This window comes from Ardenticatenales bacterium (genome assembly GCA_020634515.1).
GTDB lineage: Bacteria > Chloroflexota > Anaerolineae > Promineifilales > Promineifilaceae > JAGVTM01.
Map to the genome: position 1 here is coordinate 1 of JACKBL010000010.1, position 57671 is coordinate 57671.

The window sequence follows — 57671 nt, forward strand, 5'->3', positions numbered from 1 at the left end:
TAAGCAGCTTCGTAGTCTTGTCGTTGATAGGCGACCATTCCCAGACTATAAACGGTTTTGCCGGCAGCATACCACCCAAATAGCGCCCGATTGACATCAGAAGTTGGCGAAATCTCCCGTGGACCACCATCGCCAACCAACTCCTGTACCGCCTCCTTAACCGCTTCGACATCCGGCAGAGGGGTCATTTCTGTTTTTTGCACGGCCAGACTTTGCCGATACCAGTCTTCCGCTATTGCGTATTTGCCGATATTTTGATTGAGCAAGCCCAACTGGTGCATCACGACACCAACAGAATGATCGTCTTTCACCATTTGCCAGTGGTGCAAAAGTTCATGATAAATTGCTTCCGCCGTCTCCCAATCTCCCATATCCAATTTCATATTGGCGTAATGTTGTCGAAACGTTTGGACAGCATCCTCATCTTGCGCATTCTGCGCGGCGACGATCATTTGCGGCAAAAGATCGTTCAAAATTGACCAATATCCTCGGACACGCAAGTAGCCTTTGGTTGGGTCGCAAACGCTCCAACCAAAACGGACAACGTGTTGCCAAAGGGAACAAGATACAGCATTGTCGATAGCGGATAGGATATTATGATGTTCTTCTTCCAGGATACTGTAGTCTTCATCGATTGCTCGCGGATACGTCTCCGCATACGCCAAGTAGTAGGTAAAGTGGTCGGGAATCTTATCTGCGTAATAAGCCGGCCAAGATTCATCTTCTATTTCAGGCATCGTTATCCCCATTTTTTAACAATGTCAGAAAGAACGAAGTAGTGGGTGAGTTGATGAATCGTGTACCGTTTTTCCCGTAGTCCCTGGGAAGGGTCGACGAGAGACATGAAGATGAGGTTTTTAAGTGCCGGCATAAACTGCCCCTCATCCACCTTGCTCACTATTTGAATCGCCGTGCGCGTTCCCCCGATTTTTACAGAGAAGACGGACATAGTGACAAGGACTTTTCGCGCCGCCAGAGAGAGCAAATCCCAGGAATGCTTGAAAACAAACCGGTAAAATTCCCGATCTGGTTCTTCAAATCTCGCGTCGACCAAGATCTGCAAGACGTCATCCATTGACGTATAAAAAATCTGCCCGACCACCAGTTTCATTGCCAGTGGCGCTCCCCCGGTAACGTTATGAATTTGCTCTAACGTCCTTTCGCCAGCGTGAAAAACGGCATCGATTCCTTTTAGTTTGCTTTCCGCGCGTAAAAAAAGAAGGCCTTCATCCAGAGGGAAACCGCCCAGGCGGACGGGAGTGACAAGTGGATGTGGAATAAAGTGGCGACTGGTAATCAGCAGTTGGCTTTGCCCCCTGATCTCCAGCACGTCGTCAAGGAGTTGAGCGGCGTTTTCAACCGTCTCCAGGTTATCCAATACGATAAGTACGGGCGTCTGTGAAAGCAGATATTTGACGGCGCTCAGCTTTTGCGTAAAGGGCATCTGCGGGATGTCGAGTTGACCACATTGTCGGCCAATATCGCTGAGAAGCTGGTCAAAACTGTAATCAGATACTTCGATTTTCTCGATACCTGTATCTACGAATCTTTCGGTCTTGGCGCTTGTCCAAACCACAAACTCGAATAAACCTTTTTTCAGAGCCTGTTCCACTGCTTCCCGCGCCAGGGCCGTTTTGCCAATACCGCCTAAGCCGACGATGTATAATGCCGGCATCTTCTGCCTCGCTTCAAATCCCGTAAACAACCGCGCCAGTTCTCTTTCGCGCCCAATGAGTTGCGGGTAGATTTTTGCCGGCAATTGCAGCAACGGCTCGTGAGGAGTTACCTTTTCGTCAATTAACCGGTCTATTCCCCTGTCAGCAACTGTAACGTCGTTTCGCCAGAAGGCTGAAGTTTTCGTTGGTTCTAAAGGATTACCAGGCTTCTCAAATGCCGGCACGTCTACCCCAACCCAAGACTCACTTATCCGTCCGATTTCCTCGTCATTCAGTCGCCGATAGCCGCCGGTAGCCAGCAGGCGATTGGCTTCTAATAAGGTGGCAATACCACCGCATTTGACAAGTACCTGGACCAAACCCACCAGCACGTCACGCTTATCGTGCCGTATCGTCTCCTCCCCCCGCTCCCAATTGCTAATACGCACATCTGAATAGCCAGGAACCCCGGCCACGACGTCCAGCAATTCCGCCAGCCGCTCCTGAGTAAGATGCCCTCCCCTATCAGGATCCGTGCAATTGCGCCGACATCGCCACAATAACTGTCCAAAAGGAGGGCGTTTTATTTCCTCCACCATCTTTATCCCTCAAATTAAAAGATTTCTTAAATCTACTTCTTGATTTTCTAAAGCGAATTTTCAATTTCCCGCATTCATTGCGCTCTGCTCCTGCTCTATATTGAGAAGCGTAACGCGCAACGGGAATGGCCATTCCTCCGCGCACTTTATCAACCACAAAGTGCAAACGAGGAAAAAATGAAAACCCTTGACCAACTCATCACGTTCCTGCGGAACCACGTTCACCAGCTTCAGTACGCATGGTTGCTGTTCAGTCTGCTGCTCAGTTACCATAGCGATCCCACCATATTTATAATGACGCTGGTCGGCAAATTGCTGCTGCATCTGCCTCTTAGCCCACGACAGCGCAAGATCGCCATGGCCCTGTTATTCGTCACCGTCCTCCTGGTGCTGCTGGTAAGAATCGCGTTTGCCGATTGCGTACCGGCTGATGGGCACACCTGCACTCTATCTATTGTCGGGTAAACCAGGTTAATCGCCCGTTCTAAAGAAGAGGCTGGTTCGCCAGCCTCTTTTTCTTTTAACCATGCGATAGTTGACTTCTCGCGTCTTCTACTCTTTGCATTAACTTTCTGGCCCACAAATCGTTCGGATACTGCTGTAACAACACGGCGGCCTTGTCATAGACTTCTCTGGCATCCGCCGACCGCTGCCGCGCGCGAAAAACATCTCCCAATGTTTTCAAGCTGTTAGCCAATTGCAGCATTTCTCCAGATGCCTGCCAGACTTCCGTCGCCTGACGGAGAAAAGCGGTGGCGTTTTCATAATCCTTCTCCATCAGGCAAACATTACCCAGATTGTTCAATGATATGCCAAGATAAAGGACATGCCCAATCCGACGTAAAAAGGCCAGGTCAATGGTTCGAAAAGCAGTTCCTGCCTGGGCGACATTCCCCATTTCAAAATGAATGGTCCCTTCGGACAAAGCGATCATGACCCTATCCAATTCGCTATCTGTTCCTGTCAGGGCAGTCTTTGCCTCCGCAAAATAGCGTAGCGCCACCTCGGGGTCCCCGCGAGCTTGCCACGTATTGCCTAAATTGTTGAGCGTGCGGGCCAGTTCAACCGGCCGATTCAGTTTTCGCCAACGTTGGGCGGAGTCGCCGAGATATTTAACGGCCGCTTCATAATCCCCTTGCGCCCGCACCGCCAGACCCAGGAGTTCCAGGCTGGAGGCTACTTCTTTTCCATGTGGTTCTTGTTGGGTAAAAATCGCCAACGCCTGCCCGGCCTGTTCCGCGGCAACGGCGAAATTTCGCTGCCGATAGTAGACACGGCCTAGATTAGCAACCGTGTGACCTATGCCCGGTTCATCCTCCAGATGCATCGTTAACGACAACGCCTCCTGGTGGGCGACCATGGCATCTGGTAGTTGGTGCGCCAACTGGTACAACACGCCCAGCTGATTCAGCAACGCCGCCCGGACCACTCCCTCATTGGCGGAAACAAGTTGCTTGAGCAAAGGTAGCCACTCGTGCCAATAGCCGCGCTGTTGACAAAAAGTAAGCAAACATCGCGCCAGGGCATGCCAGGAAGGTTTCACGGTTGTCCCGTGCGTCTCTGGCGGCAAACTCAAACTAGCCATGATTGCCTGATAGATATTGTATCGTTCTTCTGCCGGGAAATGCCATTCCGTCGCTGTAAATTCGACCGTCAAGGTATGCCAATAGTGGAGGTTAGCGAGAATGTGTTTTGTATGCCACGCTTTATTTGCATCAGAATGGTACAACCGATTCCGCAAAAATTGGTATGTCAACTGATGAATGCCATAACGCCGTTCCTGAGTTGTACCGCGTGGTTCCAGTAATGATTTTTCAATCAATGTTGTAATGGTCGGCCAAAAATCCGTTTCCGCTAAGCCACTCACAGATTGTAACTGTTCTGGTTGGGCGCCAATCTGTGCCACGAGCAACATCGTCATCAGCAATTGCTGCTCATTTTCCGTCAGCGACTGCCAGAGACGCAGGTAGATATTCTCATAAAGATGCGTTATTTGTCCTTGCTGATCGCGTTGCCAACCATCTAGTAGCCAGGCCCATGAGTAATTCAAGGCAAGTCTGGTCGCCAATCGCAACGCGAGCGGATGTCCACCTATCACCTGGTAAATGCCTACCAATACATTCTCTGTTTCTGGGGTCAGCACATTTGCGCCACTCATGCCGGCATAATAACGCAGCAACTCCAATGCATCTTTCTGTGTCAAAGCCCTCATTGCATGGAGATAGGCATTAGCCTCTGGCGGCGGCTGCGTACGCGCAGTTACCAGGAACCTTGAAGTCCCACTCAGAAATTGCAACCGATCGTAGAAGCCAGCGCTACTCGTGACTGAAGGCAAGTCGTCTAATACCAGCAAATGCGGTTGCGAGTTAAGGATATAACGAACTTGTGCAAGATATCGCCGGGGATCACCTGGGGTAGGCGATTCAGGGATTAGGGCATTAAGCAGCAATGCCGGCAGCAACGAAACAGCCTCATCTGGTTCCATGTGGGCAGGAAATACCCCGGATGCCAACCAGATAACCTGCGTAAACCTATCTCCTGCTGTTAATCGGCGGGCCACGGTATCCGCCAAAGCCGTTTTCCCCATTCCCCCTAATCCATAAATACACACAACCCCTGGCCCCTGTGCCGAAATCAGTTGCTCCTGGAGCGCCTGAACAATGACCTCCTGTCCCACAAACCGCGTATATGTCGGAGGTGGCAGAGCGTTCTCAACGGAAACGAAATTCGACGTTACCCAACTCTCCTCCCCCCATCGCGCGTCGATATCCTTCCGTTCCGCCGCATCCAATGGGCGGTAATTACCAACTCCCAGCCATTGGGAGGTCTCATTAACTGACAGGACACCTCCATATTCATACAACACTTTGATCAAAGCAATTAACGTTGCTCGATCATCCTTGTGGATCTGATACCGACCTCGCTCCCAATTACTAATAGTCGCTCCCGACAAACTATCCATCCCTAAACGCTCCGCCAAAAGATGCGCCAGTCGTTCCTGACTCAGCGGGCGACCTGTTCCGATCTCTCGCGCACGTTGGCGAAAGTAACGAAGCGTTGACCCGAATTTACTCATAAAGATTCTATCCCACTATGCGAGAGCATCTTAAGCATACCTCAAGATTTCTTAAGCGCTTGTCTCTTCTTTGATCACTCCCTCTACCCTAACATGAAGACAGTCATGACTAATTGTCTAAGTTAACCACATTTGTTGATCAGCAGAATCCCACACCGCCAGGTCAGCAATGGGAATTAGCTTAGACCACAACAATAAATCGCTCACTTGAGTGCCTTGCAAGGGAATCACCCCGGTGATTCTGACCGGTCACATTCGATGAGCCTTCACCCTGATGGAGGTCATCAATGGTACTCAAGCAAGTTCGCAACGTTCGTCGCAATCTGGTTCTGGCCGCCGTGGCCCTCGCGCTCTCCTTAGGTCTGGCCTTCGGCCCCGTCACCGGACACGCCAGCGCCGAATGCATCCCGGCAAACCCTGCCACATGCCCCGGCTAATAATACAATGACCCGACCTGCTCCGGCAGTCAGGTCCACATCGGCTCGATGATAAAAAGCCTGGCGGCGGTGTCCACCAGGCTTTTAATCTATTGACTATTCGTCCAGCAGCCGCCGTCGCCGATCCCGGAAACGAGGGAGTATATATTGTCCGATTGCCGTTTCCGCCACCTGTTCCAGGTTCTCAATGGCCTGATTGTACAGGTTAACCGCGGCCACCCTGTCCCCTCTCGCCACCAGTACGCCCGCCAATGTACCCTGCGCATTTCCCAACTGCCCCGGATCGTCCATCCGCTCGTACAGGGCTATGGCGTCGCGCAGCGCCGCTTCCGCCTCGTCCAACTGCTCCAGTTTCAGCAGCACCGTGCCCATATTGACCAGCCAATTGCCCTGCAGCGACCAATTCTCTGTTTGTTGCAAGTAAAGCGTGTTCACGCGGCGGAACACCTGCTCCGCTTCATTCGGTCGCTCCAGCGAATCATACAACGTACCGAGAGCCAGATACAGATTCGTCTTGTCCATCTCGCTATTGGTATTGGACAACCGCTCGTCCGCCTCCTGCATACAGGCCAGCGCCTTCTCCAGTTCCCCTTGGTACCAATACGTGTTCCCCAACACAACCAGAATCCGGGTTGCATCCAACGGTCTCCGCGCGCGCCGCCACATGGCTACAGCCAGGGTCAGCCGTTCTTGAGCCACGGCAAAATCCGCGCGCGCCTGCGCCACCGTGCCCAGTATATCATAGGCTCCGGCCACCCACTTTGGAGCCGCCTCAAGTTGTTGGAAAATACGTAGGGCCTCAAGGCCATGTTCCTCGGCGGCGGCGTAGTTGCGCTGTTCATAATCCACGTGGGCCAATTCCAAGAGAGCTTCCGCCCTGGCCTGTTCATCTCGCGCCGATGTCGCTATCGTCAACGCGCGCCGGTGCTCCGCCCGCGCCGCCGCAAAATCATGGCTGCGGCGATAAAGCTGACCCAGGCGGTTGCGTAGTTTCGCCTCCATCCACGGGTGTGGTTTCCGCTCCTGGCGCAGCGCCAGGTTCATGACGGGAATCCAGTCTTGCCAGTAGCTGCCGTTGTCCACCAGGTCAAAAAGCTGCAATGCCAGTTCCGTCGCCTGCTCGCTTGTCTGCAACACGCCCAGCCCATAGCGTACCGCCTGGTACAGGTTCTCGCGTTCCTGTTCCAGTTCATCCATGCGGTTCTCCGCAGCGTCGCTTACTCGTCTCCCCCAATAGAGCAAATTGGCTTGAATGCCGCGCACAAAATGGGGATTGGGATTCATATCGCCTCCATTTCCCACTGATTGACAATGTCATTCAAGAATGTCTCCGTGAGCCGATGAATGCCATAACGCTGCTGCTTGAACGTGCCCCGCGCTTCCAGGAGATTGCGTTTTGTCAGCTCGTCAACGGCCCGGCGCAGGCGTTCCGGCGACAGCTTACTTACCTCCTGCAATTGGGTCAGTGCGCCGCCGGTGGCGCGAGACACCAGGGGCATGATTTGTAGCAATGTCTGAGCGTCCTCGGACAAGGCGTTCCAGGCGCTCTGGTAGATGCGGCGATACATTTGGTCTGTCTGGTCTATATGCCCGTGGGCGAGATCGTCAAGTATGATGGCGAGGGAGAAACGATCCGCCAGGCCTACAACCAGCTTCAGCGCCAGAGGGTTGCCACCGGTCACTCCATAAATGAGATCCATGTCTGCCCGCGTCACCGCGCGCAATTGCTCCAACCCACTGCACTCTGCGTGAAAACGCAGCAGGGCCGCCGCATCCGTCAGACTCAACTCGGTCAGGGGTTGGCAGAATATGGTCTGCTCACCCTGGGGACGACTACGGGTGGTGAGTAGGAATTTCGACGGTTCGGCAAGCTGCCGCAACCGGGGTAGCAAGTAGCTTACGTCGGCTTCTTCCTCCAGGTTGTCGATGATAACGAGGGATGGCTCTTCTTTGAGGCGGGCGCGGACGAGAGACTCTCGTTCGGCGGGCATCGTCTTATTCGAGTCGTTGAGTTGCATCTGACGCACAAGCTCGTGGAGCGCCTGGTCATACGCCAGCTTAGGCATGGCCCTGGCTCCACTCATGCTGTGAACTTCGTGCCGCACCCAGTAGACGCGCTGAAAACGCAGCGCGCGCAGCGCCCGCCGCGTGACACTGTCGGCAAGGGCTGTTTTGCCAATGCCGCCGATCCCGGATGCGGCCAGGAGCCAGGCTCCATCGGTACGCAGCAATTGCTGCAACAATCGCTCCTGGGCATCGTCGAAGCCAAAGAGCTGTTCGTAGCTGGCTGGCGGCAGGTTGGCTTCCAGTGAGCGGGAGAGCAGGTAGCGCATCGCGGCCTCCCTCTCGCAAAGAATGGCCGTTAGCTGCTTGATGCCGGCAGATTGCACCCGACTGACCGCAAATTCCCCTATTTCCGTCTCATGGCCCACGGCCACCAGCGTTTTCCCCTGTACAAAACGGCTGAAAAGCACTTTGGCGGCCAGTTCGTCCTGTGCCTCCAGCGCCTCCAGGCAATCCAGCAAAAGTTGTTTTATCGCTTCATGTGGGGATAACGTGGATTCCGCGAGCATGTCTTGCATCAAATAGAGGGATAATAGCTGCCGCTCCACCTCCGGCTTGTTCCAATGACGAAGCGCCTGGTGAACGGCTGTTTTCAACTCTTCTTCCTGCAATTTCGTGAATGGTCTCATAGCATTCCTCCTCATATCCATCCTAATCTATATCATCCCTTACCCAATTATAGCAACGACAAAATAACGTGTAGCGTGCCGTTTATCAACAGGAGTGATAAATAACGCACGAAATAACCGCTAACAAGAGAAAGGGGTTGTTTTGAGCTTATTTCACGAACTATTCCGCAGCAAAGTTGCGATGTTTCTGCAATGGGGGCGATGATATTGCACAGTTTAAGTCAATTTAGGTCAAAACACAAACAGTTTCATCGCCAACCCTAAATGACTCGCTTAACAAGATACTTCGGGTGTGAAATTGAGCTTCCGGGAAGGTTTGTGGGACCTTGTACACCAGAGGCTGAATAGTTACGCCCACATTTCCTACGGCAATGGCCGAAGACGTCTCGGGCAGGCACGCGATGCGGTCGTCATTTGGGGGTGCCGTGGTGAGGGATGAGAGAGGAACAGGCGAATAGACAAGCAAAGGGCCGAGGGAAATCCCTCGGCCTTTTGGTTATGGGGTAGACGGTTGCCGGCAGGGGTGATTCAGGTGCGCCGCGCTCGCCACCAACATGCCAGAAAGAGAATGCCGGCAACCATAAAGGGCGAGCCATAAAACACGGCCATCATCAAGCGATTGTGGTCGGCCAGGACATATACGAGACCACCCAATAACACGGCGCTGAGGACGGAAACAAATCCGCCCAGGCCTTCCCAGCGCCAGGCGGCCAGTAGGGACAGCGTGGCCAGGCCAAGAAATACAAGCAACAGCAAGTCTTGTCCCTGGCCGGGTGTCGATTCGATTGCGTACAGGCTACCCCCAAGAATGGCGCGTCCGTAAAGGACGGCGGTGAGAATTGCCAACAGCGCCACAGCTTTGGTCACCAACCGCAGCTCATTCACGCTGTTGGCGGCGGGATCACGTTGCATTGTCATGTTCAGACTCCTCCAGCGGGGTTGCTGGCGTGACGCGATTGTGTCATTTGTTAGTGGGCCGCCCGGACATAGCGGAACCGACGCTCACGATAGGCGTCGACCAGCATAAAGATGCCGGTGATCAAGAAGGGAGAGGCATAGACGAAAACGGCGATGAAGCGGGAAACACCAGGAGAGGTGAAGACGATGATGGACACAAATAGGCCTACAAGGATGACGAGTATGCCGGCAATTTTCTGCCGGAACCAACTCGCCAGCAAAGACACCAGGCCAACGGCGAAACCGATCAGCAGGTAAATCTCCGTCATGTTCGCCGCCAGACTGGCCTGAGAGGCAGCCCGCAGTTCACCGATTTCAAATGCGATATAGAACAACGATGTCAGGCCGGCGAGCACCGTAAAGACACGTGTCGCCAGATGGAAATTGCTGCCATAGACATTGTGAGACGGGACATGGGGTTGAATCATTTCGGACATGTGTGGGACTCCTTCGGAAACAGCTTCTAATAGCTTGCATTTGCCGGTGAGCGGGTCACTGTACGGCATCCAACGATTCCGCTATTTATTGGACGGTAACGGCAAACCCTCTTGCGGGCTGAGCTTTCGAAGCCCCTATTGCCTTCGGCAAGCTCAAGCAATGGACTAAATAGCTACCTTGGATGTGCCTATAAATAGGGTAATGCACGCGGACGCGCGACAACAGTGACAGTTGTCACAATTGTGAGGTGATACAAGTTGAGGATGGAGACGATTGGCGCCGGGGCGTTCAGCGAAGGCGGCCGGCGGAGCGGCTTCTGCCCACGCGCCGCATCCCGTAGGCAAAGGCGAACAGCCACCAGAAGGCCATCCAGGCAGGATGATAAAAGGTTAATCCGGTGTCCAGCAGATCAACAAAGAAGGCCAAAATGGCCGGCAAAACGACGCGATTGGCGGCATAAAACGTAAATGAGGGCACCAGGTAAGTGGCAATCAGACCGGCGCGCACGAACACGCGCGCGGTGCGGCTGGGTGCGTCACGGGTGATGTACCAGCCAATGCAGAACAACACAAGTGATACGAAATAAGCATATAGGGTAATAGCGAGCATTCTTCACCCCCGTTGGGCGGCAGCGCCGCATCACTGGGCGCGGACCAGAAGGAGAGGACGGTCAATGTGATGTAAAATGCCGGCAGTCACACTCCCATAAAACACACGCACCAGACCTGTATGACCGTGGCTGGCCATGGCAACCAAATCCACCTCCAGCTCTCGCGCCACCTCCAAAATGCCGCGCACCACGGGACCAGGCTTGATATAGATTTCTCCCTCAATCCCCTGTACCTGAAACTGTCGTAAGACCGCGGACAAATAGATGTCCGCCTGCTCCACCTGCCGTTTCAGCGCATCGACATTCACACCCGGCAGAAAATCGAACGCACTCAAGTTGGCGATCTCCGCCTCCACCACCTGCACCAATACCACGCGCGCCCGACAGTGGCGAGCAACGTCCAGGGCGTGAGGAAGAATGGCTTCGGCGCGGGGCGAACCGTCCAGGGGAATCAGGATTTTGCTGTACATAGTGGCTGTCCGCAACAAAGTTAGCGGCATGGTGCGGACAGCGGCTATCATGGATAGCTTGTTCGTAACCGTCCGCGAAAAATGTGAAGCAGTTCTCGGAAGGTAACTGCTAAGGACTGACGATGAAATAAAGTACAGAATTGCCTCGTCAGTTTGCAGGAACGGCAAGGAAACAACTTCGTTGTCTTATTGAATCTCCGTTCCCAAGCTAGTTTGCACCAATACTCTCTGGTAAAATGGGGCCAATCTCCAGAGAGCGTTAGAAGTCACTTCGGACGGTTACTGCCGCCTGGGTTCCAAATAGTGGGTTTGCTGCTTGCCTCGGACCAATGATACGGATAGAACGACAAACCAGCAACGGTTACGTTCGCCCACAAATACACCCGCCAATTTGCCCAGGCGATCACACAATAAGCCCACAGGCAACCTGGATGCAGTGACGGAAAGCACGAATTCGGGCGACAAACGTCACGAATTTGGCCAGGACCACGGTTGCTGCCGGCATTTCCGGACACGCACCGGCGAAAAAACCGCGACAACCGGAGAAAACATACGAAAATGAAAACATGCCGGCATATTCCCAACCACAAGTGCCATTTTGACCTGATTCGTCCCCCCTGCCCATGACCGCCTGCGCCGACCATCCTGCCGCCAGTCTCAGCAACACCGCCGTTGCCCATTCCTGCCATCGCCACACCGAACTATTCTGGCAAGGGCAGCCATTCGACCCCTGTTTTTGCCTCGCGCTATGGCAGCGGGCGCTGGCGCAGCCACTGCAAGAGGAAAGCAAACAGGCATGGGCTTTTGTGCATCACCAGTATCTACGCCAGGTGACAATCTGGGTGAAGCGGCATCCCCATTTCCCGCATACGGGGCAGGAACCGGAGCCGTTGGCGGCGCTGGCGTTGGAGAAAATGTGGCTATCTTTCCGCCGCGCCCCGGACAAATTCAGCCAGTTTGCCAGAGAAGATGCCGGCATTTCCCTCAAATCCCTTCTCCAATTCCTCAAAATGTGCGTCCACGGCATCGTCATGGACGCCCTCACCTACGACCCGCGCACCCGCCCCCTCGCCGACACCGACACGGCCTTCCTCGCCGCCCCCACCGCCGAAACCACCGACCTGGCCGCCTTCTGGCGCTGCATATACGAAAGACTCCAGGACGACGACGAACGGCTGATATTGGACGCCATGTTCGTTTACGGCCTCAAACCACGCCAGATTCAAGACCATTATGACAACCGGTTCACCGACGTCAAACGCATCTATCGCATCAAAGAAAACGTCCTCGCCCGCTTCCGCCGCGACCACACACTACGGGACTGCCTGGAAGCAGCCTGAAACCCATTAGCCCGTATATCCGCGCCGGAAAATCCGCCATCGCCCCGTTTACTTGAATGAGGTAACGCATGAGCAACCCTGAAACCACATCCCCCGAACCGTGGGACAACCTCGCCCGCCTACCCCGCCCCTCCTCATTCACCCTCGGCGAGTACGCGCTGGGGATGCTGCCACCCGCCGCCGCCGCGCAGGTGGAAGCCTACCTGGCGCTGCACCCACACGCCGCCGCCGAGGTGGCCCTGCTGCGCGACTATCTGGCACAAGGGGAGCCAATTCCCGCCGCCCCGCCCGAACCGCCCCGCCGTCTCCAGGCCGTCATCATGCGCCTGCTAGACGCCGCCACACCGCAAGGCGCGTGGGCGGGCGCGCGCGGCAGTGGCGCAGCCGCGATCTACCAGGCAGGCGACTGGCAAATCATCCTGGACAGCGACGATGATTGGCAGCAACCGGGCCGCTTCGTCCTCACCGGGCTGCTGCTGGGGTCGGACACACCGGCGCAGGCCACGGCCACGCTGCTGGCGGCGGACACACCCGCCTTCAGTGCCGTCGCCACTCTGGATGAATTTGGCAACTTCGTCATACCCGCGCTGCCCCCCGGCCGCTACGACCTGGCGCTACTCGTCCTGGAGCAAGATGTGGAACTGCACGTTGCCGGCATCTTCCTGGGCACACCCCCCACGCCATAAACGCCCCCGCGCCTGCGCCAAGCCATGTTCCCCCCTCCTCAAACCGTGGCCACGGACCTGTTGCAGCTACCCGACGCGGCAGCCCGGCAAACCTATCTGCAAGATCGGCTGACATGGCCGGCGGATGCCGCCTGGACGGACGCCCTGGCACAAGCCCTGAAACAGCGCGCCGACCATCTTCTGCGCGCCAACGTGGCGCGGGCGCGTGAGGCGGCGCAAACGCTCAGCCTGCTGGCGCAATGGTACGACAACCCCGCCTACGAGGCGCTCAGCCTGCGCGTGCGCGGAAACATCCTCGGCGTGGGCATGGGGCAATGGGCGACGTCGCTGGCCTGCTACGACGAAGCCGCCGCCATCTACCGCACGCTCAACCAACCGGCGGCGGCGGCGGGCAGCCTCGTGGGCAAAATCGGCAGCCTGGCGAACCTGAGCCGCTACGATGAGGCAGTCGCGTTAGGGCGGGAAATCCAGCCGGTGCTGGCGGCGCATGAGGAGTGGGCGCTGCTTTCCGGCGTGGTGCTCAATCTGGTGCTGATCCACAAGCGATTGGGGCAGGCGCGGCAGGCGCTGACGCTGCTAGAAGAGGCGGAGGCTATCTGTCATCAGGCGGGGGTGGACCAGCATCTTGCCGGCATTCTCCACAACCGCGCCCTCGTCCTCCTCGCCCTGGGCAACCTGCCCGCCGCCATCACCGCCAGCCAACAGGCACATGATCTGTTTCTCGCCCGCGGCCATCACGTCGAAGCCGCGCGCGCGCAACAATGCCAGGCTATCATCCTCCTCACGTTGGGGCGCTTCAACGAAGCCTTGACACGACTCGACCAGGCGCAACGCACATTTATCGCCGATGGCCGCCACAATGACGCCCAACTCGTGGACCTGTTCGCCGGCGACTGCTTGCTGCAACTGGGGCGCTATCAGGAGGTGCTGCAAAAGGCGGGGCAGATTCGGGCGTTGTTCGCGGAGCAGGGCGCGCCGTATAAAATGACCCAGGCGATGTTGTCGGAGGCGGTCGCTTATGCCGGCATCAACCAGTTCCCCCGCGCCCTCGCCACCCTCGATGATGCCGCGGCCCGCTTCGCCGCCGAAGGCAACACCCTCTGGGCGGCCATCAGCCACCTGGAAAAAGCCGCCCTGCTGGCCCGCCAGGGTGAATGGACCGCCTGCGCCCAAACCGCCGCCGCCTGCCAGGCCACCTTTCACGAACACCACGCCCCCCTGGAAGCGGCCAAAGCCAGCCTCCTGCTCGGCCAGGCGGCGCTGGCCCAAGAAAACGGGGCGGAAGCAAAGACCCATCTGCAAATAGCATTGGATGCCGGCAGAACGGCGAACCTCCCCTGGCTACAGCACCGCGCCCACCACGTCCTCGGCGCGTTGGCCCACGCAAGCGGCAGCACCCATGCCGCCCGTACCCATTTTCACGAGGCCATCACCCAGTTAGAGCGGCTAAGTGGCCGATTGATGCTCGAATTTCGCGCCGACTTCCTGGCCGACAAGCAGCAAGTCTACGCCGACGCCATCACCCTCGCTCTGGCGGAGAACGACGTGGAAGCAGCATTCCATTACGCCGAACGCGCCCGCTCGCGCGCGCTGCTGGAACTGCTGGCCTACCAGTTGGAGGTGCGCGTGGAGGCGCGCGCCGCCGCGGACGAACCCCTGGTGGCCGAATTGACGCATCTGCGCGACCGGCGCAACCAGCTATATCGCCGCTGGCGCACCAACCAGGAGCGCCGTTCGCTGACGGAGATGCAGCAAGAGATGTTGACGCTAGAAGAGGCCATCACGGCCCGCTGGCGGCAGTTGCTCGTACGCAACGCGGATTATGCGCAGGATGCGGCGCAGTCCGCGGCGGGGGAAGCTGTCGCGCCGCCTGCCGGCATCGCAGCCTTGCAACCGCATCTCCCCGCCGACACGGCCGTGCTGGAATACCACATCCTCCACGACGAAGGCCAGCGTGGCAAGACGATCATTGCCTTCCTGCTCACGCGCCACGGCGTAACCGCGCGTCGCCTGGCGGCCACGCCCGCGCAGCTAGCCACGCCCGCGCGCCTGTTGCACCTCAACCTGCAAGCGGCGGCCCTGACCCCGCTCCGCCAGCACCCCGCCCTCATCGCCAATGCGCAGGCGCGGTTGCGGCAGTTGCACCGCCTGCTGCTGGCGCCCCTGGTGGCGGACCTGGCCCCCTATCGCCGCCTGATCATTGTGCCGCATGGACCGCTGCTGCATTATCTGCCCTTTGCCGCCTTGCACGATGGAGCGGGCTATCTGGTGGAGCAAATGGACCTGAGTATTTTGCCCAGCGCCAGCCTGCTGCCCCACCTGCCAGCCCCGCCGCCGCCATTATCTGGACACGCGGCGGCATTCGGCCATTCCCATGGCGGGGAGCTGCCGCACGCGCCCGCCGAGGCCGCCGCCGTGGCCGAACTGCTACGCGGGCGCGCTTATCTGGAAGCGGAGGCCACGCGCACCGCCGTGGCGCAGGCAGCGGCGCGGGCGTCCGTACTGCACCTGGCGACGCATGGCGATTTCCGCCCGGAGAACCCGCTGTTTTCGGGGTTGGCGCTGGCGGATGGGCAGATTGCGACGCTGGATGTGTTTCACTGGCGAATGCCGGCATCGCTGGTGGTCCTCAGTGCCTGCCAGACGGGGCGCAGCGTGGTCAGCGGCGGGGACGAGCTGCTGGGGCTGATGCGCGCCTTTCTCTCGGCGGGCGCGTCGGCGCTCGTTCTTAGCCTGTGGCAGGTAGCCGATGCCGCCACTCGTGAACTGATGACCCACTTCTATCGCCGTTTGATCGCGGGGGAAGCGGCGGCGACGGCTCTGCGCCAGGCGCAATGCCACCTGCTCCAAAATTCTCACGCCCACCCCTACTTCTGGGCTTCTTTCTTCGTTGTAGGGCAGACCTGGCAAGATTGACAAACCGGCTACGACGCCAATCATCGCCCACGCCAGGTGAAGACCCGGTGAAAATGATTGCGTTCACCGCGGGGACCACGTAAAATAAAAGGGACTGTGACCTTCCGAGATACATCCACTGAAAACGGCTTTCTTGCATCCCCATAGGCGAGAATGTGTATCGCGGCAGCACAGCCAGCAGGGGTTCATTCAAGATTCACTTCGGACATTCTAATGTATCGCCCAAACCCTTGCGGCGCATCCGTCAACGCCACACCCGCCAGCGGATGCGCCCTAATCAGGTTGCCTTTGTGTTTTCATTAGCCAATCAAGGCTATTGTCCCCGCACGAACTCAAGGAGAATCCCATGTCAGAACCATTCATCGGCCAGATTATTCTATTTGGCGGCAATTTTGCCATTCGCAACTTTGCCCAATGTGATGGGCAGTTGCTGCCTATTAGTCAAAACACAGCCCTTTTCTCTATACTGGGCACCATGTACGGGGGTGATGGGCGCACCACCTTTGCGCTACCAGACCTGCGCGGGCGCTCCCCGCTCCATTATGGCACAGGACCTGGGTTGCCCAACTACGCCTTGGGACAAAGGGGAGGTGGTGGGGCGGTGGCCGCGGCCACGGAACCTGATGCCCCTCGTCTTCCCAACTACCTGGCGCTCAATTACCAGATCGCGCTAATGGGGATTTTCCCATCACGCAATTAGGCGCTCTTTTTCGATGAATCGGGGTAACTTCTCGATAGTTTGGAGAAACCGCAGCCTGAGCTTGTCGAAGGCGGTTGGCTTCAACAGGCTCAACCAACTTTGCCTCACTTTGTGGCGAAGATACGAATAAGGGTAACTGCCAGGCCAGATTGGACCCATTTTCTCCGGTGAAAATGGTCATTGGGCGCGTGAAATTGGTCCAATATCCAGAGAGCGCTAGTAGTTACGAATAAGGTGATGAATGGCAGTCTCGCTACGACCGGCCCGGCCGGCTGACGACGCCTTTTTGCTGGCCCTGTTTGAAGCGGCCCGCCCGGAGTTGGTCCAGATTGATTTGCCGCCGGCGGAGAAGAAAGCGCTTGTCGTCTGGCAGTTTGAGGCGCAGCGCCAGGATTACGAGCGTCGCTTTCCGGATGCGACCAAACAGATCATCCTGCGCCAGGGCAATCCGGTAGGGTTGCTCTGGCGTCACGACTCCGACGCGGAGATTCGGTTGCTTGATATTGCCCTGATGCCGGCAAACCGGAATGCCGGCATCGGAACCACGCTTCTAAACAGGCTTAAGCAGCAGGCGGAAAATGCCGGCAAACCCCTACGCTACACCGTACAACAATCCAACCAGGCAGCTTTACGGCTCTACCTGCGCCGCGGCTTTACGCCCGTCCTGGAAATGGCCGGCCACATCTTGATGGAATGGCAGCCGGCATCAGTAACGCCCAATGACACGCCCGTCGCCAGGACAAACACCTGACACCTCCGGTTATCCCCCTCAATTAAACAAAGCTTCATAATAGCGGCTCCGTTCGTCGGCGCCGGTCACGGTCAGAAAGACAGCCGCCAGTTCGCCCATTACCGGATGCACCAGGCGATACATCCCCTGCCGCAAGGGCGGCTCCGCATCGCCCCGCAAAACGATAAAAAAGCCTTCCGGGCGCTCCGTAGGCCGCGGCGCCTCCCCAAAACGAGGGGGCGCACCACGCGGGCGTCCGATACCCGTTACCTCCAGCAAGACAGCCGATACAAAGGCCGTGGGCGCATAATATATTTCAAATACCTCGCCCACATGGGGTAAAAACGTCTCTTTGGTTAACCTGTCTAGCATCCTGTCCCTCTCACCTGAAACCGAGCCGCGCAATACTGGTCCCCGGCCACAACAACGTAACTGCTGAGGAACGGACATTAAAGAAGACAACGAAGTCGTTTCTTTACCGTTCCTTCAAACTGACGATGCCATTCCGTACTTTATTTCATCGTCAGTCTTAAGCCAGATTGGACCAATTTTAGAGAGCGCTAGTAGTTACACAACAACAATGATAGCAGAAATGGTACACGTGAATAGCAACGTGTATTTGTCTTTTGCGCGCCCCATACCGGAAAAGCATCTCCTACCTCGTTTATATAGATGAAACTACCCGAACCGGGCCAGCGTGAGGCAATGTTTTAGGACCAACCCTCAACTGTCCCCTTGATCATAAAGGAGAATTGCAATGTCCACCAACCGTTTTTCGCGTGTTCTGACTCTCGTCATCTTTGTTTTTTTACTGGGTATCGGCGCGAGACTGGCGTACGCCGACGAACACATCGAAGCTGTCTGCACACATAATCTGCTAGGAGTGCCCTTCACACTCCTCCCCTACGTTTGCGTTGACCATCCGAACCAGCTCATGGGTATTGGAACCAGCACCCCCGAGGCCCGCCTCCACGTTGACCGCCCCATTAGCGTCTCCTATGACGCGGCGCAGCGAATCACGTTCAGCAATGCCGTCAACTCCATTGCCGCCTATGGCCTACGCGCCACCTCCGCCACGCTCAACAGCAAAGGAACCCAGATCGGCATCCGCGGCGAAACCTCGGTGCAGCCCGTCGGACATCCGCAAGAGGGCAGCGCCCTGGGCGACCTGGGTTATGTCAATGGCTGGGTGAACAACGGGAACATGATGGGCGTGCAAGGCGTGGGACGGCCACGGAATCTGTCAAACTTCGAGGCCGCCTCCATCTCCCGCGGCCTCGGTGGGCAGTTCATCGGCGGTCCCGATCCGAACTTTGTCCTCTCGTTGAACAACGTCGGCACATACTGGGTTGGCGGCGTCTATGGCCGGGTTGAAGGGCGCATTGACAACACGCCCGCGCGCGGGGCTGTAGCCGGCGTCACGGGCATTGACGAAAACGTAGGCACGGCGCAAAGCTACGCAGGGTATTTCGAGGGTGACGTGCGCGTCAACCGAGGCTATCTGCAACTGGATGTCGCCACCGGCGCGCCACCGGCCAGTGCGTGCGCGTCGCAGTATGTGGGCCGCATGGTTTTTGAGCCAGGCCCAGACCTGCTCTGGATTTGCAACGGCGCATCCTGGATTTCCAAATAGCTTCTACCATCCAATACGCCATAGGTCCGCAAGGCTTAAACGCTGGTACAATGATAGGGTTGTAGCCATAAGCCTTGCGGCCCTTTTGGCATCCGTTGCCCCCATTTGAGGAAGTGCCATGCGCAAAGGAACAATCATTCTCCTCGCTATGTTCATCGCCATGCTGTTGTTGGCAAGTTGGACACGGGCGCTGACGCCCATGCCCGGCGCGGCGGCAGCGCCCCTGGCGGGCACGGGACGGCACATCGCCCTGATCGGCGCGCCGCCGGCCATTGTCAGCGTGACGCAGCCGTTTGTGGCGGCAGAGGCCTTAAAACCGCTGCGCACCTATAGCGATGCGTTGCCGTATCTCCGTGAAGCGCCGCCGCCGATTCACAACCAATTCTTCCCTCCGGACACGATTGTACGCCTTTACGAAGTAACAACGGACACGCTGCACGCCGGCCAGGTGCTGGCCCAGGTAGCCGCCGCCGCCCCGCCGCTTAGCGTCACAACCACGACGGAAAATCTGGCGTGGTTGTCGTATTTGCCCGGTCGTGTCGTCTTGAGCGGGCCTTGTTCAGAGATTGACGTGGCGGCTGCCAGCTTGCCGGGACTGGCAGAACTGGCGCGATTGCCGTTGCGCGCGGCAACGTTGCCACCCGGCTGCAACGAAATCCGCCTCTATGTGTCCAGTTTCGTTCCGGTGCGCGACGTTGTGGCCACGATTAACGGCATGGGGGGTATGGTCAGCGCGGGTCCCGATTACCTGATTGTGGGCGCGGATGAGGAGTACGTGGCGGGCAGTCCGGCGGGACCACAAGAACCGGACGCGCCGCCGCTCTACGCCACGCCCGCTGATTGCGTGGGGAATGGGGTGCGGGTCGCTTTGTTTGATACGCTGCCCTATGCTATTGGCCCGGCGGATGGGGATGTTGCCGTGTCGATTGCCGGCATCACCGTCACGACTTCTGCTCCTTACACACTGCCGGCATCTCTGCCCGAAGGGGCGTACGACGTACCCGCCCATGGCTCCTTCGCCGCCAGCACCGCTCTGGCAGTCGTGCCCGGCGCGGACGTGCATCTGGTGCGGGTGCTGAACGATACGGGGATTGGGGATTTGTTCACGCTGTTTCAGGCAATGGACGACATGATCACGCAAACGCTGGCGGTGAGTGAGACGCTGGCGGGGGCGGTGTTTAACTACAGCCTGGTGATTGAGGCCAGTATGAATGGGGTGACGACGACGGTGGGGATTGGGCAGATGTTGGCGGGGGTGGAGAATGCCGGCATTCTCCAAATAGCCGCCGCCGGTAACGACTCCGCCTACACCACCGGCCCCCAACCCATGCCCTACCCCGCCGCACACGCACAAGTGCTAGGCGTCACCGCCACCACCTGGCAAGGCGAACTGGCCTGTTACGCCAACCAGGGAGACGTGGCCCTGCTGGGCGGCGGCATAGCGCGCGACGCGGACGACTGCCACATTGCGACCATGATCGCCGCCTGCCGCCAGGGTACACACCCGGAGTATTGCGTCACGGGTTGGGACCCGGACGCGGCCTTCACGACAACGCGCTACGATTGGGGACTGGGCACGTCGTTTGCCGCGCCAGGGGCGGCAGCGCTGGCGGCTCAGTTGATGGCCTGTACGGAAGCGCCATGGACAATGCCGGCATCTGTCCGGGCAGATCTGTTGGCGATGGCTGTAGCGGGCGATGACGGGGCGTTGGGGGCGGGGATATTGACGAGTGCGTATAAAATGCCGGCAGGCCTCATCTACATCCCCATCCTCCCTAAAAGCGAGGCTTCCCTTGCAGCGGGCGCGACAAGGGAAGCCTCTAGGGAGCCATAAGCAGGGTAGACCACTAACAGGCGCTAGTGGGATTTCTACCCTTAGGGGGGAGCCATTGGCATTGTATCTTTTTGCCTTATTTTGTCAAATTTTACTTTCTTTTGCCAATTGACTGACAAATTTAACAAAAAGGCTCTTGAGGAACTCAGGGAGTACACCCATACGTGGGGGTGAGGTAGATTGGAGGTCATTCCCCAAAACGGAGTAAAAACGATGCCCGTGTCTACCCCAGCCCAAATCAATTTTACCCTGGATATTCCTCAGGTTGATGTTGTTGCCTCCAAACACACCGGGATGGCAAATTCATCATTACGATTGCAGGTCGCCGCGAAACAACGACGGGAACGTGGTTTGCAACTTCAGTGTCGCCAACCGGCCAAGACAACAGGCAGTTTGTTGGAACGAAAACTACCGAAATCTATTCGTGCGACCAATGCCGCGGGCTTTGAGTTATTGGTCACGGCATTAACCCGATATTCAAGTAACAACTCAGGTTTGAATTTACTGTTTTCTCACCGCCGACAACCACTTTCAGGCTCATACGCCCGTTGTCCCTCCTCCATCAAGTATAATTGCCAGGCAGCAGCGTTTGCAGGCTTCAGAATGCGCACATATGCCTGTTCGCGGCGACCAGACCCTGCCTTTTGGGTGAAATTTGTGGATCTTGCCCGGCTCAGGCCGCATATTAGGAAATTCCTCCTATTGAAAACACCTACCAACAATTGATATTGTAAGAGTGTTGTTATTTTTAGTCTGCCTTCAAAGGCATAATGGGCGGGAAACGCTTTTTTTCGGATTTCAGGGGTTTGTGCCAACGGTAAGCCAGGAGATCGCAGCTTTTAGGTGCGTCTCAACCAAGCCTGGGTGTGGATAAGAGTCAAGTCGACGGGTCGTGATATCGAGCGACATTTCCACTGCCAAATTTCCAAACGACAACTGAATACATGCAGCACCGCGCTAAGGCCATGGCGTTTTGCCTGGGTTGCCACTGTGCCACAGCCTACTCATAAGGGGGAAGAGCTTGTGGTATGTGTCTGTACGCCGCCAGTTCCTCTTGGAAACTGATGTTCGCGTCGCTGCACGCAGTTTTCACCCGCTTCGTAACCATCCATAAATAAGTTTCCGGATGGGAAGTGCGTATTAGATGATTACTTTGATAATGTCACATTCGCATATGCAGAGAAGTTTTCTTCTAAACCCCCAGATATGCCGGTTTCACGAAATTGATCTATCTGAGTTACGGGATTGAATTTCTGGATCAGTCACCGCATATGCCATTCTCAAACTCGCTGACGCACTTCGTATTGCAGAACATTTATTAAATGTGACTATACAGGTCATCTGCCCAGATTGGACCAATTTGCTCTGGTTGAATCTTATTGATGTCTACAAAATTGGTCCAATCTCTCGGAGACGTGAATAGTTACTATTAAATTACTTAAAATTCGATAGTCATACAAAGGATAAATATGGTCAAGGAGAATTCGGAAAGCCAGACCAGCCCCGCGTCGCTGGAGCCGATTGCCATCATCGGCATGTCTTGCCGGTATCCTGGAGGCGTCAACAGCCCAGAGGCGTTCTGGCATTTACTTCGGGACGAAGTTGATGCGATTGGTGAAGTACCGGCAGATCGTTATGACATCGAGCAATATTACGCGCCCGACCGCCAGCCCGGCAAAATCGTCACCCGTGAGGCCGGGTTCCTGTCAGAAGACATCCGCCTGTTTGATCCCCTGTTTTTCGGCATTGCCCCCCGTGAAGCTATTTACATCGACCCCCAACAGAGATTGTTGCTGGAAGTCGCCTGGGAAGCCCTGGAAAGTGGCGGCCAGGTGACCCGAAAACTGGCCGGCAGCAAGACCGGTGTCTTTCTTGGCATGTGGGCAACCGAATACAAGGAAAGAATGTATGCGGCCATCGAAGACCTGACCCTGCACGTCTTGACCGGTAGTTCGCTCTACCCGGCCTCTGGACGCCTTTCCTTTCTCTTTGACTTTCAGGGACCCAGCATGGTGGTCGATACGGCCTGCTCATCATCGCTGGTCGCCATTCACCTGGCCTGCCAGAGTCTGTGGCAGGGCGAATCAACGATGGCCCTGGCCGGCGGCGTCAACATCATGCTCAATCCAGAGCTTTCCATCGCCGAATCCCGTTCTGGCATGTTGTCCCCAGACGCCCGCTGCAAATTTGGGGATGCCGGCGCCAATGGGTATGTGCGCAGCGAGGGCGCCGGCATTGTCGTCCTGAAACCACTCTCGCAGGCGCAGGCTGACGCTGACCCGATTTTCGCCCTCATCCGCAGCAGCGCCACAAACAACGACGGTCGCTCTGGAGGCGTTTTGTCAGCGCCAGGTTACGAAGCCCAGGTCACTCTGCTGCGCGAAGCGTACCAGCGTGCCGGCATCTCGCCCGGCGCGGTCGGGTACATGGAGGCCCATGGCACCGGCACCCCTACAGGGGACCCCATTGAAGTTCGGGCGCTAGGCACGGTCCTGGGTGAAAACCGGGCTGCGGACGATCCATGCCTGATTGGTTCGCTAAAAACAAATATCGGTCACAGTGAACCGGCGTCTGGCGTCGCAAGCGTCATCAAGACCGCCTTGTGCCTGCAGCATCAGGCCATTCCCGCCAGCCTCCATTTTACGAACCCCAATCCCAACATTCCCTGGTCGGAACTGCCGCTCAAAATGCAGACGGCCTTCAGCCAATGGCCCCAAAATGGACAGCCTCTTTACGCCGGCGTGAACTCATTCGGTGTCACCGGCACAAATGCGCATGTGGTGATGCAGAGCGCGCCGCCAGATCTGGCAGCAACCGACGCCATTGACCCGGCAAACGTCCGCCCGGAACTGATCGTGTTGACAGGGCACACGCCCCAGGCTCTGCACGCCGTCGTGGCGGCGTATCAGGCGTTTTTGCAGCCACAAGACCGACGCACCCCTCTTCCGGATTTAGCCTACACAACCACTGTCCGCCGCGCGCATCACAACTATCGCGCCGCCTTTGTGGCCCAGACGCCGGCAGAGCTGAAGCAGCAACTTGCCGCTTTCCTCAGCGACGGAAGACAGCCGTCCTCCGCCGACGAAAGGGACCGCCCGCTGGCGTTCGTCTTTACCGGCATGGGACCACAGTGGTGGGGGATGGGGCGCGAACTGCTGCAGACTGAGCCTGTATTTCGGCAGGCGATTATTGAATGTGACGCCCATTTTCAACCGATAGCCGGCTGGTCGCTCATGAACGCCCTGTTGGACTCAGAGGAAAATTCCCGGATGGCGCGCACCGATGTGGCACAGCCGACGAATTTTGCCCTACAACTTGGCCTGGCGGCGCTGTGGCAATCGTGGGGTATTAAGCCGGACGCCATCATCGGCCATAGCACAGGGGAAATCGCCGCCGCCGCCGTCTCTGGCATGCTTTCTCTGCCAGATGCGCTGCGGGTCGCTTACCATCGCAGTCGGCTGCAACAACTGACGACAGGGGAGGGGAAAATGCTCGCCGTAGGATTGCCGGAAGCGGCGATCCAACCTTACCTGCAAGGCCACGAAAACCTGGTATCCATCGCCGCCATCAACAGCTTCCAATCAGTTACCCTGGCAGGGGACGCCACGGTGCTGGCAGCGCTGGAGACAAAACTGAAGGCGGCAGGGATCTTCGCGCGGTTTCTTTACACGGACGTACCGTATCATAGCCCAAAGATGGACCGCTTGCGGGCGCAATTGCTGGCGGAACTGCAGGGCATAGAATGCCATCCCGCAACCGTACCCGTTTATACCACTGTGGACGGGAAACGGGCAGAGACGTCCGCCTTTGGGGCCGCCTATTGGTGGCGGAACGTGCGGCAGCCGGTCCTATTCGCGCAGGCGATCACACAGATGATTGGCGACGGATACCACCATTTCCTGGAAGTCGGCCCACACCCGGTGCTGGCCATGTCGATCCAGGAATGCCTGCAGGAGGCGCGACAAGCAGGCAGCGTCATACCCTCCCTGCGTCGTCAATATCCAGAACGTCAGTTGATGCTGCAATCGTTGGGCGCATTGTTCACGCTCGGCAAAGATGTGGCCTGGGAACGTGTGTGTCCGCGGGGACGTTGCCTGGGCCATCTCCCGCTTTACCCCTGGCAGCGCTCCTACGTCTGGTATGACCAGGATAGTTCGGGGAAGAACGGCAGCGTCCGCCGGCGCAAGGGGCAGACCCGTTCCCCGGACGCATCTCACCCCCTGCTGGGTCAGCACATCGCCTCCGCCAGCTTCCCCGGAACACATTTGTGGGAAACGATGCTGCCGGCTGAACCGGTAGCCTATCTCACGGACCATCGCGTCCGCGGCCTGCCCGTGTTTCCCGCTGCCGCTTACATTGAGATGATGCTGGCGGGCAGCGGCGCGGTTTCCGCTGTCCGCCAGCATACGCTGACGGATATCGTTTTTCATGAAGCGTTTTTATTGCCGGCACACAATCAAAACGCGCTCCAACTGACGCTGTCGCCGGGAACGGGCGACCGGCAGCAGTTGCAGATTCATTCGCGCCCGATCAGCGACGGTCATCAACAATCGGATTGGACGCTGCACGCCTCCGGCCAGATCTCCGCGGGCAAAGAAACGATGCTGCCGAAAAGGGATCTCCCACATCAGACCCCCGCGGCCAATCAGGAAACGATTTCCACGGCAACGCACTACAACTACATGCGGCAACGGTCGCTAGAGTACGGCCCGGCTTTCCAACGCGTGGCGGGAATCTGGCCGCTTTCGGCGACCGATGCAATCGCAAAAATCCAGTTGACGGCTCATGGCGGCGCTGACGGCGCCGGATATTGTCTGCACCCAACCCTGCTGGACGCCGGTTTTCAGGTTTTGCTTACTCTGGCCATCAGCCGTCTGAATCTCCCTGATACCGCCATGTATTTGCCTGTGGGCGTGGAGCGGTTGGATTTCTACCATTCCTGCACCGATGAAACAGCCTGGTGCCAGGTTACGATGACGCCGCGGGTGGAAGATGCCGGCATCGTCGGCGATATTCGCTACTTCGATACGGCAGGGCAGGTGCTGGCCGAAGTGCACGGGTTGCGCTGCCAGAAAATAGAGCGCAGCACCCGCGACTTATTGGCAGACTGGCTATACGAAGTAAGCTGGCGGCCTCTGCCGTTTGACCACGACGCGGACGGGATGCCGGCGACGCCGGGCACCTGGATTATCCTGGCGGACACAGGCGAGATCGGGCGGGATGTAGCCCGACAATTAACGGCTAAGGGAGACCATTGCGTGCTCGTAGAACCGGGCGCGACGTATGAACGCGTCGCCGAAGCGCAGTACCGGATCGACCCGGCAGATCCACAAACGTACCAAAGATTGCTGCAAGATTGCCTGAGCCACGACCGCCCCGCCTGTCGCGGCATCGTCAATCTTTGGGGCTTGAACCGGCAAACCGCGCACCCGGAGATGATGCTAGAAGAGATATGGGCCGCGCTCTCCCTGGCGGGCCAGAGCGTGCTGGGATTAGTTCAGGCGATCAGCGTATATCCGTGGACGGAAATGCCGCGATTGTGGCTGGCAGCCAGCGGCGCACAGAGGGTGACAGAGGATGACGCGCCGCCGCGCGTCGATCAGGCCGCTTGGTGGGGGTTAAGTCAGGTGATCGCGCTGGAGCATCCGGAACTCAAAACGGTCTACCTGGACCTGGACGCCGGACAGCCAGACCAGGCCGCATCTGCCTTGTTCGCGGAATTATGGCGGCAGGATAGAGAGACCGCGGTTGCCTGGCGAGGAGAGACGCGCTTCGGGGCCAGGCTGGGTCGCTGCCCGGTGCCCCCCGAGGCAGAAACAGTAACGGTACATGCCCACGGCAGCTACCTGATTACGGGCGGTTTGGGCGGTTTAGGTCTACAGGTTGCCCGCTGGTTATCTGAAAAAGGCGCCAGACATGTGATACTGACCAGTCGCCGGGGCGTGCTGGATCAGGCGCAACAGGCCATTGTGACCCAACTACAACAGAACGGGACCAATGTGGTCATCGCCAGGGCCGACGTGGCAGCAGCGGCGGACGTGGCGCAGCTACTGGCTGAAATCAAGCAGAATCAGCCGCCTTTACGCGGTATCGTGCATGCGGCTGGCGTGATCGAGGACGGCATTCTCCGCCAACAGCGTTGGGATCAATTCGAGCGTGTGCTGCTGCCGAAGGTAGCCGGAGCGTGGTATTTACACAACCATCTGCGAGATGAGGCGCTGGATTTTGTCGTTTATTTCTCGTCGATTGCCTCGTCATTGGGGTCGGCAGGACAGGGGAATTACGCGGCAGCCAACGCCTTTATGGACGCTCTGGCCGGCTATCGACGCGCCAAAGGATTGCCGGCATTAAGCCTGAACTGGGGTCCGTGGGCTGAAGTTGGCATGGCGGCGCGGGGCAGCGAGCGGGACCAGGCGCGCTGGCGGGACGTTGGCGTGCAAGCCATTATGCCGGCAATGGGCGTTGCCGCGCTGGAAGCACTGCTGCAACAGCCAACCGCACCGCCATCTGTGACGATTGTGAACGTCAACTGGGGCCAATATCTACAGCAGTTCTCGCAGCATGAACCACGGCCCTTCTTCGATGCCTTCCGCGCCGCCGTCTCCGAACAGACGGCGGCGGCGCGTGGGAAATATCGGCAGCAACTGGAAGCGTCGCCCATTCACAAACGTCGCGGGATGTTGATCGAACATGTGCGCCGGCAGATCCAGGAAGTCCTACGCCTGAGCGCGGCGCAGAAGATCGGCCCGCGGCAACGGATATTCGACTTGGGCATGGACTCCTTGATGGCCCTGGAGTTACGAAACCGGTTTGAGTTCAACTTCGACCGCCCTATCCGGCGAGCCACTCTGCTTTTTGATTACCCGACACTCGAAGCGTTGACGGATTACCTGATCGCCGAGGTGCTGGACCTCCCGTTTTCCGCCGAACCCTCCCCTCGCCCGGAAGAAAGCGCGGGAACAACAACAGAGACTGATTGGGATTCCCTTTCACAAGATGCCATCGCCAGTTTGCTGGCAGAAAAACTGTCCGCCATCCAGCAACATAATGGACGAAAGTAGTCGCGCTGCCTGGATTGGTTCATTCTCTATGAACCAATCTGAACCCTGAATTATGCCGGCATACAACCCACCACAAGATCATAATTATCGCGCACTGATGCAAAACGCCCTGCGGGAACTGGATCGGTTACAGACCAGGCTGCAGGCCGTGGAACAGGCCCGGACAGAACCGATTGCCATCACAGGCATAGGCTGCCGGTTTCCCGGCGGCGGGCACGACCCTGAGCAGTTCTGGCAACTGCTACAGACAGGGAAAGACGCTATTCGTGAAATTCCGCCGCGGCGGTGGGAGCAGGACGCATTTTTCGATCCTGATCCAGAAGCGCCGGGCAAGATGTACACGCGGCACGGGGGATTCCTCGAGCAAGTAGACACGTTTAGCCCCCAGTTTTTTGGCATCTCACCGCGAGAGGCGCTGAGCATGGATCCACAGCAGCGCCTGTTGTTAGAAGTGTGCTGGGAGGCGCTTGAGGGAGCGTGTGTGCCGGCAGATCGCCTCCTGAAGACGCGAACAGGCGTTTACATGGGCCTGATGTCCAATGATTACCTGCAGCGGCGGATTGATTACGATGATCCCGCCAATTTTGACGCTTACATGAGCACAGGCAATGAGTCCAGCTTCCTGGCCGGGCGCATCTCCTACCTGCTGGGCATCCAGGGACCGAGCATGGCCGTGGCCACCGCCTGTTCCTCCTCCCTGGTGGCCATTCACCTGGCGTGCCAGGCGCTCCGTTCCGGCGAATGCGACATGGCGTTAGCCGGCGGCGTCAACCTGATTCTACATCCATGCACAAGTATCGTCCTATCCAAGATGCAGGCGGTCGCGCCCGATGGACGCTGTAAAACGTTCGACGCCACAGCCGACGGGTACGCGCGTGGCGAAGGGTGCGGCGTCGTCGTCCTGAAGCGGTTGTCACAGGCGCAACGAGATGGCGATCTGGTGCTGGCGTTGATCCGGGGCACAGCCATCAACCACAATGGCCCCAGCGGCGGCGTCACTGTGCCCAACGGACCGGCGCAAGAAGCGTTGCTACGCCAGGCGCTGGCGAACGCCAGCGTGGATCCCGCATCTGTGGGCTACGTCGAGGCGCACGGAACCGGCACCTCGCTGGGCGACCCGATTGAAATACAGTCGCTATGGAACGTACTGGGCGAAATGCGCCAGCCGCGGCATCCCCTGATCGTCGGCTCCGTGAAAACGAATATCGGCCACCTGGAAGCGGCAGCCGGCATCGCCGGCGTGATCAAAACGGTATTAAGTTTGCGGCATCAGACAATCCCCCCGCACCTGCATTTCCACAATCCCAACCCGCACATTCCCTGGCAGTCGATGAACTTGCAGGTTCCGGCAGCGTCGATCCCCTGGCCCCTGATCGATGGGCGACGCATTGGCAATGTCAGCTCGTTTGGTCTCAGCGGCATCAATGCCCATATCGTACTCGAAGAAGCGCCGCCGGCGTCTCCTGCCCCCACTGGTGAGCAAAGACCCCTGCACATCCTCACCTTATCAGCCCGATCATGGCCTGCCCTGTCTGATCTGGTCGATCGCTACAAAAACCACCTGGCGGCGCATCCTGATCAGCCATTCGGCGACGTCTGTTTCTCCGCAAACACCGGGCGAGCGCACCACACCCACCGGCTGAGCATCGTCGCCGCCACCGCCGCCGCCGCCCGTGAACAGCTGGCCACATTCCGCCCTCATCAGCCGCAGCCGGTCGCGGGCGCGGCAGTCGGCGTCCGCTATGATGAGGATGCACCGCCCATTGCCTTCCTGTTTACGGGCCAGGGAGCGCAATATGTGGGCATGGGAAAGGCGTTGTACGATACGCAGCCCGTATTTCGTCAGGCGCTGGCGCAATGTGACGCCATCCTGCGCCCTCACCTGGACGCGCCCCTCCTGTCCATCCTGTTCAGCGCCGAAAGCGACACGTCCCCCTTGCTTCACCAGACCGCCTATACGCAACCAGCCCTCTTCGCGCTGGCGTATGCGCTGGCGCAAATGTGGATCGACTGGGGAATCCGACCTGCTGTTCTGCTCGGCCACAGCGTCGGCGAATATGTGGCGGCCTGCCTGGCGGGCGTCTTCAGTCTGGAGGATGGTCTGCGGCTGATCGCCACCCGCGCGCGCCTGATGCAGTCGCTGCCACAAGAGGGGGGCATGATCGCCGTTATGGCGGCGGAAGAGCGCGTTCTGACGCATTTGCAGCCTTATCGGCAAGACGTTTCTATCGCTGCCATCAACGGCCCGGAAAGCGTCGTCCTATCGGGAACAAATGCCGGCATCCAGGCCATGACCGCCATTCTGCGAGACGAAGGTATACGCGTGACCCCTCTCTCCGTCTCCCACGCCTTTCACTCCCGTTTGATGGAGCCGATACTGGCTGATTTTGAACTGGCGGCGCGGGCGGTTGATTTTTCCGCGCCCCAAATAGACCTGATATCCAACGTAAGCGGCGCCTGGGCAGGCGAGGAAGTGGCCCGGCCCGATTACTGGACCAGGCACATTCGCCAACCGGTGCGGTTTGCCGCCGGCGTCCAGAGGATCCAGGAACGGCATGTCCATCTGTTCCTGGAAATGGGTCCAAAACCAACCCTGTTGGGGATGGCGCGGCAATGCCTGCCGGCGGCGGAGAACCATTGGCTGCCCAGTTTGCGACAGGATCGTTCGGACTGGCAACAGATACTGGAAAGCCTGGGCGCATTATACGTTCAAGGGGCGCCGGTGGATTGGTCCCGTTTCGACCGCGATTATGGGCGACAGAAGGTGTTGCTGCCAACCTATCCATTCCAGCGGCAACGGTACTGGTTGCCGGACAGGAGGCGGCAACCGCAAAAGATCGGACAGCCTGGGCGGAACACGGGTCACCCGGTCTTGGGACAGCGATCGTTCTCCGCTGCCCTGCGGCCCAAAGAGTACCTGTTTGAGTCGGAAATTGATGCCGGCATACTTTCCATTCACGACCATCGCCTGTTTGACACGCCGGTCGTGCCAGCTTCCATATTCATGGAAATGGCCCTGGCGGCCGGCAGGGCCATATTTCCCACCGGCCAACTGGCATTGCAAGAGTTAGCCATTCACCAGCCGCTGTCGCTACCGGAAACGGAGACAAAACGGTTGTCCCTGTTACTGCAACCGGCGACAGCCTCCGCATACGCTTTTGAACTGCTCAGTCTGGCAGCGGATGGAGAAGAACCAGCCTGGGTCCGCCACGCCAGCGGCAACATCCGCATCGACGAAGATACCGCCGCGCCCGATCCCGATATTTTCAACGGCCCGATCGCCGAAAAGAACTGGCTGGACGTAGACGTGCAGCAGCTTTATCAGCAGTGCGAAAGCCGGGGTATGCAGTATGGTCCGGCGTTCCGCGCCGTCAGCAGATTACGCCGCGATGGGCAGGAAATCCTGAGCCAGGTTAATCTGCCGCAAAACAGGACCACGGAAGATGCCGACTTTCTGCTGCACCCCATTCTGTTGGATGCCTGCCTGCACGCATTGTGGGCGGCCATGCCGGAATCAACGGCGATTTATGTGCCCGTTTCGATTGCCGAAGTAAGGTGCTTTCGACCTGCCGGCATTTCTCTCTGGTGTCGGGCGCGGATTGAGGCCGACCAGCCCGCCGACCCCGCGGCGCTAACAGCCACCCTGCACCTGTTTGACGACGACGGCGCACCGGTAGCGGCCCTCACCGGCGTGCAGCTACAGCGGGTCGAGGGGAAGATGCGCCGCCACTCCCCTGCCACCGATTGGCTATACGAAGTTTCGTGGAACCCGTCGCCGCTGGCTGGCCAGACGCCCACCCTGGCAAGAGAGGAATCCGGCGACTGGCTGCTGTTCTGTGATCGACAGGGGGTGGGCCGGCAACTGGCCCAGGAAATGAAGACGCGCGGACTGCGCCCGATCCTGGTATTCAGCGGAAAAGCGTTTGCCGCCCAGGCAAACGGCACGTATATCGTCAATCCCGCCAGTCCGACCGATTTCCAGCAGTTGTTGCGCCGGGAAAACGGTTGTCGCCGGATCGTGCACTGCTGGAGCCTTGATGAAGCCGCCTGGGACGACGCGGTTCCCGCCACGGCGCAACTGGCGGGTTGCGGCAGCGTGCTGCACACTATCCAGGCCATCCCGCAACAGCCGGGGGCAGACCGACCGCGGGTCTACCTGGTGACGCGCGGGGCGCAGTTTGTCGCCGCGGCGCCGGCGGCTGTGAACGCCTGTCAGGCCCCGGTGATCGGCCTGGCGCGGACCATCGCCCTGGAACACCCGGAACTGGCTTGCACCCTGATCGACCTGGATGCCACAACCGACGCCGCGGCTGCGCCGCGGCTCTTGATGCCAGAGCTGCTGGCCGCGGACGTGGAGACGCAGATCGCCTACCGGGGAGAGATGCGGTACGTGGCCCGGCTGCAGCGGTTTGTCGCGCCCGATGAAACGGCGCAGCCGCTACCCATCCCGGCCAACCAGCCCATCCGCCTGCAACTGTCGCCCACCGGTATCCTGGAGAATATGCGGTTTGTGCCCCTGAAACGACGCGCGCCAGGTGCGGGAGAGGTGGAAATCGCCGTGCGGACGACTGGGTTGAACTTCCGAGACGTGCTGTACGCATTGGGTATGCTGGCGGATCATGGGGAGACGTTCAGCGGCGGAATGGGAGACGCATTGCCTGCCGGCCGCGAATGTGCCGGCACAATCACGGCCATTGGCGCCGGCGTGACCCAGTTTCGCGTGGGCCAGGACGTCATCGCCGCCATGACCGTGCACGGCCTCAGCAGTTACGTGATCGCGGACGCGCATCTCGTCATCCCCAAACCGGCGCACCTCTCGTTTGCCGCGGCAGCAACGATCTCCATCGCCTTCCTGACGGCCACTTACGGACTGTGCCGCCTGGCGCGGATGCAGGCCGGCGACCGGGTACTCATTCACGCCGCCGCCGGCGGCGTGGGCCAGGCGGCCGTCCAGTTAGCGCAACGGGCCGGGGCAGAGGTGTTTGCCACCGCCAGCCCCGGCAAATGGGCGTTCCTTAAATCGCAAGGAATCCAACACGTCATGAATTCACGCACGCCTGATTTTGCCGCGGAAGTGCAGCGACTGACGGATGGGCACGGCGTAGACATCGTGTTGAACAGCCTGAATGGTCCGTTTATTCCGCAGAGTCTGGCGGCGCTGGGGAAAAATGGACGCTTCATTGAAATCGGCAAGATCGGCGTCTGGGACGCCGACCAGATGGCCGCCGTCAGGCCAGACGTGCGCTATTTCCTTTTCGATTTGAGCGAGATTGTGCAGCAGACGCCGGCGCACATCACGTCCACTCTGGCAGAACTGCGCCAGCTATTGCAAGCGGCGGAGATCCGACCGCTGCCGCACAAAATCTTCGCTTTGCAGGACACGGCGGCGGCCTTCGCGTTCATGGCCCAGACGAACCACATTGGCAAGGTCGTCATTTCGCGGCAGGAAGATGCCGGCAAAGCCCTTCCACCCATCGTCCGACCTGACGCCAGCTACCTGATCACCGGCGGGTTGGGCGCGCTAGGTTTGCAGACAGCCGCCTGGTTGGCGGCGCAGGGAGCGCGTTATCTGGTGCTCACGGGCCGGCGCGGCGTCACGACTAAAAGCCAGGCAGAAGCCGTGCAGCTACTGGAGGCCGCCGGAGTGCAGGTGCGGGTGGCGCAGGCGGATGTCTCCCGGTATGCAGAAGTGGCGCGCCTGGTGCAGGAAATCGAGCCAGATTTTCCTCCTTTGCGGGGCATTGTCCACGCCGCTGGCGCGCTTGACGACGGTGTTCTGACACAGCAAACGTGGGAACGATTCCAACGTGTGCTGGCGCCAAAGGTTCGCGGGGCGTGGCATTTGCATCGAGCGACGCGATCCTTGCCCCTGGACTTTTTTGTTTGTTACTCCTCGGTAGCATCCTTGTTGGGGACATCCGGGCAGGGGAGTTACGCTGCCGGCAACAGCTTCATGGACGCCCTCATGGTGCAGCGCCGTCTTGATCATCAGCCAGGGTTGAGCATCAACTGGGGGCCGTGGGAAGATGCCGGCATGTGGGCCGACGCATCCAACCACCATCGGTCCGTCTCCCGCGTCGTGCAAACAATCGATCCGCCGCGTGGATTCCAAGTTATGGAAACCTTGCTGCGTGCCGACGTGGCTCAGGTCGGGGTATTGCCCATTGATTGGCGCGCCTTCAGGCAACATTTCCCGTACAACGCGCACCTTCCGTTTTACCAGGCACTCCAGGCGACCCCGTCCGCCGCTGAGTCAAGCGATGCGCGCCGCTTTATCGAAACACTCAAAGAAGCGCCAGCCTACCGGCGACCGGAACTGCTAGCAGAATACGTCCAGGGCCAGATTGCCAGAGTCCTCGGCTGGACGGCGGCGAATCAGATTGAACCCCGGCAGCGAATCATCAGCCTGGGCGTAGATTCGCTCATGGCGGTTGAATTGCGCAACCGGTTGGAATACGACCTGGCTTGCTCCTTGCGCTCAACGCTCTTGTTTGATTACCCCACCGTGGAAGCGCTCGCCGCCTACCTGGGAGAAACCCATCTACACCTGGCGGCAGCGGAGGAAAAGGAAAGCCAACAACCAGAAACGACGCCCATGCCGGACACCCTGGCGCAATTACACGAACTGTCGGAAATGGAAGCAGAGGCGTTGCTGCTGGAACAACTAGAAAGGATGCAGTTGTAAACATATGGAACCAGGCGCAGCACAGCAGGCAACACAGCAGGCAGCACGGCAGATAGAAACCCTGTCCCCGACAAAGCGCGCCCTGTTGGCCCTCAAAGAAGCGCAAAACCGCCTGGACGCGGCGGAATATGCGCGGATTGAGCCGGTGGCTATTGTGGGCATGGGGTGTCGATTCCCTGGAGGTGCGCGTGATCCCCAATCCTACTGGCAACTATTGATCAATGGCGTTGACGCGATCACGGAGATCCCCGCTGACCGCTGGCCGATCGCGGCGTTCTACGATCCTGACCCCAACGCGCCGGGCAAGATGACGACACGTTATGGGGGTTTTCTGGAAGACGTTTATGATTTTGACCCGCAGTTCTTCCAGATCACGCCACGCGAAGCATTCAACATGGATCCACAACAACGTTTGTTGTTGGAAGTCAGTTGGGAAGCGTTGGAGAACGCTCACCAGCCGCCGGACACGCTATTTGGCAGCGCCACCGGCGTTTTCATGGGCATCAGCAGCGTCGATCACGCCTTGATCACGGCGCGAAAAATCGAGGCGATAGACGGCCATTTTGGCACCGGCAACGCGATCAGCATCGCCGCCGGGCGGCTGTCTTACGCGCTGGGAGTGACCGGGCCGAGCATGGCCGTGGACACTGCCTGCTCCTCGTCCCTGGTAGCCATTCATCTCGCCTGCCAGAGTCTGCGTCAGCGGGAGTGCGATATGGCCCTGGCCGGCGGCGTCAACGTGTTGCTCGCGCCAGAATTTACCATCAATTTTTCTAAGGCGCGGATGCTGTCGCCCGACGGGCGCTGCAAAACGTTCGCGGCGGCGGCCAACGGTTATGTCAGGAGCGAGGGGTGTGGTGTCGTTGTCCTGAAACGGCTGTCGGACGCCGTTGCTGCCGGGGATGCGATCGTGGCCGTTATTCGCGGATCAGCCGTCAATCAGGATGGGGCCAGCGGCGGATTGACCGTGCCCAGCGGACCCTCGCAGGAACAGGTCATCCGGCAGGCGCTGGCAAACGCCAGGGTCGATCCGGCGCAGGTGAGTTATATTGAGGCGCACGGAACAGGCACTTCTCTGGGCGACCCCATCGAAACAGGTGCGTTGGCTGCCGTGTTCGGGCAGTCCCATTCAACGGCGACGGCGGCGGGGCTGTTACTGGGTTCTGTGAAAACGAATATCGGTCACCTGGAGGCGGCTGCCGGCATTGCCGGCATCATCAAAGTCGCCCTGGCGCTACAACATCAACGCATCCCCCCCCATTTACACTTCGATACGCCCAATCCCCATATTCCCTGGGATGCCCTGCCGATGACGATTCCTACCGAACAACACCCCTGGGAACCACGCGGCGAGCGGCGAATCGCCGGCGTCAGCTCATTTGGATTCAGCGGCACGAACGCGCACGTTGTTTTAGAGGAGGCGCCGCCACGCCCACCGCAGGACCGCGGCGCCTGGGAGCGACCGGCCCACTTGCTGCCGCTGTCGGCCAAGACAGACGAGGCGTTACGGCGGTTGGCTCAAAAATATGCGGAGCAAATAGCCACCAACAGGAGCGTTGACGTCGGGGACCTCTGTTTTTCGGCAGCCACGGGCCGCTCCCACTTCCGCCACCGGCTGGGTCTGGTAGCTGATTCGGCGGCCCAACTCCAAGCGGGATTAGACGCCTTTCTGGCGGGTGCGGACTTGAGCGGCATGGTTGCCGGGGTCGGGGCGGAGACACACCCGACGCCAAAAGTCGCCTTTCTCTTTACCGGCCAGGGGGCGCAATATGCCGGCATGGGGGCCACGCTGTACCGGACGCACCCCCTGTTCCACGAACTACTCGATCAATGCGATCAGATTCTACGCCCTTATCTGCCCCAATCACTGCTATCCGTCCTCTACGCCACCGCAGATGAACCGGGAACGCTGACCCAAACTGCGTACACGCAGCCGGCGCTGTTCGCGCTCGAATATGCACTGGCCCAGGTATGGCAATCGTGGGGGGTGAAGCCGGCCATGTTGCTGGGGCACAGCGTCGGCGAGTACGTGGCGGCCTGCCTTGCCGGCGCGTTTTCGCTGCCGGATGGTTTGCGCCTGGTAGCGGAACGGGCGCGGCTGATGCAGGCTTTGGCGGCAGATGCCGGCAAAATGGCCGCCGTTTTCGCCGATGTAGCGCTGCTTGAACCGTTCATTCAGCCCTACCGGCGGCAGGTAGCAATTGCCGGCAACAACGGCCCGGCAAACGTCGTGATCTCTGGACAGCGCCAGGCGATAGACGCCATTCTGGCCGCGTTGTCGCAGCAGCAAATTGAGACGCGCACGTTAGCCGTCTCCCACGCGTTTCATTCTCCGCTGATAGAACCGATGCTGGACGCATTTACACAAGTCGCCAGCCAGATCGAGATGCGACCTTTGCGCCTGCCGGTGGTATCCAACGTGACCGGCGAGGTGATGCCGCCAGGTCATCAATTGACGCCCGCCTATTGGCGGCGGCACACGCGAGAAGCCGTTCAATTTCGCAGCGGAATGCAGACGCTTCTGGCCCACGGAAGCGGAATCTTTCTGGAAATGGGGCCGAAACCCGTTTTGCTGGGGCTGGGGAAACAATGTTTGCCCGATCCATCGCTGCTGTGGCTGCCCTCTTTGAGGAGCGGGGTCGATGATTGGCGCGTGCTGTTGTCCAGCCTGGCAGATTTGTACACCAGCGGCGTGACAATTGATTGGCGCGCCTTCGACGATGGGTATCAGCGACGCCCGCTAACTTTGCCGACCTACCCATTCCAGCGCAAGAAGTATATGTCCCCAACTATTGAAGGTGATTTATCGATGACGTCTGCAGAAAAACAGCCCATGAATCAGCCGGAACAGAAGCCACGGCAGGAGATCGTCCTGGCCCGATTGCAGTCCGTAGTGGCCCGCCTGATGCGGCTTTCGCCCCAAGACATTCACACCACGACCACTTTTCTCGAATTGGGCGCCGATTCAATCATTTTTATCGACGCCATTCGCGTGATTGAGAAGGTATTCGGAATCAAGATCGGTGTACGACAGCTCTTTGAGGAGTTGACAACGCTGGAACTGCTGGCCGGCTACATTGACGCCAATCTGCCTGGCGATTGGACACCGGAAGACGAACCAAAGGAAAAGGCCGCGGGGCGGGCCACGCCGGATATTGGGGTGGCGGCGATCACGCCTGCGCCCGTTATGCCGGCATCCTCCCCCACCCCGGCGACAATCCCGGTGCGCCAGCCGGCGCCGGTTGAGCCGCCGCGACCGGCAACAACAATTGCCGCCGCGCCGCCGCCGCGCGTGAATGCCGGCAATCCCCCTGTTGGCGGCAACCTTGAACAACTCATGATGCGCCAGTTGCAGGTGATGTCCGAGCAGTTGCATCTGCTGCGCGGCGGCGTGGCGGCGGACCTGCCGCAACCGGTGCAGACGCCAACGATGCCGGCAGAGGAGCCGCCTGGCGCAACGTCGGCGAGCCTGATCAACCCGGTACAGATGTCGCCCGAAAACGATCCGGCGACAGTGCGGCAACAGGCGACGTCCCCATTTGTGCAGGCGGGAAGCGCCGCGGTCAACCTGACGCCGGAGCAGACGGAATACGTGCAAGCATTTATCCGGCAGTACACGCAACGCACCGCCGGGTCGAAAGAACTGGCGCAAACGTATCGCCCCGTCCTGGCCGACATTCGTTCTATCATGGGTTTTCGCCAGGAGTTAAAGGAGTTGTGTTACCCAATCGCCGCTGATCGTGGTCAGGGGACGAACATCTGGGACGTAGACGGCAACCGGTACCTGGACATTGCGATGGGGTTTGGGGTTCATTACTTCGGACATGGGGCGTCGTTTATCGAACAGGCGGTACAGAGGTATTTGCAGCAGGGAATCCAGGTGGGTCCGCAATCCGACATTGCCGGCGAAGTTGCAGCCCTGATCTGCGAATTGACGGGGGTCGAACGGGTCACCTTCTGCAACACGGGAACCGAATCCGTGATGACGGCGATTCGACTGGCGCGCGCCGTCACGGGACGTGCGCAGGTCGTCCTCTTCAAAGGGTCTTATCACGGTCATACCGATACGACGCTGACCGTTTCCCGCAAAACAAATGGGGCCATCAAAACGGATCCCATGGTGCCGGGCATTCCGCAGGGCGTCGCCGACGACGTGCTGGTGCTCGAATACGGCGACGCGGACGCATTGGCGATCATTCGCGCGCGGGCATCACAACTGGCAGCTGTGCTCGTGGAACCGGTACAAAGCCGCAAGCCCGACCTGCAACCGGGCGCGTTTTTGCGCCAGTTGCGGGCGCTGACACGGGAGGTGGATGTGCCCCTCATTTTTGACGAAGTGCTGCTCGGTTTCCGCATTCATCAGGGAGGGGCGCAGGCATGGTTTGACGTTGAAGCCGACATCGTCACCTATGGCAAGGTGATCGGAGGCGGATTGCCCATTGGCGTTGTCGCCGGCAAGGCGAAGTATATCGACGCCGTTGATGGCGGCATGTGGGGGTATGGGGATGATTCCTACCCGCAGGTGGCGACTTCGTTTGTTGCCGGCACTTTCTGCAAACACCCCCTCTCGATGGCCGCCGCGAAAGCGGTGCTCAATCGCCTCAAAGCCGCCGGACCGGCCCTGCAAGAGCAGCTCAATCAGAAAACAACCCGACTGGCGGAAACGTTGAATCGATATTTTCGGGAACAAAACGTCCCGATGCAGATTTCCCACTTTGGATCCCTGTTTCGCTTCACGCCGTTGACGAATTTCAGCATATTTTATCAGCCGCTGGAGTTTGACCTGCTTTATCACCATTTGATTCATAAGGGCGTCTACCTGTGGGAAGGGCGGACCTGCTTCTTGTCCACGCCGTTTTCTGAAGATGATTTCAATCACCTCGTCAGCGCCTTCAAAGAAAGCATCGCCGAAATGAAGGCGGGCGGATTCTTTCTCTCGTCCGCCGCAGGGGCAAAGAGTGCCGTATCGCCGCAAGCTGTGGTGGAAAATGCCGGCATTCAGACAGCCACAAGCCCATCGCCGCCGCGCGCGCCGGAAGACACCCCACCCCGCTCTCCCAAGCCTGTTCCCGCAACCCGCGAATCAGCCAGCAGCGGATTCTGGGACCGTCACCAGGCGAAACCCACGTTGGGCCGGGCAACTCCCCAGCAGACGCGCGCCAGCGGTAGCGGGTCGCCCACCGGGGAGATGCAATTCAGTCTGTTCTATTTTGGCAGATATGACTCATCCTACGAAGAAAGCAAATACGCGCTTCTATTTGACGGCGCAAAATTCGCCGATGATCACGGGTTTGCGGCTATCTGGCTGCCAGAACGTCACTTCCACGCCTTTGGCGGCCTGTCGCCAAACCCCTCCGTATTAGGCGCGGCGCTGGCCAGGGAGACCCGCCACATCCAATTGCGCGCCGGCAGCGTCGTCTTGCCCTTGCATCACCCGGTTCGCGTCGTGGAGGAGTGGTCTGTTGTCGATAACGTCTCCAACGGACGTGTTGGGCTGGCATTCGCCTCCGGCTGGCATCCGGACGACTTCGTATTCGCGCCGGAATCATTCGGCAATCATCGGGACATCATGTTCCACAGGATAGCGGAAGTCCAGCAGTTGTGGCGTGGAGAACCGATCACCTATCGCGGGGGGGCCGGCAACGACGTTCCAATCCGCCTATTCCCCATGCCGATGCAGCGCCAACTGCCGATCTGGCTGACCATCGTCAACAACCCGGACACGTACGTGGAGGCCGGTAAAATGGGGGCAGGCGTATTGACCAATCTCATGGGGCAGACGGTTGATGACCTGGCGCAAAACATCGCTCTGTACCGGAATGCTCTTGCCGCAAGCGGGCACGACCCGGCGTCCGGTCAGGTCACCGTCTTGTTGCACACCTTCGTCGGGGGAGACCTGGAAGAAACACGAGAGGCAGCCCGCCAACCTTTCTACAGTTACCTGCAATCGGCAATTGGGTTGTTCCAGAACCTGGTAAGAAGCCAGGGATTGGACATCGACTTTGAAAACGTGTCCGAGGAGGACCTGGCGTACATTCTTTCGCTCGCCTATGACCGGTACGTACAGACCAGCGCCCTCATAGGCACGCCAGATAGCTGCCTGTCGGTCATCGAATCGTTGCAGGCGATCGGCGTCGATGAGATCGCCTGCCTGGTCGATTTTGGCCCTGCGCCGGAGTTGGTGCTGGCAAACCTGCCCCACTTAAACACCTTGAAGGAGCGCTGCCGGGCAAATGATCGTTCGGCGACCAGTTCTGCCAATACAGCCGTCAGGGCTAACGGAGATTACGCCCACCCCCCACCCTCCCCTGGGGTGACAATTGCGCGGGCGACTGATTCGCAAAAGCTTCTCTGGGTATTGGCGCAAATCCAGGAGGAAGGCTCCCTGGCGTACAACGTCTCCATCAGTTTACGGTTGCAGGGCAACCTGGACGTTGCCCGATTGAAACGGGCGATACAGACCGTGATACAGCGGCACGAATCATTGCGCACGGGGTTCAGCGCCGATGGCAACTTGCAACAGATCCGCAGCCATGCCGAGCCTGACCTATCGTATGCAGATTTCGCCCACCTGGAGGACCAGGAACAACAGCGGGAAATCGCCGCTTTTTACGCCCAGGAAAGCAGGACGCCGTTTGATCTCCGCGATGGCCCGGTGTTGCGGGCGCGCGTGATCCGACTGGCAGAGACGGCGCACCTGTTTGTGCTCACCTCCCACCACAGTCTGATTGATGGCTGGTCGCTGGGTAACGTGCTCAAGGAAATCGATAACCTTTACCGTCAGGGTGCGCGTGATGGGGATGATGGGTTAATGCCGGCACGCCAGTTTCGCGACTACGTGCAGTGGCAAACAGAAAACGAAGCCAGACCTGAATTCGCCGCCCACGAGGCCTACTGGTTGACACAGTTTTCCGGCCCCGTGCCCACGCTCAACCTGCCCACGGATCGCCCACACCCCCCTATCGTCTCCTTCCGCGCGCAAAGGCAGACGGTTTTTCTCGACGCGGCGCTATCACGCGCCCTGATCCAGGTCAGTCGCAATCACGGGTGTACGCTGTTCATGACCCTGCTCTCCGCCTACGGCGTGCTACTGCACAGGTTGACCGGCCAGGACGACCTGGTGATAGGTTCGCCAGCCGGAGGCCGCGATCTGGATGGCGGCGCGGACATCGTCGGTTATTGCGCCCGTTTGCTACCCTTGAGGAGCCGGCTCACCGCCGATCCCCTTTTCACACATTACCTGAAGATGATGCGCAGCACTTTGCTGGATGCGCATGAGCACCAGGATTACCCGCTGCCGCGACTGCTGGACAGGCTGCAAATCTCGCGCGATTTAAGCCAATCCCCCCTGGTTACGGTCACCTTTAACATGGAACGCCCCATTGACATTGCCACGATTGGTGATCTGCCGGCATCCCTGACGCCCCAATCCATCGGGTTCGCCCCCTTCGACCTGATGCTCAACGCCACCATCGTCAATGAGGAGATCGTGCTGGATTGTGACTACCACACCGATCTGTTTGAATCCGAAACGATAACGCGCTGGCTAAACCACCTGCAAACCTTGTTGGCCGCGATTGTTGCCAATCCCGAACAGCGCGTCAGCGAGCTGGCGCTGTTACCTGAAGCTGAACGAGAGCAGATTCTGTCTTCGTGGAACGAGACAGACACCCCATACCCGGATGACGTATGTATTCATGAACTCTTCGCGGCGCGCGCCGCGCAGACGCCAGACAGCGTGGCCGCCGTATTCAACGGCGGGGAAATCAGTTATCGGGAGTTGAACGAACGGGCCAATCAACTGGCCCATTACCTGCAAGCGGCGGGGGTGGGTCCAGAAGTGCTGGTCGGTATCTGCCTGGCGCGCTCTTTCGACATGCTCGTGGGCCTGTTGGGAATTCTGAAAGCGGGTGGCGCATATATTCCCCTGGATCCGGTCTACCCACCGGAGCGGCTGGCCATCATGTTGCAGGATGCGCAGATCGTCGTCACACAGCAATCGCTGGCGGGTCGGCTGCCCCAGGAGCATAAACGCCTCATCTGTCTGGATACAGAGCAGGAGAAAATCGGGCAGCAGGCAAAAGAAAATCCTACCAGCCACGTCAATCCAGAACACCTGGCCTATATCATTTTCACTTCCGGTTCCACCGGTATCCCCAAGGGCGTGGTTGTACGCCATAAACCCGTCATCAACATTATTGATTGGGTGAACAAAACGTTCCAGATTAATCAACAGGACAGGTTACTGTTTATCACATCGCTCTGCTTCGACCTCTCCGTGTATGATATTTTCGGCATTCTGGCTGCCGGGGGTTCCATCCATATCGCTTCCGAAGCCGACATCCGAGAACCGGAAAGATTGCAGACCCTCTTGTACACGGAGCCGATCACCTTCTGGGATTCAGCGCCGGCGGCTTTGCAGCAACTCGTTCCTTTCTTTGACGCCTCGCCGCCGCAAAAAACCCCGTCCTTGAGAATCGTCTTTCTCAGCGGGGATTGGATACCCGTAACCTTGCCGGATGTCGTGAGAAGGGTATTCCCTCTGGCGCGTGTGGTCGGCCTGGGAGGGGCAACGGAAGCCACCATCTGGTCGAACTACTTCTTGATCGACAGGGTCAATCCAGAGTGGACGAGCATTCCTTATGGGCGACCGATCCAGAATGCCCGCTACTACGTCCTGGACCCTTATTTGAACCCGTGTCCGATAGGCATTCCTGGCGATCTGTATATTGGCGGTCAATGCCTGGCCGCCGGCTATAACGACCTGACCATCACGGCGCAGAAGTTCATTCCCGATCCTTTTGCGGACACGCCAGGCGCGCGGCTTTACAGGACCGGGGATTTGGCCCGTTTCTGGCCGGATGGCCATATCGAATTCCTGGGCCGGGTCGACAGCCAGGTAAAAATCCGCGGTTTCCGCATTGAACTGGGAGAAATAAACGCGGCGCTGCTGCAACATGATCGGGTACGGGAAGCGCTCGTCGTCCCCTTTGGGGATCGTCACCATAAATACCTGACAGCTTATGTGGCCGCCGAGGCCCCGCATCCTCCCGTTGAGGAATTGCGCCGTTTTCTACAGCAGAGCCTGCCGGAATACATGATCCCGGCGCGTTTCATCATGCTCGAATCGCTGCCGGTGACGGTTAATGGCAAAGTGGATCGAAAAGCGTTGCCGTCGCCGGAAGACATGGCGACGGGGAAAGAATCACCCGCGGCGGCGCTGCCGCATACCTCCACGGAAGACGTTCTCTGTACCATCTGGGCAGAGCTTTTTGACAGCGGGATCACCACCGGCGGCAACTTCTTTGAGTCTGGCGCCAGTTCGATCACGATTACGCAACTGGTCGCCCACATCAGGGAGATATTCGGTATCGATCTACCTTTGCGATCGGCGTTTGAGTTTCCCACCGTTGCCGCGTTGGCCGGGGAAATTGATGCGATCAAACAACATGCGTTGGGGTTGGAACTGCCGGCAATTGCCCCTATCCCGCGAACGGAAAGCCTGCCCCTGTCGTTTGCCCAACGCCGTCTCTGGTTCCTGGATCAGCTGGAGGAGCAACAGGGCGCCACCTACAACGAAATCATCGTCGTGCGCCTCAACGGCGCATTACGAATCGACGCTCTGGAAGCCGCTGTGCGGGCAATCATTCAACGCCACGAGGTGCTGCGTACCACATTTAACGTCGCGGACCATGAGCCGGTGCAGACCGTTCACGCCAACTGTCCCTGGGCGCTGCAAACTGTCTCCATGCAGGAGATACCCGCGGCAGAGCAGGAAGAAGCTATCGAACGCCTGGTGATCGCCGAAACCAGGCATGTTTTTGACCTGCGTCACCTCCCGTTGCTGCGCGCGGTACTCGTGTCACTCGCTCCTGACAGCTACGTTCTGTTGTTGATCATGCACCACATTATCTGTGATGATTGGTCGATGGGCGTATTCGTCAATGAAATCGCCACGTTTTACCGGGCCTTCGTTGCAGACAAACCGGCGCCGCTGCCATCGCTAGAGATACAGTACGGGGATTTTGCCCATTGGCAGCAACAATGGCTGCGCGGTGATCTCCTCACGAGGCAGTTGAACTACTGGCGACAGCAACTGGCCGGGGCGCCACCACTGCTGACATTGCCCACCGATTATGCCCGCCCGCGCGTACAACGATTCCAGGGCAGCAGCGAATATTTCCAGATCGACAAGGCGCTAAGCGAGAAGATCAAGGCTTTGAGCATCGCCGCCGGGACGACCACGTTCATGACGCTTTTGGCCGCGTTTTCTGTGCTGCTGGCCCGGTACAGTGGCCTCGAAGACATTGTCATTGGCACGCCGATCGCCAACCGGCGTCACCGGGAAATCGAGCCTCTGATCGGCTTCTTTGTCAATTTGCTCACATTACGCCTCGATCTTCGCGGCAATCCAGGCTTCAAGGCGTTGCTCAGCCAGGCGCGGCAGACGACGCTGGATGCGTACGCCCACCAGGATATACCGTTTGAGAAGCTGGTTGAAGTAATGCAACCAGAACGCAACCTCAGTTATTCCCCCATCGTGCAGGTTGTGTTTACGGTGCAAAATGCACCCATGAACCGGTTGGCGCTGCCTGACCTAACGTTTGCGCCGCTGAAAACAAAACGGATCGTCTCCAAATTTGATTTGACGTTGACGGTTGAAGAAAACGATGCCGGCATGATCGGCGAATTCGAATACAACACCGATCTGTTCCGCAGCACCACCATCAGCCACATGGTCAGCAGTTTCAGCCGGCTGCTGGCGGAGGTTGTGCGCGATCCAACTCAACCTTTATTTGACATCCCTCTGGGGACGGGAGCAACCGACGCCGGACCGCCGACAGAAGCGGACGAGCATATCGAAGAAGCGTTTAATTTTTAGGGCATGTGCCGCATCAAAAGCACTTTTCAATAGGCTGGAAACCGGTTTCTTGGATCGCTTGCGACGAGCGGCATAACAGAAGATGGGCCGATTCAAGAGGCTCAAGAACCGGGTTTTTCTATAGTAAAAGAAGGGACACGACTATGATAGATTGCTTGATCATCGGTTTTAATGACGCTAACTTCGGGGAATATGAGCAGATGATTCGCTCTATGGGGCCAGATTCAGGTCCCTATAGAGACCTGAATCTGGCATTTGTAAAATTGGACGGGCAGCCATACCGGGCGTTGGACATCTACAGCCGGTTGCGGAATGACGGACATTATTATCACAATGCTGATTTCTTGTGGCCCACTATTTTGTACCTGGGCAGCTATCTGCACCAGCGCGGTTTTTCCTTTGATTATGTCAATCTTTTTCAGTTGGAAAAGGAAAAACTGAAACAGAAATTGCTCCAGGAGGATATCCTCACCATCGCGATCACCACGACGTTGTATGTTTCGCCACACCCTATTGTCGAAATCGTCTCTTTCATCAGGCAGTACAACCAAAAAGCCAGGATTATCGTCGGCGGACCCTACGTATCCAACAAAGCGCAGTCTGTAACCAGCAGTGCTGGACTGATTGACGTGTTTAACTACATCGGCGCGGATATTTACGTTATCAACCAGGAAGGGGAGTTCGCGCTCATCAATATTCTGCACGCGCTTAAGAACCAGCGCGACCTGGCGCAGATAGACAATATCGCCTTCAGGCAAAACGGGTCCTACTGCATCACGCGCACGGCCATCGAATCCAACCCGCTGGAGGAGAACATGGTCGATTACGGCCTGTTCCCGGCGCGCGACCTGGGACCGTTCCTATCTTTACGCACGGCAAAATCCTGCCCATTTTCCTGCTCTTTCTGCGCTTTTCCCACCCGGGCGGGCAAGTACACCTACATGAGTGTGGCATGTGTCGAGCGCGAACTGGATGCGATCAAGGCTGCCGGCACGGCAACCCATCTCTATTTCATGGATGACACGTTTAATGTGCCGAAGAAACGGTTCCAGGAAATCCTGCGCATGATGATCAGGAATCAATACAACTTCAAATGGAAATCCTTCTACCGGTCTGATCATGGCGACGAAGAGACGATTGCCTTGATGCAGGAATCCGGTTGCCAGGCTGTCTTTCTAGGCGTGGAGTCAGGAAGCAACACAATCCTGGAAAGAATGAGAAAGACGGCCCGCCGGGAACATTATTTCAAAGCGATCCCGTTGCTGAAAAAAGCGGGCATCATGACCCACGCCAATCTGATTATTGGTTTTCCCGGCGAAACTTATGAGACTGTGCAGGAGACGGTTGCCTTCCTGGAGGAAGCGCAGCCAGACTTTTATCGGGCGCAGTTATGGTACGCCGATCCGGTAACGCCGGTGTGGAAAAAGAAGGATGAGTACGGCATTCAAGGGTCTGCTTTTAACTGGTCGCATCATACGATGGATTCGGCAACGGCCATTGAACTCGTCGATAAACTGTTCTTGTGCGTGCGCAACTCAACGTGGATGCCGCAATGGGGGTTTGAACAGTGGAGCGTCCTCTATTTGCAGGAGAAGGGCATGCCGTATGCGCGTGTCCAGGATTTTATCGACTGTTTCAACGTAATCATCAAAGACAAGTTGCTTCATGCCGGCAAAGAGGAAATCCCTGCCCCGCTGCTGGAGAATCTCCGCCGCAGTTGCCTGTATGATGATCCCGCGGGTCAGAAACCAGACATGGCCCTGAACGAACCATACTCCAGCGCTCGTTATGTCGCCGCGGAAGCGTATTGGCAAAAGGAGTTCCAACACCCATCCCTCTCCAATATCGCCGAGATATGCCGCCAGGCCCCCGACGCTGGCGACAAACAGCTCCTGTCGCTGCCCTGTCCAGTGGATGCCGGCATCTGGCAACAGATTCGCGCCGCCTACCAGGAGCCACTGGCAGACGTCATCCTGGCCGGCTACAGCCTGCTCCTCTCACGGCTCAACGGTCGCGCGGACGCCACCATTGTCATCGCCGGCAATACCACAAGCACCACACACCCATTCCCGGTCCGGTTGCGCCCGGCTCAGGATTTGAGCCGGGCCGCGCTGGCGCGCCAGGCGCAGCAGAAAGTGCGCCAATCGCTCGAACACGCTCTTTTTGCGCTATACATCATCACAAACCCGTATCGACGCCAGGAATTGGGGAGCACGCTGCCGCCTCTGGACGCCGGCTACATCTACACGAAGCGCAACGCCAGACGGCAACCGGTTGACATCGAGACCACCTGGCGACAGTACCGCGACGTCTTCGACGGGATGAAGTTGTGCCTGAGTGTGGTCGCGGATGACGACGGAGCGGATATCGAATTCTTATTTGATCCGAGATGGTTGGGCCTGGAAACAGTGACGCGGTTGTCAATGCTGCTGCAAAACATCCTCACTGCTTTCCATGATAATGCGCACGGGCTGCTCGAAGAAATCGCCAGCGCCACGGCGGAGCAAAATAGGGTCGTGGCGCTGGATGCCACAGAAGAATTCAGCTTTGGGTAAGGGATGATGTGCAATGACAACAGTTGAGCCTGATTTGATCGTATTTGACCGCAAAATGATTGCCAGCAGAGATTTCTGGCTGGAAAAACTGTCTTCTGGATGGAACAATGCCGGCATTCGACCCGACTTCCCGCGACCGGGCAACTTCCTATACGTTGAGAGCGCCGTTCCCCTGGATATCGAGGGAGAAGCGTACCAACGGCTGATCGCTCTCACGAATGGCGGCCCCTTCCTGATCTATACCACGCTCATGGCCGTACTGAGCATCTATCTTTACAAATATACGGGTCAGGAAGCCATTATTATTGGCAGCCCCAACCGACAACAAAATAGCCATTCTGCCGGCAAGAGCAACGTCGTGCCCATTATCAGCCCGGTCAACCCGGCCCACTCATTCAAGGAATTCTTGTTAGCCGTCCGCCACAATCTGCTGGAAGCGTATCAAAGACAATCCTATCCTTACGCCCATCTGGTGCGGGCGCTTGGCGTTGCCTCCATTGAAAACAAGAACCCACTATTCGACACCGCCTTGCTCCTGCGGGAAATCCACGACGAAATGCCGGCGGTAAGGCAGGATTTGACCATTGTCTTCTCCCTGGCGCAAGATGCGCTACGCGGTCAGATTCTGTTCAATCAAAATCTATTCCGCAACGAGACGATCACCGCTTTCGCCGACCAGTTTACCGCCTTGCTCCAAAACTGTCTCACCAACACCGACAGCCCCATCGCCAGTTTGCAGATGATGCCGGCAGCCGCCGCAGCAGCCTTCCTGGCAAAATGGAATCGTCCTGCCATCACCGCCCCGTCTCCACAATGTATCCACCACCTGTTTGAGCACCAGGCGACCCGGAGACCCAATCACCCCGCCGTTATCGACGGCAAAGAGAAACTGACTTACCAGGATGTGAACAGGCGTGCCAACCAGTTGGCGCACACCTTGCGGACACATGGGGTAGGCCCTGACAAGATCGTGGGACTGTACGTCGAACGCTCGCCAGAGATGATCATCGGTATGCTGGGCATTCTCAAAGCCGGCGGCGCTTACTTGCCGCTTAGCCCGACAGCGCCCCCGAACCGGCTGACCTTCATGCTCCAGGATACGCAGGCAGTCGTCTTGCTGACGCAAGAATCGTTGTTGGCGACTGCGCCCGATTACGCCGGCGCAATTATCTGCCTGGATCGGGATTGGGATGAAATTGCCGGCAGCAGCGACACGAACCCCACCAGCGACGTCCACCCGCACAACCTCGTCTACGTCATCTACACTTCCGGCTCCACCGGCAGGCCCAAAGGCGTCATGATTGAGCATGATGCTCTGGTCAACTTCACGCAGGCGGCCACGGCTGCCTATGGTATCAACGAACAAGATCGCGTACTGCAGTTCGCCTCGTTAAGCTTCGACGCGGCTGCGGAAGAAATTTACCCCTGCTTCTCCGCCGGAGCTACGCTTGTTCTCCGCACCCGCGAGATGCTGGATTCAGCCACAGACTTCATTCAACGCAGCCGCGATTGGGGCCTCACCGTCTGGGATTTGCCCACCGCCTACTGGCACCAGTTGGCCGACGAATTGGCAGCCGGAAACCTCACCTTACCCGACACCCTGCGCCTGGTGATCATCGGCGGCGAAGCCGCCCTGGCAGACCGGCTGCGCACCTGGCGCGCCGACATCGGCCCATACCCCGTTCTGCTAAACAGCTACGGCACGACGGAAGCGACCATCGTCTCAACCGTGTGCAATCTTTCCGAATACACCCCGGCGACGCATACGACCACCGCGCCCCCCATTGGTCGCCCACTGGACAACGCGCAGATATTCGTGCTGAACGTGGATAGACAGGTAGTTCCCGTCGGTGTTCCCGGCGAACTATGTATCGGCGGCGCCAGCCTGGCGCGCGGCTATCTCAACAACCTGGAACTGACTGAGCGCCGGTTTATCCCCCACCCATTTGACCCCAGGCCCGGCGCGCGGCTTTATCGCACAGGCGATCACGCTCGCTACCTGCCGGACGGCAATGTTGAGTTCCTGGGCCGGGTTGATCACCAGGTCAAGATTCGCGGATTTCGCATTGAACTGGGAGAGATTGAAGCCGTGTTGACCCAACACGCATTGGTTCAGGATGTCGTCGTGACCGCCCAGGAAAACGAACTGAATCACGACAAACAACTCGTAGCTTATGTGGTTCCTGCTACGCCTGATCTGAAAACGTGTGACCTGCAAAGGTACATGGAAGACAGGCTGCCCGATTACATGGTTCCGGCCCGCATGATGCTGCTAGAAACATTTCCGCTGACGTCTGGGGGAAAAATCGACCGGCGTAACCTGCCCAAACCGGAAGATATAGATCTGTCCACCCACTACGTCGCGCCGCGTCACCCTGTGGAAGAACTGCTGGCGTCCGTCTGGGCCGACGTGTTAGGCATCTCGCAGGTCGGGGTAAATGACGATTTCTTCGCCCTGGGTGGGCACTCATTGTTGGCAACGCAAATTGTCTCGCGCATTAAAGGTATCTTTGAAATCGAGTTGCCCCTGCGCACCTTGTTTGAGACCACCACAATCGCCTCGCTGGCCCAGGCCCTCCTGACGCGGGAATCTTCGCCGGGACAGCTAGAAATGATCGCCCGCCTGCACCAGCAGGTCAACGCCTTAACGGAAGCGGAAGTGGCCGCCATGTTGCAGCAAATGCACCATGACGAGGGAGTAGCCGTATGAAACAAGCTGATGCGGCAGCACGAAAAGCGTTGCTGGACCTTCTGTTGCGGAAGGAGGGTGTTCGCGCCGCGTCAGAATCCGGCATGATGCGGCTGCGCCAGCAAAAAGCGCCCCTTTCTTTCGCCCAACAGCGATTGTGGTTCTGGCAGGAGTTCAACCCGGATAGCCCTGCTTACAACATCCCGGCGGTGGCCCGCCTGTCGGGACCGTTGGATATCGCCGCGTTCAGGGACAGCTTCCGGGAGATAGTTTGCCGGCATGAGATTCTGCGCACCTCCTTTGTAATGGAAAACGACCAACCGGTACAGGTTATCATTCCTGAGGCAACATTCTCAATCCCCATCGTGGATTTGCGCCCAACCAAGGGTAGCCGCGGGCAAACCGCGGAGCTAGAGCGCCTGACCCTGGCCGAGGTGCAGCGCCCATTCGATCTGGCGCAGGCGCCGCTGATGCGCGCTCTGTTACTGCAGGCAGGTGACACAGAGTATCTTTTCGTATTGACCATGCACCACATCGTTTCTGATGGCTGGTCCATCGGCGTGTTCATGCAAGAATTGGCAACCCTGTATCCGGCGTTGCAGGCTGGAGATGCGCAGCCTTTGCCGGCATTGCCCATCCAATATGCGGACTTCGCCAGTTGGCAGCGACAATGGCTGCAAGGGGACAGGTTGCAACGCCAGCTTCGTTACTGGCAAGAGAGCCTCGCCGGCGCTCCCGCCCTGCTAGAATTGCCGACCGACCGGCCCCGGCCACCGCTGCAAACGACGCGGGGCGGCGCCCTGTTTTTTGAACTGGACGCACCGTTGACTGCCGGGCTGGAGAAGTTAAGCCAGCAACTGGGTGGCACCCTTTTCATGACCCTGTTGAGCAGTTTTGCCGTGCTCCTGGCTCGATACGCCGGCCAGCAGGACATCGTCATCGGCTCCCCGATCGCCAATCGAACGCGCGACGAAATCGAAGCCCTGATCGGTTTCTTTGTCAATATGCTGCCGCTGCGCATCAAGCTAACCGGCAATCCCCGCTTCGATGCGTTGTTTGCGCAGGTTCGCGAGAGTTCACTGGGCGCATTCGCGCACCAGGATCTACCGTTTGAAAAGCTTGTTGATTCATCCCAGGTCGAGCGAAACCTGAATTACCACCCTGTATTTCAGGTAGCCTTTAGCCTGGACAATGCGCCCGCCCGGCAGTTGAAACTCTCCAACCTCTCCTTAACGCTGATAGAACCGGAGCGCACCACGGCGAAGTTTGATCTGACGCTGAGCATGGAGATGCGCGGGCAGCAATTAGTGGGCGAATTTGAGTATAACCGGGACCTCTTTGATACCGCGACCATCGAACGGGCCATTACCCATTTTCAGACACTGCTGCAAAGCATTGTGCGCGATCCAACGGAGCGCATCGCGCAACTAAACATGCTGCCCGCGGCAGAACGGCAACAATTGCTGATAACCTGGAACGATACCGGCACAGCCTACCCGAAAACGGCGTGCGTGCACCAATTATTTGAGGAACAGGTGCGGGCAATGCCGGCAGCGACGGCCCTCACCTTCGCGGAAGCGCACCTGACCTACGCGGAACTCAACAGGCGGGCGAACCAGATTGCCCACGCCTTGCGGCAGATGGGCGTGGGTCCAGAAACACCGGTCGGTCTGGCCATTGAGCGTTCGCCGGAAATGATCATTGGCATGTTGGCCATCATCAAGGCCGGCGGCGTTTTTGTGCCCCTGGATTTGAGCTATCCCGCGGAACGCCTTTCCTTCATGTTGCAGGATACGCGGATCAAGTTCCTGTTAACACAGGAATCTTTGCTCGATCAACTGCCCCCGCACGAGGCGCTCGCGCTGTGCCTGGATCGGGATGGCTCTTTTTGGCAGCAGCAGCCAGAAAGCAACCCTCCTAACCTGACCTGCGCAGACAATTGTATTTACATCATGTACACATCCGGTTCCACCGGCATCCCCAAAGGAGTGGCCATTCCCCATCGGGGCGTCGTCCGACTGGTGAAAACGACGAACTATAGCCCCTTCACCGCCGACGAGGTTTTCTTTCAATCATCCGCCGTTACATTTGACGCCTCTACCCTGGAAATATGGGGCAGCCTTTTGAACGGGGCCAGACTGGTGCTGCCACCTCCTGGACTGGCCTCATTCGAGGAGCGGGACAGACTCCTGCTGGAACACCGGGTTTCGACATATTGGATCACCACCGGACTATTCCACAAGGCAGTGGAAGAAAATGCCGTCGGCCTGCGGCAGGCGCCCCGCATCTGGACAGGCGGAGAAGTGCTGTCTGTGCCGATTGCCGCCAGGCTGCTGGAAGAGCTGCATGGCCGGGGCGTGCTCACCAATTTCTATGGGCCGACAGAAAACACAACCTATACAACGTTTTACCTGATTGCGGACAAATCCAAAATTGGAAACAATGTTCCCATCGGCAAGCCAATTGCCAACAGCCAGGTGTACGTTCTCTCGCCGCAGATGGAACCGACGCCGATCGGCATTCCCGGCGAACTGTATGTGGGGGGGGACGGCCTGGCGCGCGGCTACGCCAATCGACCCGGCCTGACGGCGGAACGGTTTGTGCCCCATCCTTTTGCCGCCATACCTGGTGAACGTCTTTACAGAACAGGCGACCTGGTCCGTTATCTGGCGGATGGAAATATCGAGTTTATTGGCCGCGTGGACCACCAGGTAAAGATTCGCGGCTTCCGCGTGGAAGTCGGCGAAATAGAAACAGCCCTGAGAAAGCATCACGTGATACAGGATGCCCTCATCGTCCCGTATGAAGACCGGCCCGGAAGCCGCAAGCTCATCGCTTACATCATCTGTCATCCAGGTCAGGCGCGCCCCGACATCCACCTGCTGAGACAATATCTGGGCGAGACGTTGCCCGATTATATGCTGCCGGCATATTACATCTGGATGGATACGTTTCCGCTGAATTCGAGCGGCAAGGTTGACCGACACCGGTTGCCCAGGCCGGAGCAATCTCGGCCGGAACTCGCTGTGGGGTATATGCCGGCACAAACCCCCATCGAGCAGCAACTAATGGAAATCTGGCGGGACGTGCTCGGACTCTCCCAGGTCGGCATCTATGACAACTTCTTTGAAATGGGCGGCGATTCGATCATCAGTATCCAGATGGTGGCGCGGGCCAACCGGCGCGGGCTACAGCTTTCACCCCAGCAAATCTTCCAGAACCAGACAATCGCGGAGCTGGCCGCGGTTGTGGACACGGCGCCTGTGACGACTGCCGCACAGAACCCGGTCACCGGCCCTGCCCCGTTGACGCCCGTCCAGCGATGGTTCTTTGAGCAGAAGTTAACCAATCCCCACCATTTCAACCAATCCGTCCTGCTGCAAGTGGCCGCCGACGTTGATTCAGCCGCTTTGCAGGAAGCCATGCGCCAGGTGTTGATACACCACGACGCCTTGCGACTACGTTTTGGGGCGGCAGAAGACGGCTGGCAGCCGTTCTACCTCCCCCCATCCCAGGCATTCCTCTCGTTTGAGATCGTTGACATTGCGGTTGATCAATCACTGCCTGTTTTGCTGAACCAGGTGGCCGCCGACTTGCAGACGGGCCTCAACCTGGCGGCAGGGCCATTAATGCGGGCAGCCTTGCTGCGGCAGCAGAACGGAGAAACCGGGCGACTTCTGCTGGTTATTCATCACCTTGTCGTCGATGGCGTTTCCTGGCGCATTTTGCTGGAGGATTTATCGACAGCTTATCGGCAGTTACATCGGGGAGAGGCCGTACGGTTGCCGGCAAAAACAACATCCTTCCAGACCTGGTCAACGCAACTGGTGGATTATGCCGGTTCAGATGCCTTGCAGGCGGAAATCAACCATTGGATCACAGCGCCAGACAGCGCCCGCCTGCCCGTCGATTACCCGGAAGGAAGACCGGCCAACACCGAACAGTCCGCCCAACACTTGACAACCACGCTGACGGCGGCGGAAACCCGGGCGCTGCTACAACAAGTCCCTGCCGCTTACAACACACAAATCAACGAAATCCTGCTCACCGCGCTGGCAAAAACGGTGGCGTGGTGGACGGGCGAGCAGCATATACGCCTGGATTTAGAAGGGCATGGGCGGGAATCTATCATCAAGGGAACGAATCTAACCCGCACCGTTGGCTGGTTTACGACCATATTCCCCGTTCACCTGGCGTTGAAAAGCGACGCTACCCTCGACGCGGCGATCAAATCAATCAAGGAGCAGTTGCGGCGGGTCCCTGTACGGGGGCTTGGGTACGGGGTGCTGCGTTATCTGGCCTCAGACGAGAGCTTGCGCAACCAGTTGGCAGCGGCGATGCCGGCAGAGCTTAGTTTCAACTACCTGGGGCAGTTCGACGTTACGAAGCTGGAGGCGCCGTTTTGCGGCCTGGCTGCCGAACCGCGTGGCGCGGAGGTAGACCCGATTGCCCCGCGTCGCTACTTGCTAGAGGTAACGAGTTCCATCACTGAAAACGAGCTACATATCACCTGGACATACAGTGAAAATGTGCATCATCATGAAACCATCGACCGTCTGGCGCAACAGTTTATCCATCAACTGGGAGAGATCATCCACCATTGCCTGGCAGTGGAGTCCGGCCAATACACGCCATCCGATTTCCCCGATCTGGAGATAGGTCAGGATGATCTTGATGCGCTCCTGGCGGAAATCGCAGAGGTGAATTAGAGGCTCCGATGCAGAAACGAGTTGAGGCCATATATCCTTTGTCGCCATCGCAACAAGGCATGTTGTTGGAAACGTTGGCCGCAGCCGGCGCAGGAATACACGTTGAGCAGTTCGTCTATACGTTGCACGGACCACTGAAGTCCGCTTCCTTTGAGCGCGCCTGGCAACTGCTCCTGCAGCGACATGCGGGCCTGCGTACCGGTTTCCTCTGGGAGAATCGCAGTGAGCCGGTGCAGTTTGTGCTGCAACAGGCCCCCATCACGCTAACCCGCGAAGATTGGCGGCTCGTACCGACGGGGGAGCACACGGAGGCATTAAAGAATTACCTGGATCGAGATCGGGCGCGCGGATTTATGCTGTCCAGGGTCCCTTTGATGCGGCTGGCGCTTTTCCAACTGGCGGCGCAAACATTCCACTTCGTCTGGACCTGTCACCATATTTTGATTGATGGCTGGTGTGTTCCAATCATATTACAGGAACTGTTGTCCATCTATCACGGGCTGGAGCGGGGAGGGATGCCGGCATTACCGCCGGCCCGCCCCTATCGCGATTACATTGCCTGGCTCAAGCAGCAGGAGATGACCCACGCAGAAGCGTTCTGGCGCAAACGCCTATCCGGGTTTACCCGCCCCACCTCCCCTGGCCTACCCGGCGAAACGGACGCCGCCCCCTCAGCAAGCGAACGGTATGGTGAATATAAAGTAACGATTCCCACGGCTACCCTGGCAACGCTACAGGAGCTGACCAGAAAGCATCATCTGACCTTAAATAGCTTGTTTCAGGGAGCGTGGGCGCTTCTGCTTCATCATTATAGTGGCGACAGTGACGTGGTCTTTGGCATCACCAGCTCAGGCCGTCCTCCTGACTTGCCCGGCATTGAATCCATTATCGGGTTATTCATCAACACGTTGCCGTTGCGCGTTCACGTTCAGGCAGACGTGACGTTGGCCGACTGGTTACACACGATCCAGGCGCAGAATAATCGTCAGCGCCCGTACGAATACTGCTCCGCCGGACAGATCCACCAATGGAGCGACGTACCCGGCATCTACCCTCTTTATGAGAGCGTGTTGGTCTTTGAGAATTACCCAATGGATGCGTCGCTACAGGAATCGGGCGATCTGGTTATCGACGTTCCCGATCTGTTCCCGTTGGGTCCACAGACAAAACACGCCCTGACCGTTCTGATCAGCCCCGGAACGACTTTTGAGATACTCGTTGTTTACGACCAAAACCGTTTTTCGCCTCACGAGGCGCCCCGGATTGGCAAGCATCTCCTAACCATACTGCACGCGATGCAGCCAGGGAAGAACGTCGCCGCTGCGCTCCGGGCTATGGTCGGCGAGCAGATTCCGTTGTTTATGCCGGCAAAGCCGCGGCAACAGCGACCGCCGTTTGCGCCGCCGCGCGACGATTTAGAGCGGAATCTGGCCCAACTTTGGGAAGACGCGCTAGACACCTATCCCGTCGGCATACACGACAACTTCTTCGAGTTGGGGGGACACTCACTGCTGGCAATTGGCCTCCTGACCAGAATCAAGCAGTCGCTGGGCAAAGACGTATCCGTCGCCGCCCTGTTACAGCACCCCTCCCTGGCCGAGCTGGCCTCCATCTTGCGCCAGGATGCGGCAGGTTTTACCCAGTCGCCTGTCGTTCCACTGCAACGAAAAGGGACCCGCGCCCCGTTCTTCTGCGTCCCCGGCGGCGGCGTCAACGTCACCTATCTCTATCACCTGGCCAACCATCTGGGGGGAGAGCGTCCATTTTATGGGCTACAGCCGGTAGGAATTGATGGACAGGCAAATCCCTACGCCGACATCGAGGAAATGGCAGCGCACTACATTGCGGCGATCCGGCGCGTTCAACCCACCGGCCCGTACTATCTGGGGGGGCACTCTTTTGGCGGGCACGTGGCCTTTGAAATGTCACAGCAGTTGCAGCAAGAAGGGCATCATGTCGCCATCCTGATCATCATTGACGCGCCAGCGCACATTCCAGAGGTGCATGATGGGGAGGATAGCGCCATGTTATTCCAGTTTATCCGCTTGATAGAGCGTTTCTTCGGGCAAGAGCTGGACGTCTCCGCGTCCGCCATACGCACTCTGGACGAGGACGGGCGGCTCCAATACCTGTTGCAGCGCTTAATTCGGGCGCGACTGCTACCGGCGGAAGCGGGCGCAGAACAGGCGCGCGGCTTCCTGGACGTCATCCGCGCTCAGGAACAGGCAGGCAAAGCGTACGTGCAAGAAGACGTTTATCCCACGCGCATGGCGCTTATCCGCGCTCAGCAGCTTCATCCCGACGACGCCACCCTCC

26 protein-coding genes (1 of these 26 running past the window's edge) are annotated in these 57671 nt (G+C 58.2%); 16 read left to right on the top strand and 10 right to left on the bottom strand.

Features of this window, described 5'->3' with window-relative positions; translation table 11 throughout:
- Together H6650_21180 and H6650_21185 are read right to left on the bottom strand one after the other, a co-directional pair.
- Positions 1-737: tetratricopeptide repeat protein (locus H6650_21180; protein ID MCB8954525.1), on the bottom strand; the 737-nt coding region annotated here is incomplete at its 3' end.
- A 2-nt stretch (positions 738-739) separates the two neighbouring features.
- The gene (locus H6650_21185) at positions 740-2254 is read right to left on the bottom strand and encodes an ATP-binding protein (protein MCB8954526.1); all 1515 of its coding nucleotides are present in this window, start codon (positions 2252-2254) and stop codon (positions 740-742) included.
- Positions 2255-2431: 177 nt separating this feature from the next.
- Between H6650_21185 and H6650_21190 the strand changes: the two genes are divergently transcribed.
- Positions 2432-2719, top strand: a complete 288-nt coding sequence (locus H6650_21190) for a hypothetical protein (protein ID MCB8954527.1) — start codon at positions 2432-2434, stop codon at positions 2717-2719.
- A gap of 55 nt (positions 2720-2774) precedes the next feature.
- Here H6650_21190 and H6650_21195 read toward each other — a convergent pair whose 3' ends face one another.
- The 7 genes from H6650_21195 to H6650_21225 all read right to left on the bottom strand — a co-directional run bounded on the left by H6650_21195 (position 2775) and on the right by H6650_21225 (position 10935).
- Positions 2775-5330 (bottom strand): tetratricopeptide repeat protein, encoded by a 2556-nt coding sequence (locus H6650_21195; GenBank protein MCB8954528.1) that lies wholly within the window; start codon positions 5328-5330, stop codon positions 2775-2777.
- Positions 5331-5863: 533 nt separating this feature from the next.
- Entirely contained in the window at positions 5864-7051 is a 1188-nt protein-coding gene (locus H6650_21200) for a tetratricopeptide repeat protein (GenBank protein MCB8954529.1), read from the bottom strand.
- Positions 7048-8460: a hypothetical protein gene (locus tag H6650_21205; GenBank protein ID MCB8954530.1), complete on the bottom strand. Its 1413-nt coding sequence runs from the start codon at positions 8458-8460 to the stop codon at positions 7048-7050. The genes H6650_21200 and H6650_21205 overlap by 4 nt, the downstream gene beginning before the upstream one ends.
- A gap of 528 nt (positions 8461-8988) precedes the next feature.
- On the bottom strand, positions 8989-9378 hold the full coding sequence (locus H6650_21210; GenBank protein ID MCB8954531.1) for a hypothetical protein: 390 nt from the start codon (positions 9376-9378) through the stop codon (positions 8989-8991).
- Positions 9379-9428: 50 nt separating this feature from the next.
- Positions 9429-9854: a hypothetical protein gene (locus H6650_21215; protein ID MCB8954532.1), complete on the bottom strand. Its 426-nt coding sequence runs from the start codon at positions 9852-9854 to the stop codon at positions 9429-9431.
- A gap of 289 nt (positions 9855-10143) precedes the next feature.
- Complete coding sequence (locus H6650_21220) at positions 10144-10464, bottom strand: hypothetical protein (protein ID MCB8954533.1); 321 nt, start codon at positions 10462-10464, stop codon at positions 10144-10146.
- Positions 10465-10494: 30 nt separating this feature from the next.
- On the bottom strand, positions 10495-10935 hold the full coding sequence (locus H6650_21225) for a universal stress protein (protein ID MCB8954534.1): 441 nt from the start codon (positions 10933-10935) through the stop codon (positions 10495-10497).
- A gap of 623 nt (positions 10936-11558) precedes the next feature.
- Here H6650_21225 and H6650_21230 point away from each other — a divergent pair.
- The 5 genes from H6650_21230 to H6650_21250 all read left to right on the top strand — a co-directional run bounded on the left by H6650_21230 (position 11559) and on the right by H6650_21250 (position 17328).
- Entirely contained in the window at positions 11559-12275 is a 717-nt protein-coding gene (locus H6650_21230) for a hypothetical protein (protein MCB8954535.1), read from the top strand.
- Positions 12276-12343: 68 nt separating this feature from the next.
- Positions 12344-12961, top strand: a complete 618-nt coding sequence (locus tag H6650_21235) for a hypothetical protein (protein MCB8954536.1) — start codon at positions 12344-12346, stop codon at positions 12959-12961.
- 24 nt (positions 12962-12985) lie between these two features.
- The gene (locus H6650_21240) at positions 12986-15877 is read left to right on the top strand and encodes a CHAT domain-containing protein (GenBank protein ID MCB8954537.1); all 2892 of its coding nucleotides are present in this window, start codon (positions 12986-12988) and stop codon (positions 15875-15877) included.
- Between the two features lie 346 nt (positions 15878-16223).
- Positions 16224-16577, top strand: a complete 354-nt coding sequence (locus H6650_21245; protein ID MCB8954538.1) for a tail fiber protein — start codon at positions 16224-16226, stop codon at positions 16575-16577.
- A 241-nt stretch (positions 16578-16818) separates the two neighbouring features.
- Positions 16819-17328: a GNAT family N-acetyltransferase gene (locus H6650_21250; protein ID MCB8954539.1), complete on the top strand. Its 510-nt coding sequence runs from the start codon at positions 16819-16821 to the stop codon at positions 17326-17328.
- Positions 17329-17346: 18 nt separating this feature from the next.
- On the opposite strand, the gene H6650_21255 is transcribed toward H6650_21250, so the two are convergent.
- Positions 17347-17679, bottom strand: a complete 333-nt coding sequence (locus tag H6650_21255) for a hypothetical protein (protein ID MCB8954540.1) — start codon at positions 17677-17679, stop codon at positions 17347-17349.
- 385 nt (positions 17680-18064) lie between these two features.
- Here H6650_21255 and H6650_21260 point away from each other — a divergent pair, with 385 nt between their 5' ends.
- From H6650_21260 to H6650_21305, 10 genes are all read left to right on the top strand, one after another.
- Positions 18065-18940 (top strand): hypothetical protein, encoded by an 876-nt coding sequence (locus H6650_21260; protein ID MCB8954541.1) that lies wholly within the window; start codon positions 18065-18067, stop codon positions 18938-18940.
- Positions 18941-19058: 118 nt separating this feature from the next.
- Positions 19059-20774, top strand: a complete 1716-nt coding sequence (locus tag H6650_21265; GenBank protein ID MCB8954542.1) for a S8 family serine peptidase — start codon at positions 19059-19061, stop codon at positions 20772-20774.
- Positions 20775-20987: 213 nt separating this feature from the next.
- Positions 20988-21500 carry a hypothetical protein gene (locus tag H6650_21270; GenBank protein MCB8954543.1) on the top strand — a complete coding sequence of 171 codons (513 nt, stop codon included), beginning with the start codon at positions 20988-20990 and terminating at the stop codon, positions 21498-21500.
- Between the two features lie 743 nt (positions 21501-22243).
- On the top strand, positions 22244-27835 hold the full coding sequence (locus tag H6650_21275; GenBank protein MCB8954544.1) for a type I polyketide synthase: 5592 nt from the start codon (positions 22244-22246) through the stop codon (positions 27833-27835).
- A 52-nt stretch (positions 27836-27887) separates the two neighbouring features.
- Positions 27888-34520, top strand: coding sequence for a type I polyketide synthase (locus H6650_21280; protein ID MCB8954545.1), 6633 nt, complete (start codon positions 27888-27890; stop codon positions 34518-34520).
- A 4-nt stretch (positions 34521-34524) separates the two neighbouring features.
- Positions 34525-45402: an amino acid adenylation domain-containing protein gene (locus H6650_21285; protein ID MCB8954546.1), complete on the top strand. Its 10878-nt coding sequence runs from the start codon at positions 34525-34527 to the stop codon at positions 45400-45402.
- A 143-nt stretch (positions 45403-45545) separates the two neighbouring features.
- Positions 45546-47957, top strand: coding sequence for a PhpK family radical SAM P-methyltransferase (phpK, locus tag H6650_21290; protein MCB8954547.1), 2412 nt, complete (start codon positions 45546-45548; stop codon positions 47955-47957).
- A 13-nt stretch (positions 47958-47970) separates the two neighbouring features.
- On the top strand, positions 47971-50667 hold the full coding sequence (locus H6650_21295; GenBank protein ID MCB8954548.1) for an amino acid adenylation domain-containing protein: 2697 nt from the start codon (positions 47971-47973) through the stop codon (positions 50665-50667).
- Positions 50664-55355, top strand: coding sequence for an amino acid adenylation domain-containing protein (locus H6650_21300; protein MCB8954549.1), 4692 nt, complete (start codon positions 50664-50666; stop codon positions 55353-55355). Before H6650_21295 ends, H6650_21300 begins: the two co-directional genes overlap by 4 nt.
- 8 nt (positions 55356-55363) lie before the next feature.
- On the top strand, positions 55364-57671 hold the 5' portion of the coding sequence (locus H6650_21305; GenBank protein MCB8954550.1) for a hypothetical protein. 161 nt of this gene lie beyond the right edge of the window; 2308 of the gene's 2469 nt are visible here — the first part of the coding sequence; it begins with the start codon at positions 55364-55366; the stop codon falls past the right edge of the window.

Excerpts from the sequence above, each read along its gene's own strand:
- H6650_21185 (MCB8954526.1), bottom strand. The coding sequence starts at position 2,254 with ATGGTGGAGGAAATAAAACGCCCTCCTTTTGGACAGTTATTGTGGCGA.
- H6650_21190 (MCB8954527.1), top strand. The coding sequence starts at position 2,432 with ATGAAAACCCTTGACCAACTCATCACGTTCCTGCGGAACCACGTTCAC.
- H6650_21195 (MCB8954528.1), bottom strand. The coding sequence starts at position 5,330 with ATGAGTAAATTCGGGTCAACGCTTCGTTACTTTCGCCAACGTGCGCGA.
- H6650_21200 (MCB8954529.1), bottom strand. The coding sequence starts at position 7,051 with ATGAATCCCAATCCCCATTTTGTGCGCGGCATTCAAGCCAATTTGCTC.
- H6650_21205 (MCB8954530.1), bottom strand. The coding sequence starts at position 8,460 with ATGAGACCATTCACGAAATTGCAGGAAGAAGAGTTGAAAACAGCCGTT.
- H6650_21210 (MCB8954531.1), bottom strand. The coding sequence starts at position 9,378 with ATGACAATGCAACGTGATCCCGCCGCCAACAGCGTGAATGAGCTGCGG.
- H6650_21215 (MCB8954532.1), bottom strand. The coding sequence starts at position 9,854 with ATGTCCGAAATGATTCAACCCCATGTCCCGTCTCACAATGTCTATGGC.
- H6650_21220 (MCB8954533.1), bottom strand. The coding sequence starts at position 10,464 with ATGCTCGCTATTACCCTATATGCTTATTTCGTATCACTTGTGTTGTTC.
- H6650_21225 (MCB8954534.1), bottom strand. The coding sequence starts at position 10,935 with ATGTACAGCAAAATCCTGATTCCCCTGGACGGTTCGCCCCGCGCCGAA.
- H6650_21230 (MCB8954535.1), top strand. The coding sequence starts at position 11,559 with ATGACCGCCTGCGCCGACCATCCTGCCGCCAGTCTCAGCAACACCGCC.
- H6650_21235 (MCB8954536.1), top strand. The coding sequence starts at position 12,344 with ATGAGCAACCCTGAAACCACATCCCCCGAACCGTGGGACAACCTCGCC.
- H6650_21240 (MCB8954537.1), top strand. The coding sequence starts at position 12,986 with ATGTTCCCCCCTCCTCAAACCGTGGCCACGGACCTGTTGCAGCTACCC.
- H6650_21245 (MCB8954538.1), top strand. The coding sequence starts at position 16,224 with ATGTCAGAACCATTCATCGGCCAGATTATTCTATTTGGCGGCAATTTT.
- H6650_21250 (MCB8954539.1), top strand. The coding sequence starts at position 16,819 with ATGGCAGTCTCGCTACGACCGGCCCGGCCGGCTGACGACGCCTTTTTG.
- H6650_21255 (MCB8954540.1), bottom strand. The coding sequence starts at position 17,679 with ATGCTAGACAGGTTAACCAAAGAGACGTTTTTACCCCATGTGGGCGAG.
- H6650_21260 (MCB8954541.1), top strand. The coding sequence starts at position 18,065 with ATGTCCACCAACCGTTTTTCGCGTGTTCTGACTCTCGTCATCTTTGTT.
- H6650_21265 (MCB8954542.1), top strand. The coding sequence starts at position 19,059 with ATGCGCAAAGGAACAATCATTCTCCTCGCTATGTTCATCGCCATGCTG.
- H6650_21270 (MCB8954543.1), top strand. The coding sequence starts at position 20,988 with ATGCCCGTGTCTACCCCAGCCCAAATCAATTTTACCCTGGATATTCCT.
- H6650_21275 (MCB8954544.1), top strand. The coding sequence starts at position 22,244 with ATGGTCAAGGAGAATTCGGAAAGCCAGACCAGCCCCGCGTCGCTGGAG.
- H6650_21280 (MCB8954545.1), top strand. The coding sequence starts at position 27,888 with ATGCCGGCATACAACCCACCACAAGATCATAATTATCGCGCACTGATG.
- H6650_21285 (MCB8954546.1), top strand. The coding sequence starts at position 34,525 with ATGGAACCAGGCGCAGCACAGCAGGCAACACAGCAGGCAGCACGGCAG.
- phpK (MCB8954547.1), top strand. The coding sequence starts at position 45,546 with ATGATAGATTGCTTGATCATCGGTTTTAATGACGCTAACTTCGGGGAA.
- H6650_21295 (MCB8954548.1), top strand. The coding sequence starts at position 47,971 with ATGACAACAGTTGAGCCTGATTTGATCGTATTTGACCGCAAAATGATT.
- H6650_21300 (MCB8954549.1), top strand. The coding sequence starts at position 50,664 with ATGAAACAAGCTGATGCGGCAGCACGAAAAGCGTTGCTGGACCTTCTG.